Here is a 55,448-nt window from a genome sequence, read left to right as displayed (position 1 = left end):
CTTGTACTTCTGCAGGATCTCCTGGACGGCACGGGCGGTCTCGTAATGCTCTTGGCCGACGGTGCGCGGCTCCAGCACGCGGCTGGTGGAATCGAGCGGGTCGACCGCCGGGTAGATGCCGAGCTCCGAAATGGCGCGCGACAGCACGGTCGTGGCGTCGAGGTGGGCGAAGGAGGTGGCCGGCGCCGGGTCGGTCAAGTCGTCCGCGGGGACGTAAATGGCCTGCACCGAGGTAATCGAGCCCTTGTTGGTCGAGGTGATGCGCTCCTGCAGCGCGCCCATGTCGGTCGACAGGGTCGGCTGGTAACCCACGGCCGAAGGAATACGGCCGAGCAGCGCTGACACTTCCGAGCCCGCCTGGGTGAAGCGGAAGATGTTGTCGACGAAGAAGAGCACGTCCTGGCCCTCTTGGTCACGGAAATACTCGGCGATGGTGAGGCCCGAGAGGGCGACGCGGGCACGGGCGCCCGGCGGCTCGTTCATCTGGCCGTAGACCAGGGCGACCTTGGAGCCTTCGGAGATGGCGTTGCCATCCGAATCCTTGGCGATGACGCCCGCATCGAGGAACTCGTGATAGAGGTCGTTCCCCTCGCGGGTGCGCTCGCCGACGCCGGCAAACACGGAGGTGCCGCCATGGCCCTTGGCGATGTTGTTGATGAGCTCCTGAATGAGCACGGTCTTGCCGACGCCGGCGCCGCCGAACAGGCCGATCTTGCCGCCCTTGGCATAGGGGGCGAGAAGGTCGATGACCTTGATGCCGGTGACGAGGATCGCGCTTTCGGTCGACTGATCGGTGAAGATCGGCGCCTCGGCGTGGATCGGGGCGGACATGTCGGTCTCGATCGGGCCGCGCTCGTCGATCGGCTCGCCGACGACGTTCATGATGCGGCCCAGGGTCTTCGGGCCGACGGGCACGCGGATCTGCGAGCCGGTGTCGGTCACGGTCTGGCCGCGGGTGAGGCCGTCGGTCGAGTCCATCGCGATGGTGCGGACGGTGTTCTCGCCGAGATGTTGGGCGACCTCGAGGACGAGGCGGCTGCCGTTATTGTCGGTCTCGAGCGCGGAGAGGATCTCCGGCAGCTCGCTGTCGAAGGTCACGTCGACGACCGCGCCGATGACTTGGCTGATGCGGCCGACATTGTTGGTAGTCGCGGATTTTGCGGCGGTGGCCATGTCTGTCTTCCTTGCCTTCTAATCTTTGTCGTCATTCCGGCGAAAGCCGGAACCCAAGAACACCGTCTTTCTTGATCCTGCACCGCCGGTGTTCCTGGGCCCCGGCCTTCGCCGGGGTGACGGTGAGGGGTTGTTCCTACAGCGCTTCGGCGCCCGAAATGATTTCAACGAGTTCGGTGGTGATCGCGGCCTGACGGGTGCGGTTATATTCGATCGACAGGCGGTTGATCATGTCGCCGGCGTTGCGGGTCGCATTGTCCATTGCGGTCATGCGGCTGCCCTGCTCGGACGCAGCATTTTCCAGCATCGCGCGGAAAATCTGGACGGCGACGTTGCGCGGCAGCAGCTCGGCGAGGATTTCCTCCTCGTCCGGCTCATATTCGACGGCAGCGGTGACACCCTCGGCCGCCTCGGCCTTGTCGGGCATCGGCACGGGGATGATCTGCTGCTCGATCGGCTCCTGGACGAGGGCCGACTGGAAGCGGGCGTAGAAGAGGTGGGCGACGTCGAAGCGGCCATTCTCGAAACGCTCGACGATGTCGCCGGCGATCGCCTGGGCAACCTCGAAGCTCACCTGCTTGAAGGTGGTCGTGTCGTACTGATGGACGATCTGCTTCGGGAACAGGCGGGCGATGACGGCCCGACCCTTGCGGCCGACCAGGTAGAAATAGACGGTCTTGCCCTGGGCGGTGAGCTCGTCGGCCTTCTTGCGGGCGGCGCGAACGATGTTCGAGTTGAACGCGCCGGCAAGGCCGCGGTCGGATGTGCAGACGACGAGCAGGTGCGTCTGGTCCGAGCCGGTGCCGGCGAGAAGCTTCGGGCTTTCCGGACCCACCGTCACCTTGGAGGCGAGGCTGGTCATCACCGCCTCGAGGCGCGAGGCATAGGGGCGCCCCGCCTCCGCCGCCTGCTGCGCCCGGCGCAGCTTGGCCGCGGCGACCATCTTCATCGCCTTGGTGATCTTCTGGGTCGACTTGACCGAGGCGATCCGCCCTTTGAGTGCCTTGAGGCTGGCCATTGCTACCTACTTCAGTTCCTTCTCGTCATTCCGGCGAAAGCCGGAACCCAAGAACATTGTCGTTTCTCGTCCTGCGCCGCCGGTGTTCTTGGGTCCCGGCTTTCGCCGGGATGACGCCCAAGGTCCCGCGACCGCGCCTTACGCGAACGTCTTCACGAAATCGCCGAGGATGCTCTTCAGCTTGTCGCTGGTGGCATCGTCGAGCGCCTTGGTGTCGCGGATCGTCTTCAGCACGTCCGCATGATCGGTGCGGACGTGGCTCAGAAGCGCGCTCTCGAAGCGGGTGACGGCGTTCACCGGAATGCTGTCGAGGAAGCCGTTCACGCCCGAGAAGATCGAGACGACCTGCTCTTCCATCGGCATCGGGCTGAACTGGCCCTGCTTCAGGAGCTCCGTGAGGCGGGCGCCGCGGTTCAGCAGCTTCTGCGTCGAGGCGTCGAGGTCCGAGCCGAACTGGGCGAAGGCCGCCATCTCGCGATACTGGGCGAGCTCGAGCTTGATCGAGCCGGCGACCTTCTTCATCGCCTTGGTCTGCGCGGCGGAACCGACGCGGCTGACCGAGAGGCCGACGTTAATCGCCGGACGGATGCCCTGGTAGAAGAGCTCGGTCTCGAGGAAAATCTGGCCGTCGGTGATCGAGATGACGTTGGTCGGGATGTAGGCCGACACGTCGCCCGCCTGCGTCTCGATGATCGGGAGCGCCGTCAGCGAGCCGTTGCCGTTGGCGTCGTTCATCTTCGCGGCGCGCTCGAGCAGGCGGCTGTGGAGATAGAAGACGTCGCCCGGATAGGCTTCGCGGCCCGGCGGACGGCGCAGCAGCAGCGACATCTGGCGGTAGGCGACGGCCTGCTTCGAGAGGTCGTCATAGACGATGACGGCGTGCATGCCGTTATCGCGGAAATATTCGCCCATGGTCACGCCCGCATAGGGGGCGAGATACTGGAGCGGGGCGGGCTCGGACGCGGTCGCGGCGACGACGATGGAATATTCCATCGCGCCATTCTCTTCGAGCGCGCGGACGATCTGCGCAACGGTTGAGCGCTTCTGGCCGATGGCGACGTAGATGCAGTAGAGCTTCTGGCTCTCATCGTCGCCCTGGTTGGCCTGCTTCTGGTTGATGAAGGTGTCGAGCGCGACGGCGGTCTTGCCGGTCTGGCGGTCGCCGATGATCAGCTCGCGCTGACCGCGGCCGACCGGGACGAGGGCGTCGAGCGCCTTAAGGCCGGTCTGGACCGGCTCGTGCACGGACTTGCGCGGGATGATGCCGGGCGCCTTCACCTCGACGCGCATGCGCTTCTCGGCGACGATCGGGCCCTTGCCGTCGATCGGGTTGCCGAGGCCGTCGACGACGCGGCCGAGGAGGCCCTTGCCGACGGGGACGTCGACGATGGTGCCGGTCCGCTTGACGGTGTCGCCTTCCTTGATCTCGGCGTCCGAGCCGAAGATGACGACGCCGACATTGTCGGCTTCGAGGTTGAGGGCCATGCCCTTGATGCCGTTGGTGAACTCGACCATCTCGCCGGCCTGGACGTTGTCGAGGCCGTGGATGCGGGCGATGCCGTCGCCGACCGACAGCACGGTGCCGACCTCGGAGACCTGGGCTTCGGTGCCGAAGCTGGCGATCTGGTCGCGGATGACCTTGGAAATTTCAGCGGCGCGGATGTCCATGTTCAGCCTTTCATCGCATGCGCGAGGGTGTTGAGTTTAGTGCGGATGGAGCCGTCGATCATCTGGCTGCCGATCTTGACGACGAGGCCGCCCAGGATGGCGGGATCGACATTGAGATCGACGGCGACGTCGCGGCCCAGACGGGATTTGAGGTTCGACTTGAGCGCGGCGACCTGATCGTCGCTCAGCGGGTGCGCCGAGGTCACTTCCGCCGTGGTCTCGCCGCGATGGGCGGCGGCCAGCAGGTTGAAGGCGCGGATGACGGCGCCGAGCTGCCCCAGCCGCCGGTTCTGCGCGAGCACGCCCAGGAAATTGCTGGTGATGGAATCGAGCTTCATCGCGGTCGCGGTCGCGGCGACGGCCTTCACCGCCTCCTCGCGCGAGATGAGCGGGCTGGTGGTGAGGCGCCGGAAATCCTCCGATTCGGCCAGCGCCGCCTTCAACGCGGTCAGGCTGCCGCCAACCGCCTGAAGCTGCTTTTCGTCACGGGCGAGCTCGAACAGAGCGGTCGCATAGCGTCCCGCCAAGCTTGCCTGAATGCCGCCGGAATTCTCCACGCGCGCCAAAACTCCCCAAGGTGATTTCATCCCATGCGAAAAGGAGGCTGCCGAGGGCGCCTCCTGATGGGTCGCGGCGGGCCGTAGCAGGGGCTTAACGGGGATGCAAGACGGGCGTTTGCTTGTCGTCGGGATGGGGGGCGACGGATGAGCAGACGGCGTCACCCCGGCGCAAGCCGGGGCCCAAGAACACTGAGGGAAGAGGATAGGCGATCGGCTTCTCCATTCATCGATTCACACCTGTGTTCTTGGGTCCCGGCTTTCGCCGGGATGACGGTGGTTTGACAGCAAGCTTCGGGGTGCGGGCCTCTTCGCGGAGGCGTATATGGACCTCATGAAACCGCAAAAGCTCATCGACGACGAAGCCGCCTGGGGCGCCGTGATGGCGAGGGACCGAACGGCGGACGGGACGTTCGTCACCGGCGTCCTCACCACCGGCATCTATTGCCGGCCGAGTTGCGCCGCGCGCCATCCCCGGCGGGAGAATGTGCGCTTCTTCGCCACCGGCGAGGAGGCGCGGGAGATCGGCCTCCGGCCATGCCTCCGCTGCAAGCCGGACGAAGTCACTCGCGAGGCCGTGGCGCTGGAGAGGGTGTATCGGCTGCTGGAGCAGGCGGAATCGCCGCCCTCCCTCGATGAGCTGGCAAGCGCCGCCGGCTATTCGCCGCATCACTTCCACCGACTGTTCAAGCGCGCGACCGGCGTCACCCCGGCCGATTACGCGCGCGGAAAGAGAGCCCAGAACATGACCGAGAGCTTGCAGGCCAACGGCCGCGTCACCGACGCCATTTACGATGCCGGCTATTCGGGGCCCGGCCGATTCTATGCCGACGCGAGGCAGCGGCTCGGCATGACGCCATCGGCGTGGCGCGACGGCGGACGCGGCGAGACCATCCGCTGGGCGACGGCCGAGACGGACCTCGGCACCATGCTGGTGGCGGCGACGGACAAGGGCATCTGCCGCTTGTCGTTCGACGAAGACGAAGAGGAGCTGCATCGCCGCTTCCCCAAGGCGACGATCGAAAAAGGCGGCGAGGCGATGGCCGATCTCGTGCGGCGGACCGTGGCGGCGGTGAACGCGCCCGAAAAGCCGCACGACCTACCGCTCGACGTTCGCGGCACCGCCTTTCAGCAAGCCGTGTGGAGGGAACTCCAGCGCATCCCGCCGGGCGAAACGCGCACCTATGCGCAGATCGCCGCGGCGGTCGGCAAACCGGGCGCGGTGCGCGCGGCGGGTTCCGCGAACGGCGCCAACAATGTCGCGGTGCTGATCCCCTGCCATCGCGTCATCCGCACCGGCGGCGCGCTCGGCGGCTATGCCTATGGCCTCGAGCGCAAGGCGAAGCTGCTGGCCAAGGAAGGATCGCGATGACGGGCTATCGCATCAGCGGCCTGCCGCTTGCCGATTTCGAGCCCCTGTTCGGCCTCGACGAGGGGGCGCTGAAGGCCCGGAACATCGTCCGGGTTACGGCCGACGCGAAGCCGGGATATCCGTGCCGGGTGACGCTGGAGGATGCCGAGCCCGGCGAGACGCTGCTTCTCCTCAACTATGAGCACCAGGCGGCCGCCACGCCCTATCGCTCGAGCCACGCCATCTTTGTCCGCGAAGGAGCAAGAGTGGAAGCGGTGTTCGAGAACGAGGTTCCGCCGCTGCTCAGCGAGCGGCTCCTGTCGGTGCGCGCCTTCGACGCGGACGGAATGATGGTCGACGCAGACTGCCTCCAAGGTTCGGAATTGGAGCCGGCGATCGAACGGCTGTTCGGCGATTCCCGCACGGCCTATCTCCACGTCCACAATGCCAAGCGTGGCTGCTTTGCGGCGCGCGTGGACCGGCTGGAGTAGAATCGCCGCCCGGTCAGATCGTGGTCTCGAACGCGTCTTCGACGGTGGCGGTTGCGCCCTTCCAGGCCTCGCGCGCAGCCGTCATGTCGCCGGCATCGATTTTGCGCATGACGTCGGCCGCGATCCTGCCGGTCTCGCCGCCATGCGGGTCGTAGGCCACTGACGCGAGCACGGCCCGGGCTTCCTGGGCCCTCCCATCGGTCAACAGCTCGTCGGCGAGCAGAAGCCTGAGGCTGCGATCGTAGGGCGCGAGGGCGTAGGCATATTTCAGCCCGGTGATCGCATTGTCGGTGGCATCGATGCCCTGGGCACGGAAGCTGCTGAAGAAGAGGATCAACGGTTCGGGATGGTCGGGATCGAGCCGATTGGCGGCCGACAGCACCTTTCGCACCTCGTCCCAGCGAGCCGGCTCTTTCGACTTGCTTTCCCTGGCCGCCGCCATCATCGCCCGGCCTTTGTAGATCAGCGCCTCGATCTGCTTGGGATTGGCGGCAAGCGCCCTGTCCGCCGCCACCTCGGCCTCCGCGAAATTGCCCGCGTCGAACTCGGCTTCGGCGAGCCAGGCCTGCACGACCGGATCGTTCGGGAAACCGGCGGCGACGCGGCGGGCATCGGGCGCCAGCTCCTTCGCCACCTTGTCGGTGACGCCGCGGCGCGACACCATGCGGATGTCCATCATCGCCGCCTCGCCGGGCCCGAGCTTGCGAATCTCGATCTCGCCGACTTCGAGCATGGCGGGATCGACCCTCAGTCCGGCGAAATGCTCCCGCTTCTTGTATCGCCGAATGGCGCCTTCCAGCCTGCCGAGATCGCCGAAGGCGGCTTTCGCCGCATCGAGGCTGGGGCGTCCGCGGTTGATCTCCGCAAGATATTCGGTGAGCTGCCCCTCCCTGTCCGGCTCGAGGCGCAGATAATGGGTGAGCAGCCAAGCCTTGCCGTAGAGACGCACCACCTCGCGGCTGTTGAGCTCGGAGGGCAGCTTGTTGAGCATCTCCTTCAGGGTCAGGCCGTTGCCCCAGACGAACAGCTCCATGGCCCGATGCTCGGGCGGAAGACCGAAGGTGATGCCGCCATCCTCGTCGAAGCGGGCGGTGGAATAGAATTCCGCCGATCCTTCGACGAACCAGGTGGGGTAGGCCGCCGGCTGGTTTCGATAGAGAAAATGATGGGCATATTCGTGGAGCAGCACTGACTCGGCGCTCATTTCCTGATACGCCTCCTCGACATTGCGCGGGACGAAGGCCACGGATCCGCCGGCGCGCGGGACGTAGAAGCCCATCAGGTCGCTGCCCATCCGGCCCAGGCGCTGAACGGCGGCGGTATCCTCGACCGCGAAGATGGTGACGCGGTTGGCCGGGCCGAGATCGGGATCGGGCAGGCCGTGCAAGACCCGCATCGCGGCGTCATAGCGCTCGAGGCGGGTCGCGAACGCCCTCAGCCCCACCTCGCCGTCCTCGGAATAGATGATGAAATGGCTGGTCTGCGCCTGGCGCCATTCGGCCGAGGCCGGGCTGGCCCAGATCAATATCGCGAGCATTATCGCCACAAGACGCATCGCCTGCCCCTGTTTCGCGCGAAGCAGCAAAGCCAACGTTTCGTAACGTCGCAGCCTACCAGTCCCGGCGGCTCGGACGCAACCTCCCAAGGCTTCGGGTCAGGAAACGAAGAGGACCCGCAAAGGATCAGGCGCTTTAGTGGAATCTGTAGCGGGAACGTAAACGCTAACGCAGACGCGGCGGAGGTGAGCACGCCTGAGAGGGACAGGACGTTGCGAGCAGGTCCGCTAAGGATGGAAATCGGACATTCCGCTAAGCGAATATCAGCGCAACGATTGGCAAAGCGAATAGGGACGCAAGTCCAATCAGAACAGCGCCCGCTTCCATCTTCCTAAAAGCCACCCAAGTCCCCATAATCCACGCGCAGAAGACCAGGCCAACAATCGCCGTGCTGACATAGAGAATGGTGAAATCAGCCTCTGGTGGAGGCGGCTCAGCCATAGCCGAGCCCAGGTAGACCGTTGCAGCAAGAGTGCCCCAAAGCATCAGGCTGACGATCAACCACGCTGCAACTGCCACAGCCTTCAGGATCACTCCTGCCCCCGTCATTTCCCGCAGCATGATGATTTCTTGGAATTTCTGCAATGAGTTGTTTCCGGACGTTCGACTGTCGTTCGTTGGGCTGGTCTACAAGAAGCTGTAGGGGTCCACGTCTACGGCGACCCGCACGCCGCGGGGCCAGTCGAGTTTTCCCAGCCAGTCGCGGATGACGTCCTGGACGTCGAGGCTGCGGGCGGCGTGGACGAGGAGGCGTTGGCGGTGACGGCCGCGCAGCATAGCGAGGGGCGCCGGGGCGGGGCCGAAGACGGCCATATTCTCCACGCGCGGCGCGGTGCGGCCGATGAGGCGGGCGGTTTCGGTGGCTTCGGTCAGGTCTTCGGAGGAGATGATGATGCCGGCCAGGCGGCCGAAGGGGGGCATGGCGGCGTCGCGTCGCGCCTCGGTCTCCGCGGCGTAGAAGCCTTCGGCGTCGCCGCTGATGAGGGCACTGATGACGGGTGCGGCGGGTTCGTGGGTCTGGACGAGGACGCGGCCCGGCTTCTCGCCTCGCCCCGCCCGGCCGGAGACCTGCATGATCTGCTGGAAGCTGCGCTCCGCGGCGCGAAGGTCTCCGCCGGAGAGGCCGAGGTCGGCGTCGACCACGCCCACCAGGGTGAGATTGGGGAAGTGATAGCCTTTCGTCACCAGTTGGGTGCCGATGACGATGTCGATGTCGCCGGCTTCCATGCGGCCGACGAACTCGGCCGCCTTGGCGGGGGACCAGATGGTGTCGGAGGTGACGATGGCGGTGCGCGCGTCGGGGAAGAGGGCGGCAACCTCGTCGGCGATGCGCTCCACGCCCGGGCCGCAGGCGACGAGGCTGTCCTCCTCATGGCATTCGGGGCAGGCGCGGGGTGGCGGCATGACATGGCCGCAATGGTGGCAGGCAAGGCGCGAGACCAGCCGGTGCTCGACCATCCAGGCGGTGCAGTTGGGGCACTGGAAGCGATGCCCGCAATGGCGGCAGAGGGTCAGCGGAGCATAGCCGCGCCGGTTGAGGAAGAGGAGGGTCTGCTCCCCCCGTTCCAGATTGACCTCCATCTCCTTCACCAGAGTCGGCGCGAGCCAGCGGCCGCGGGGCGGCGGATCGGCGAGGAGGTCGATGGCGGCGATGTCCGGCATCTCGGCGGTGCCGTAGCGGCCGGGAAGCTTCACCTCCTTGTACACGCCGATCTCGGCCATCTGCCGGGTCTCGATGGCCGGGGTGGCGGAGGCGAGGATCGCTGGCACCTTCTCCAGCTTGGCCCGCATCACGGCCACGTCGCGGGCGTGATACTGGACGCCGTCCTCCTGCTTGAAGCTCGTCTCGTGGGCTTCGTCGACGACGATGAGGCCGAGATTGCGATAGGGGAGGAAGAGGGCGGAGCGGGCGCCGACCACCACTCGCGCGTCGCCGCTGGCGATCGCCCGCCAGGCGCGGCGGCGCTGGGATTGGCGCAGGCCCGAATGCCAGGCGACCGGCTCGCAGCCGAAGCGGGCGGCGAAGCGCTTCAGGAACGGCTCGGTGAGCGCGATCTCGGGGAGGAGGACGAGCGTCTGCCGCCCCTGGCGGATCGCCTCGGCCACCGCCTCGAAATAGACCTCGGTCTTGCCCGAGCCGGTGACTCCGTCGAGCAGGAAGGGCGCGAATTCCCGCGCGCGGACGGCGTCGACGAATTGCCGCGCCGCCTCCCGCTGTGCCGCTTCGAGGACCGGCGGGCCATGATCGGGGTCCGGCATGGGGAAGGGGTCGTCGACCGAGACCTCGACCGCCTCGATCGCCCCTGCCTTGATGAGGCCCCGGATGACGCCGTCCGAGACGTCGGCGGCCAGCGCGAGCTCGCGGACCAGCCCCTGCCGCTCGCCGATCCGCTCCAGCGCCTGCGCGCGCTGCGGCGTCATCCGATCGGGGACGAGGCCGGTGGCGCGATACTCGACGATCGTCCGGGCGCCGTCGAGCGCGCTCGACGAGGGCAGCGTCATCCGAAGCACGGAGGCGAGCGGCGCCAGATAATAGTCGGCGGTCCACTCGATCAGACGCCTGAGCGGCTCGGCGAGGGGAGGGACGTCATAGACGTGGAGGAGGGAGCGAAGCCGCGCGGCCTCCACCTCGCCCGCCTGCAGCCGCTCGGGTTCCCAGGCGACGCCGACGATCTGCCTCGGTCCCAATGGCGCCAGCACGATCGAGCCCGGCTCGACGATCGTGTCCTTCGAGGCACGATAGTCGAGCGGACCCAAGGCGGCATTGAGGAGGATGACGCGGACACGGTTCATGAGCCCCCGCCATATCGCCAATCGCGCGGCGGGCGAAAGCCGCCATATAAGTGGCGCCGATCGGGCGCGCGTCGGTTTCGATTTCCAGCGGAAGGGACGCCGCGCTCGCCCCGTGGCGGAGTCGGTCTCGGTTGGAAGGGCTGCGTGCAACATAGCTGCTCGCCGGTCGTTCCGCCGAACTATGAACGATTGTTTCGGTATTGAACGGCCGCTGAGCCGCAGGCGCCTGCTCAGCCTGGCCCTGGTTACTCCCGCGCTGGCCCTCCCGTCCTGCACGCTCGGCGAACTGGGCGGGTTCGGATTGGAGGACGCGATACGGCGTCTTCTCACCGTCTCGTCGCAAAGGGCTTTTGCGGGACTGCTGCAGGAGAATGGCTTTTTCGAGGACGAACTGGCGCGGGTCAGCCTGCCGCCGCAATGGGGCGGTAGCGGCGCGACCGCCGTGGCCGCGGCACTGCTGCGCCAGCCGGCGGTGCAGGACCGGTTGCTGCGGCTGGTGAATGCCGCGGCGGCCGAGGCGGCGGATAATGCGGCTCCGATCGTCTATGATTCTATCCGGAGCATGACGATCCCCGACGCCCTTTCGATCGTGCGAGGCGGACCGACCGCGGCGACTCAATATCTCGAGCGTCAGATCGGGGAGCGGATCGTGGAGGCGCTGTTCCCCGGAGTCGGCTCGGCATTGAGGGTGCTCGACAGCGGCCTGCTCAGCCAGGCGCTCGGCGCCGCCACGGGCATCGACTTCGCAGGCCTGCAGCGCGACGTGACTCAAAAGACGGCCGAGGGCATCTGGCGGGCCATCGGCCGGGAGGAAGCGGCGATCCGCGCCGATCCCTCCTCGACCAACGATCCGGTGCTGACGCGCGTGTTCGGCGTGCTGCGCTAGGCTTCGAAGGTCGCCCGCCGCAGCCTCGGCAGCAGCAGCGCCTGGCCGGCCGCACGGGCGATGAAGAACAGGGTGAAGGCCAGCCACAGGCCGTGGTTGCCGAGGGAGCCGGCGGCCCAGAGCACCAGGGCATAGGTCGTGAACGCGGCCACCATCGTCACCAGCAGGGCCCGCGTCCAGGTCGCGCCGACATAGATGCCGTCATAGACGTAGGAGGTGACGCCGATCAGCGGCAGCCATACGGCCCAGGGCAAATAGGCGAGCGTCGTCGCGGTCACGGCCGGATCGGTGCTGAAGCTTGCCGCGAAGGGCGCGCCGAAGAGGATGTAGGCGCCGGTCACCAGCGCGCCGAAGCCTAGACCCCAGAGGAGGAGCGCACGGATCAGCCGGTCGAAGCGGCGACGATCCTTGCCGCCCACCGCCTCGCCGCACAGCACCTGGGCCGAGGCTTCGAACCCGTCGAGGATCAGCGCGGAGAGGATGAACAGCTGATAGAGGATGCCGTTGGCGGCGAGCACCAGCGGGCCTTCACGGGCGCCGTCGCGGGCCATGAGCAGGATCGCGCCGGTCAGCAGCAGAGTGCGCAGGAAAAGATCGCGGTTGATGCGGAAGAGGGCGCCGAGGGACGCCTTGTCCCAGGTGGCGCGGCGGAAGGCGGCGCGTAGCGCCATCGCGGCGGGCGCCTCCCGGGCGACGACCCCGACCAGGACGGCGAGCTTGAGGCCTTCCGAGAGCAAGGTTGCCGTCGCCACGCCGGCGACGCCCCAGCCGAAGCCGAGGACGAACAGCAGGTCGAGGACGATATGGCCTATATTGGCGGCGACCTCGACCACCAGCACCGCCCGCACCTTCTTGCGCCCGACCAGCCAGCCGACCAGGACGGCGTTCACCAGCCAGAGCGGGCCGCCCCAATAGCGTATCGAGACATAGGTGCGAGCCTCCTCGGCGAAGGCGCCGCGGGCATTGAGGAAATCGAGCCCCAACGGGATGGCGAGCGGCATGAGTGCGATCAGCAAGGCGACGCCGCTGGCGCGGGCGAGGGCGGCGGCCTGGGCGGCCTCGTCGCCCCGACCCGCCGCCTGCGCGGTGAGCGCGATGGTGCCGGTCTTCAGGAAGTTGAAGACGACCAGCAGGCCCATCATGAACTTGGCGCCGAGCTCGACGCCGGCCTGGGCGGCCGGGATGCCGAGTTGCCCGATCACCCATAGGTCGGCGAGGCCGAACAGGGCGGTCGCGACATTGGTCAGCATGGCGGGGAGCGCGATCGCCCAGATCGCCCGGTGAAGAGCGTCGCCCTTGTCCAAAGCCGTCGCCATCGCGCCCTCATGACTCGCGCCTGCCGGCCCGTGTGGCTAGAAGGGCGCGCGAATCCTCAATCCTTCAAAGGCATGCCTCAAATGAAATTCTTCGTCGACACCGCCGACACCGCCGAAATCCGGGACCTCGCAGAAACCGGCCTGCTGGACGGCGTCACGACCAATCCGTCGCTGGTCCATAAGTCCGGCAAAGACTTCCTCGAGGTGGTGAAGGAGATTTGCGGGATCGTGCCGGGGCCGGTCTCGGCCGAAGTCGTCGCCACCGACCATGACGAGATGATGCGTGAGGCGGAGATCCTGCGGAAGATCGCCGGCAATATCGCGGTGAAGGTGCCGCTCACCATCGACGGCCTCAAGACCTGCAAGAAGCTCACCGCCGACGGCACGATGGTGAATGTCACCCTCTGCTTCACCGCCAACCAGGCGCTGCTCGCGGCCAAGGCGGGGGCGACCTTCATCTCGCCCTTCGTCGGCCGCCACGACGATATCGGCTTCGACGGCATGCAGATCATCTCCGAGATCCGGATGATCTACGACAATTACGACTTCGAGACACAAATATTGGTGGCGAGCGTGCGCCACCCCGTCCATGTCCTTGAGGCCGCGAAGATCGGCGCCGACGTGATGACCGCTCCGCCCAAGGTGATCCGCCAGCTCTTCAATCATCCGCTGACCGACAATGGACTTAAGGCGTTCCTCGCGGACTGGGAGAAGACCGGCCAGAAGATCGGCTGAGACTCCATCGTTTCGTATCCGGAGCGTTTTTATGCTACGGCCTGACCTTCCGAGCGGGAGGCGCGCATGCGGCCGGTTCTGTCTGTCGTCCTGGGTGCGAGCCTTCTGCTCGTCGGTTGCGGAACGCGCAGCACGGATTTCAGCGATCTTCCGGGAGACGCGGCGGAGCGCGCGAAGCTCTGCTTCGGTGCCGCGCAAACGTTCAGGAAAGCGGGTGCGGACGCGGGTGTCGACGCGGCTGAGCTGGCGCGCCGCCAGTCGATCGAGAGTGAAATGCGCGAGGCGACGCTGATCGACGATTTCGTCCCAGCGGGCGCGTGGGAAGCATTTGACGTCGAAGCGAATCGGCAGCTCAACACCGGTAACTGGTTGCTGGATCTCAACCGCTGCAAGATCGGCTACGGGATCGGCGAGCCGGAGCCGTTGCCGTCGCTGCCGGAGGATGAGGGCGATCGGCTGTTCGTCTGCGCGATGGCCAGCGCGATCAAGGCGCGGGGGTCCGACGTCAGCAGGCCCATCATTCTCCAGCATGATCCGCAGGGCTTTCACTTTGCCCACATGCTGGTTGGACGGGAGGGCGTGGACCGCCTGGCGAGCCGGATGACGGACGTCCATCGAGCGGGAGGGCGGATTCTGCTGCAAGGCGCGGTGGATAGCTTCGTCGATCGCTGCGTCGAGGAACATCCGACCGCCGCCCTGGATCACCCGGTTCAGCTGCCGGAGGAGGAGCCGCTGCGTGCGGGAATCTGCTCTTACGTATCAGGGGCCTTGATCGGCGGTGGCGCCGACAACCCGCTGCGGGGTGAATATCTGCCCCGCGTGGAGCGGCTTGCAGTGCCCCTCGGCAGGGCCGGGGAGGGGATTTCTCCCGCCGAGCTCAGGCTGTTGGAGCAGGAAATCGAGAAGAAAGTGGGTGCCCTTGGCCCTTCGACGAGCATCTTCGCGGCGTGCGAGAAGGCGTATCTGGGCGACGCCTCGATTACGTAATCAGTCGACCATCGCCTATTAACCAAATTGCCGCTAAGCTCCGGTCCATGGGTACGGTGATCAGCTTTGAGGACCGGGCAGTGGCGCATCTTCGTGCCCGGGTCGCGGCGGCGGAGGAGGCCAATCAGGATCTCATCGCCTTCGCGCGCGGCCATTCGGGCGCGGTCGCCTCGATTCACGAGGCCGTGCTCGCGGCCGTCGAGGCCGAGGGCTTCGACCACCTCATCCATATCGTCACGCAGGAATGGCCGCAGATATTGGGCCTCGATGCGGTCGCCGTGGCGCTGTTCGTCGGCGACAAGGGCATGCGCGCGGATGCCTCGGGTATGCAGTTCGTCGACCCGCGGGTGATCGAGCGTTCGATCGAGCAGTTCGACGGCGTGCTGCTGCGCGGCTGCGAGCGGGGCCATCCATTGTTCGGGCCGGCCTGCGAACTGATCCGCGCCGAAGCGCTGGTGAGGCTGGACAGCGATCCGCCGCTCCCCAACGGTCTCCTCGCCCTCGGACAGCGCGGCGCCCAAGGCTTCGAGACGCGGCATGGCTCCGAGCTTCTCGTTTTCCTGGGACGCGTGCTGGCGCGCTGCATAGGCCGGTGGCTGATCCCCTGAGGCCCGATGAGGGCAGTTCCCGTTCTCCGGCGAAAGCCGGAGTCCAGCAACCAACATCGACTGGACCCCGGCCTTCGCCGGGGCACTTGGACGACCATCCGGCGCGGGAGCTGGCGGCAAGCTGGCAGGACCATCTTTCCCGCGATCGTCGCCGTTCCGAGCATACGGTGCGCGCCTATGCGGCGACCGCGCATCGGCTGATCGACTTTCTCGGTTCCCATCGCGGCGAGGCGGTGACCGGCGAGACGCTGACGAGCCTCCAGGCGGCGGACCTTCGCGCCTTCCTAACCAAGCGCCGTGCGGCCGGGCTCGGCAACAGCTCGGCGGCGCGCGAGCTGTCGGCGGTGCGCGGCTTCCTCGCCTTCGCCGCGGGCGAGACGGGGCGGGAGGCGGCAGTGCCCAAGCTCAAGGGCCCGAAGAGACCCCGCAGCGTGCCGCGGCCGATCTCGCCCGACGAAGTGGTGGCGCTGGCGGAGGACGCCGCCGAGGACGCCTCGGAGGAGTGGATCGCGGCGCGTGATTTCGCCGTGCTGATGCTGCTCTACGGCTCCGGCCTGCGCGTGGCCGAGGCGCTGGGCCTTACCGGCTCGGCGCTGCCGCTCGGCGACGCGATGACCGTAACGGGCAAGCGCAACAAGACGCGGATCGTGCCACTGCTGGCGCCCGTGCGAGACGCGATCGAACGTTATTTGGCGCTATGCCCCTATTCGACCGCTAAGGAGCAGCCGCTGTTCCGGGGCGCGCGGGGAGGACCGCTCAGGGGCGAGATCGTCCGCCGTGCAGTTCGCCGGGCGCGTGTGCGGCTGGGACTCTCCGAGCGGACGACGCCGCACGCGCTGCGGCACAGCTTCGCCACCCATCTGCTCGGGCGCGGCGCCGACCTCCGCTCGCTCCAGGAGCTGCTGGGCCATGCCAGCCTGTCCTCGACCCAAATCTATACGGCGGTCGACACCGCCCATCTCATGGACGTGTATCGGAACGCTCATCCGCGGGCTTCCAGGTAATCACCCGGAACAGATACCAGAGCACCAGGATCGCGATGACGCCCGTCGAAACCGGGCCGAGATACTTGTCGACGTCGGCGTAGTTCTGGCCGAGCAGATAGCCGGCGGTGGCGAGGGCGGTGGTCCAGCCGAAGGTGCCGATCGTGGAGTAGATGAGGAAGGGCTTCCAGCGCATGCCGAATACGCCGGCCGGGATCGACACCAGCGAGCGGATCGTCGGCACCATGCGACCGAAGCAGACGAACCAGCGCTCATATCGGTCGAAGAAATGGTCGGCGCGCTTCACTTCCTTCCAGTCGACGGTGAGATAGCGGCCGAACTTGTCGATGAAGGGATGGAATCGCTCGATGCCGAGCCAGCGGGCGATGGCATACCAGAAGATGTTGCCGACCATCGCCCCGAAGGTGCCGGCCAGGATCACACCCCAGAGCGTCATCGTGCCCCGCGACGCCTGAAGGCCGGACAAGGACATGATGATCTCGGACGGGATCGGCGGAAACACGGTTTCGAGCAGCATCAGCAGGGCCACGCCAAGGTAGCTCGACTGCTCGATGAGCTCGCGGATCCAGTCCCCCATTATGCTTTGACCTTCTTCTCGATGGCGTCCCAGATGAGGGCCGCGGTGTCGGTGCCGTTGAACCTGTCGATGGCGACGATGCCGGTGGGCGAGGTGACGTTGATCTCGGTCAGCCATTTGCCGCCGATCACGTCGATGCCGACGAACAGGAGGCCGAGCCGCTTCAGCTCGGGGCCAAGCGCGGCGCAGATATCGCGCTCCCGGTCGGTGAGCTCTGTTTTCGCCGCGGTGCCGCCGACGGCGAGGTTCGAGCGGATCTCGCCTTCGCCGGGCACCCGATTGACGGCGCCCGCGACCTCGCCGTCGACGAGCACGATGCGTTTGTCGCCCTCGGCGATCTCGGGAAGGAAGGCCTGGACGACATGCGGCTCGCGATAGGCGCGGTTGAACAGCTCCATGAGCGAGGCGAGATTGGTGCCGTCGCGGCCGATGCGAAACACCGATCCGCCGGCGAAGCCGTGCAGGGGCTTGATGACGATATCGCCATGCTCCGCCAGAAACTTGCGCGCCAGGCCCAGCGACCGCGTGATCACGGTCGGCGGCATGAACTCAGCGAAATCGAGCACCCACAGCTTTTCCGGCGCGTCGCGCACCGCCGCCGGGTCATTGACGACCAGCGTCTCCCCCTGGATGCGCTCGAGCAGGTGGGTGGCGGTGATGTAGCCGAGATCGAACGGCGGGTCCTGGCGCATCAGCACGACGTCGACGTCCCGGCCGAGATCGAGCAGCACCGGCTCCTCGAACCGGTAATGATCGTCGGCGACGGGCTGGACGTCGACCGGATGGGCCATGGTCCATAGCCGACCGTCGGCATAGCTCAGATCTTCCGGCGCGTAATGGAACAGGCGATGGCCGCGTTGCCGAGCGGAGAGCATGATCGCGAAGGTCGAATCGCCGGCGATGTTGATCTTGTCCAGCGGGTCCATCTGGACGGCGACGCGGAGCGGCATGGCTGTTCCTTTTGATTCGGTGCCTCGAACTAGGGGGCGCGAACGGGAATGTCACCCGTGCCAGACATTCTCCAGATGACGCGGCAGTCTGCGGGGCAGGATGAAGATGGCGTCGATGCGCACGTCGTCGCCTTCGCGCATGAAACGGGGCGCCAGCGCCTCGGCAGCGGCCGCGACGCGGCGGAGACGGTAGTCATCGAGCGACAGGGCGATGTCGGCCTCGGTGGCTCGGGCCTTCACTTCGACGAACGCGACGGTGCGGCCGCGCCGGGCGACGAGGTCGACCTCGCCGCGCGGGGTCCGCACCCGGCGGGCGAGGATGGCCCATCCCTTCAGCTGGAGCCAAAGCGCGGCCCAGCTTTCCGCTCGGCGTCCGCCCCGCTCCGCCAGCTGCCGCTTCATTTGAGCGTCAGCGCCCGTTCGTAGACGGTGCGGCGGGGGAGGCCGAGCGCTTCGGCCACTGCGGCGGCGGCGCGGGAAGGGGAGAGGCGGGTCATCGCCTCACGCAGCGCCGCGTCGACGTCGGCTTCGCTGGCCGCCTCCGCTTCGCCGGGCGGGCCGACCACCAAGACGATCTCGCCCTTCGGCGGGGCTCCTTCATAGCGTGTCGCCAAGGCGTCGAGCGTGCCCGTCACGGTTTCTTCGAACTTCTTGCTGATCTCGCGGACCACGGCCGCCTCGCGGTCGCCGAGACCCTGGTGAAGCGCTCGGAGCGCGGCGGAGAGGCGAGGGCCGCTTTCGTAAAGGATGAGCGTCGCCCGGACCGGGGCGACTTCGGCGATCGCGGCGGCGCGAGCGCCGGCCTTGGCAGGGAGGAAGCCGAGAAACAGGAAACGATCGGTCGGCAGGCCCGCCAGGGTCAGCGCGGCGATCGCGGCGCAGGGGCCGGCGGCGGTGTGCACGTCGATGCCGGCCGCCCGCGCGTCGCGCACCAGCTTGTAGCCCGGATCGGAAACCAGCGGGGTCCCGGCATCCGAGACCAGCGCCACCGCCTTTTCCGCCATCTGCGCGATGAGGTCCGGCCGCACCTTGTCGGCGTTATGGTCATGATAGGGAGTCATCGGCCGCTTGACGCCGATATGGGCGAGAAGCTTGGCCGTCACGCGGCTGTCCTCGACGGCGATCACATCGGCCTCGGACAGGATCCTGGCGGCGTGCGGGCTGAGATCGGAGAGATTGCCGATCGGGGTCGCGACAATGTAGAGGCCGGGGGGAAGGGACATAAGGGGTAGTCATGGCAGACCGGATCACTCGCCCGCAAGCGCGGCGCTCATTCCTCGGACTGGCGGCGTTGGCGGGACTGAGCCTGTTGATGGCGGGTTGCCAGATGGTGCCGAGGCCGCGCCCCGCGCCGCCGCAGCCGGTGGAGCCGGCGCCGGCGCCGGAACCGACGCCCGGCCTTCCCACCGACACCGATCGCAACCGCGTGGCCGTGCTGGTGCCGCTCTCCGGCGAAAATGCCGGCGTCGGCCAGTCGATCGCCAACGCGGCGAACCTCGCGATTCTCGACACGGGCGGGAAGAACGTCCGCATCACCGTCTACGACACGAGCAAGGGTGCGCAAGCCGCCGTCAACGAAGCGCTGGCTGATGGAAACCGCCTGTTCCTCGGACCGCTGCTGGCCGAAAATGTCCGCATTGTCGCCCCCATCGCGGCGCGCGCGGGCGTGCCGGTCATCGCCTTTTCCAACGACGCCAGCGTCGCCGGAAACGGCGTCTACCTGATGGGCTTCGACCCGGCCCAGGCGGTGGATCGCGTCGTCGACTATGCCCGCTCGCAGGGCCTCGAGCGTTTCGCAGGCCTCATCCCCAACGGCGATTATGGCCGCCGCGCCAGCCAGGCGCTGATCGCGTCGGTGGAGCAGGCGGGCGGGCGGATGGTCGCCATGCAGACTTATGATCGCAGCGCCCCCTCGCTTCGGTCGGCAGTGACGCGGCTCAATGAACAGTCCGGCTACGATGCGGTGCTCATCGCCGACAATGGGCGTATCGGCATCGGCGCCGCGCCGATGATAAAGGAAGGCCCCTCCGGCGATGCCCGCATCCTCGGCACGGAGCTTTGGAAGAGCGAGGGCAATCTCGGCACCACGCCGGCGCTGCGCGGCTCATGGTTCGCGAGCGTGCCCGACAATATGTTCAACCAGTTCCGCACCCGCTACCGCGCCCGCTACAGCAGCAATCCCTATCGGCTGGCGAGCCTCGGCTACGACGCCGTGCTGCTGGCGGTCCGGATCGGGCAGGACTGGCCCGTGGGTCGGCCCTTCCCTGCGGCGGAACTCGGGAACCCGGAAGGCTTCATGGGGGTGGATGGCGCCTTTCGTTTCGGCGAAAACGGCATCGCCCAGCGCACGCTGGAAGTGCTGCAGGTGACGCCGAGCGGGTTCAACACGGTCTCCCCGGCGCCCAAGAGCTTCGGCGGCAAATAGGAATCCACTCTTCGTCCTGAGCTTTAAAGCGAAGGGTTTTGACAGGCCCAGCCTAGCGGACGATCTCCGCCAGGATCGCGTCGAGCAGGAGCATTCCTGCGGGCGTGACGCGCAAGCGGTGTTCGTCGCGGGCGACGAGGCCTTGGTCAGCAAGCCGGGCCACGGCGCGGCCATCGACGATTGTATCGAAGGCGCGATCGGCGAGGGCGGCGATGCGGTCCATCTCGACACCTTCGCGCAGTCTCAGGCCCATCAGCAGCGCCTCTACCGCGGCGGCGGAGCCGTCGATCGGCATTTCCTCGACGATGCCGTGGCCGTTCCTGTCGAGCGCGGAGAGCCAGTTTTCGGGTTTCCGGTGCCGCTGCGTTGCGACGCCGCCGCGCCGGCCATGCGCGCCGGGGCCGACGCCCGAGTAATTCTGGTATAGCCAATAAGCGAGGTTGTGGCGGCTCTCCTCGCCGGGGCGGGCGTGGTTGGAGATTTCGTAGGCCGGAAGGTTCGCTGCCTCGGTCATCTCCTGCGTCAGCTCGTAAAGGGCTGCGGCATGATCGGGGTCCGCCGGCTCAAGCTCGCCTTTGGCGGCCAGCGCCGCGAAGCGCGTGCCGGGTTCGATGGTGAGCTGGTACAGCGACAGATGGCCGGTGCCGAAGGCGAGGGCGCGCGTCAGCTGAGCCCGCCACTTGGCTTCGCTTTGGTCCGGCAGCGCGTAGATCAGGTCGAAGCTGACGCGGCGGAAGGCCTCTTGCGCAGTCTCCAGCGCGGCCAGCCCTTCCGTCACGTCATGCGCGCGGCCGAGGAAGCGCAGCGCCCTATCGTCCAGCGATTGCAGGCCGAGAGAGACCCGGTTGACGCCGGCCGCGGCGAGGTCCGCAAAGCGCGCGGCCTCGACCGAGGACGGATTGGCCTCGAGCGTGATCTCGATGTCAGGCGCGAAGCCCCAGTGCCGTCCGGCCGCCTCGATCAGCGCCGCCACCGTCCCGGGAGGCATCAGCGAGGGCGTGCCGCCGCCGAAGAAGATGGAGCCGAGCTTGCGGCCGCGCTCTACGGTCGCTTCATGGGCGAGGTCGGCGAGCAGCGCCTTTTGCCATAGCTCCTGATCCACAGAGGAACGGACATGGCTGTTGAAGTCGCAATAGGGACATTTCGACACGCAGAAGGGCCAATGGATGTACAGGGCGAGCGTGTCTTCACACCCGGGTCTACGTTCGTCCCGAGCGTAGTCGAGGGGCGCGGGCACGGCCGCTGAGGGGCGCCCCTCGACTATGCTCGGGACGAACGAATCTGTCACGATTCTGCACCCGTCATTTGATCAGGCCGGCCACCAGCTTGCTGAACGCCACGGCCCGGTGGCTCATCGCATATTTGTCCACCGGGTCCATCTGGCCGAAGGTCATCTCGCGCCCGATCGGCTGGAACATGGGGTCGTAGCCGAAGCCATTCTCCCCGCGCGGCGGCCAGACGAGAAGACCGTCGACCCGGCCTTCGAAGCTCTCGATATGGCCGTCCGGCCAGCAGACCGAGAGGGCGCAGACGAACTGACCATTGCGGCCCGCCTCCGGGCCCTTGGCGAGCAGCTCTTCCTCGACCCGCTCCATCGCGACCATGAAGTCCTTGCCCTCGCCGGCCCAGCGGGCGGAGTAGATGCCGGGGCGCCCATCCAGCGCGTCGACGCAAAGCCCGCTATCGTCGGCGAGGGCGGGGAGTCCCGAGAGATCGGCGGCGAGCCGCGCCTTCAGCTCGGCATTGTCGATGAAGCTGTTGCCCGTCTCCTCCGGCTCGGGGAGGTCGAGGTCCGCGGCGGAGACCGGCTCGATGCCATGGGGACCGAGCAGGTCGGCGATTTCGCGCACCTTGCCGGGATTGTGGCTGGCGATGACCAGCTTGCCGGGCTCGAGGCGGCGGCTCATCGGCCCGTCGCCCGATCCTGGGCGGCGAAGATTTCGTTGCAGCCGATTCGGGCGAGGCGGAGGAGGCGAAGCAGGCCTTCCTCGTCATAGCATTCACCCTCGGCCGTCACCTGCGCCTCCACGATATTGCCGTCCGACGTCAGCACGAAATTGCCGTCGCAGCCGGCCGAACTGTCCTCGTCATAATCGAGATCGAGCACAGCCGTTCCATTGTGGATGCCGCAGCTCACCGCCGCGACCTTGCGCTGGATGGGATCGGTTTCGAGAAGCTTGTCGGAAATAAGCTTGTCGACCGCGATGCGGAGCGCCACCCAGGCACCGGAAATGGCGGCGGTGCGGGTGCCGCCGTCGGCCTGGATCACGTCGCAGTCGAGCGTGATCTGGCGCTCGCCCAAGGCTTCCAGATCGACCACAGCGCGCAAGGAGCGGCCGATAAGGCGCTGGATTTCCTGCGTGCGCCCGGACTGCTTGCCGCTCGCCGCCTCACGCCGCCCTCGAGTGTGGGTGGCGCGGGGCAGCATGCCATATTCGGCGGTGACCCAGCCCTTGCCCTTGCCGCGCAGCCAGGGCGGGAGCTGGGTCTCGACCGAGGCGGTGCAGAGCACGCGCGTGTCGCCGAAGCCGACGAGGCAGCTGCCCTCGGCATGGCGGGTGAAGCCGGCTTCCATGCTGATCGCCCGCATCTGATCGGGCGCGCGTCCGGAGGGGCGCATGTGTTTCCTTTCGATTGTTTGGCCGGCGACTTAGCTTCGCCGGGCACTCGCGTCCACTTCCGCGGCGCAAGTGCGCCTATATCGTCATCCCGGCGAAAGCCGGGACCCAAGAACTCTGCGGATAGAGGATTATCACCGCTCGCGGTGTTCTTGGGCCCCGGCTCCCGCCGGGGTGACGAGTGTGCGGCTGGGTGACGGGTGTGCGGCTGGGGTGACGAGCGTGCGGCGGGTGGCGAACGTTGCGGCGGGGTGACGAGCGTGTGGAGGCTGACTACATAGTCCCTCATGTCCACCACCCCTATCTGCGAAATGACGGACCGCGCCCGCGACGTGTTTCGGCTGGTGGTCGAGGGCTATCTCGATTCCGGCCTGCCGGTGGGCTCGCGGACCATCTCCAAGCTGCCGGGCGTCAACCTGTCGCCCGCGTCGATCCGCAACGTCATGCAGGATCTGGAGGAGCTGGGGCTGCTCAGCCACCCCCACACTTCGGCCGGCCGCGTGCCGACGGAAGGCGGGCTTCGCCTGTTCGTCGACGGCATGATGCAAGCCTCGATGCCCAGCCCCGCGGAGAAGGCGGCGATCGAAGGCCGCCTCGAGCGCGGCGGTCCGATCGAGGAAGCGCTGGCGGCGGCGACGGCCACGCTGTCGGGCCTCTCCGCCTGCGCCGGCATCGTGCTGGTGCCGAAGCGGGAGCCGGTGATGAGGCAGTTCGGTTTCGTGCCGCTATCGCCGCACCAGGCGCTGGCGGTGATGGTCGGGCAGGATGGCAGCGTCGAGAATCGAGTGATCGAGCTGCCCAGGGGCGTCACGGCGTCGGCGCTGGTCGAGGCGGGCAATTATGTCAGCGCACGCTTCTCCGGACTGACCCTTGCCGAGGCGCTGGCGCGGGTGGATTCGGAAATCCGGGCGGATGAAGCGGCGCTCGACCGGGCGTCGCAGGAACTGGTGGCGCGGGGCCTCGCCGTCTGGTCGCGCGACGGGACCGAGCGGCCGGTGCTGATCGTGCGCGGCCAGGCGAACCTTCTCGACAACGACGCCGCGGCCGATCTGGAACGGGTCCGGCAGCTGCTCGACGAGCTGGAGGGTAAGGAAGAGATCGCGCGCCTGCTCGATTCCGCCCGCGCCGGCCACGGCATGAAGATTTTCATCGGCTCCGAAAACAAGCTCTTCGCGCTGTCCGGCTCGTCCGTGATCGCTGCGCCCTATCGTGGCCATGAGGGCAAGGTCGTCGGGGTGGTGGGCGTGATCGGTCCGACGCGGTTGAACTATGCCCGCGTCGTGCCCATGGTGGATTTCACGGCACAAGCACTATCGAGATTGATGGCATGAACGACGAACAGAAGTTTGAAGGTGAAACGGAAGAAGCTCGGGACGAGGTCGCCGGCGAGACGAAGGAGCTCGACCGCCTCGCAGAGCTTGAAAAGGAGCTGGAGGAAGTCCGCCAGCACGTTCTCTACGCGCAGGCGGAGACGCAGAATGTCCGCCGCCGCCTGGAGGCCGAGAAACAGGCCGCATCCACCTATGCTGCGACCGGCTTCGCCCGCGACATGCTGAGCGTGAAGGACAATCTCGACCGCGCTCTCGCGGCCGTGCCCGAAGAGCTGCGCAAGGACGAGAAGATCAACGGCCTCATCACTGGCATCGAGGCGACGGCGCGCGAACTCGACAGCGTGTTCCAGCGCAACGGCATCACCCGTGTCGAGGCGATGGGCCAGCCGCTCGACCCCAACAAGCATCAGGCCATGATCGAAGTCCCGACCGAGGATACCGAGACCGGCGTCATCGTGCAGGAAATGCAGGCGGGCTATATGATCAAGGACCGGCTGCTGCGGCCGGCCCTGGTCGGCGTCGCGAGAAAGGGCGGCTGAGCCCCTTCACCGGGAAGGGCGCGCATAATCGGGGGGAAGCAGGCGATGGGATGGACGCGCGTTGTTTGGTCGATCCCCCTCGTCCTTACCGCCTCCTGCGCCCATTCTCCCGAACTTTCCTCGCCCGCGTCTTCGCCGGCCTACGCCTGGGTGACGTTCGACGAGTCCGGAATTGGGAACAGCGGCGCTTCGGGGCTGGCAGACCGGGAGACGGAGCGCTCGCTCACGATCGACGATCCGGTGCGGATCGCGTCCATTTCCAAGCTGGTTGTGGCGCTGGGGGCGATGCGGCTGGTGGAGCAGGGCGTGCTCGATCTGGACCGCGACGTATCGGATTGGCTGGGGTGGCGGCTCCGCAATCCCGCCTTTCCGGATACGCCCATTACGCTGAGGCTGCTGCTTTCGCACACCTCGAGCCTCAGGGACGGGATCGATTACGCGGTTCCGCTTGGCAGGACCGTGCGCGAGGCGCTCGCCGATCCCGCCGCCTTCGATGCCGAACATCCGCCGGGAAGCGGATATTTCACTTATTCCAACCTCAACTTTCCGGTCGTCGCCTCGGTGATGGAGGCGGCGACGGGGGAGCGGTTCGATCGGCTGATGGAGCGGCTGGTGCTGGACCCGCTGGAGCTCGATGCCTGCTTCAACTGGACGACGTGCAGCGACGGGGCGATCGACCGGGCGGTGGTGCTTTATGATGTGGACGGTTCCGTCCTGCGCGACGATCTCGGGGGCGAGTGGCCGGACTGTCCTGTCGTTCCCGCCGCCGACGGGACCTGCAATCTCGCCGCCTACAAGCCCGGCACCAACGGGGCGCTCTTTTCGCCCCAGGGCGGGCTCAGGATCTCGGCGCGCGATCTCGCAACGGTGGGCCGGCTGCTGCTGAACGAGGGCCGGCACGCGGGGCAGCCCTTCCTCAGCGAGGCGAGCATCCGCGAGATGCTGGCGCCCCATTGGCGCTTCGACGGCGCCAATGGCGACACGCAGGAAGGCTTCTACTGCGCCTATGGTCTCGCCAGCCAGGCCCTGCCCGTGGCGGAGGCGGGATGCCGGGACGATCTTTTCGGCAACGGGCGGGCGATGGTCGGCCATGCGGGCGATGCCTATGGGCTTCGCTCGGGCCTCTGGATCGACCCGGAGCGGGGCGTCGGCATCGCCTATTTCGCGACCGGCAATGGCGACGATCCGCCGCACGGACGCACCGCCTATCGCGCGATCGAGGAACGACTCGCCGGCCGACTCAGCCGGTGAAAGGGAGGATGCTTCGATACTGTTCGAGCGGCGGCGCTCCGGGCACGTTCGCCCCTTCGCGCAGCAGAAAGGCGTGGCGCACGATCTCGGCCTGCTGCTCGAGGCCGTAGCGCTTCAGCGGCCAGCCCGGCTTCAGGCTGTAGCTGTAGCGGCAGAAGGGATGGCGGGCGAGCGGGAGCCAGATGCCCTTCTGGTGCTGCCAGACATGGACCATCTCATGGATGAAGAGGCCCTGGACGTGCAGCGGCCGCGCGCAGAAATCCTCGCACCAGAGGCCGCCCTTCGGATGGAACCAGATATGGCCGTCCGGCGCCATGGTGACCCGCCGCGGCTGGAAGGGCCACCATTTGCGGTGGAGGATGCGGACCGCGTCATAGTCGATCGCGCGCCCGAAGACTGAAGCGGCGAGATTGCGTTCGGCTTCGGTTAGCGATCGCGATGTCATTCGCGATATTCGTTCGTGCTGAGCGAAGTCGAGGCGCGCTGGCACTGAGGCTTCACGCACGCCCCTCGACTTCGCTCGGGACGAACGGCCACTGTGCAGACGCTTCCCATCACTCCGGAGCTGGGTCGCCGGCGGCGATTACGCGCGCGTCGACGGTGACCGGCTGGGCGCGGGAGAAGGTGAAGGTGAGGGCGAGGGTGTCGCCCGGCTTGACGGCGGGATCGAGGCTGAACAGCATCAGATGCTTGCCGCCGGGCTCGAAGACGAGTGGCTCGCCGGCGGTGAAGGGGACCACGTCAACCGCCTTCATCGACGACATGCCGCCGCTCTCCATGGTTTCATGCATCTCGACGCGGCCGGGGGATGGGCTGGTGACGTTGGTGATCTCCTCCGGCATGGCGCCGGCCTCCGCGGTGAAATAGCTCGAAGCCGGGCGGCCGCTCACCGCGGGCAGCCTGATCCAGGCGTCGGTGATCGTCACCACATGTTCGGCCGGTTCGGCGGCGGTGACCGGCGATTTCGGAGCGTCGCAGGCGGTAAGAGCAAGGGACGCGGCGAGAATGAAGATGGGAGATGTGCGCATGGGCGTCCCTTAGCGCGGACCAACTTCTTGTCGCAAATGAAAGCGCCCCTATATCGCTCTGCGTGATACCCGCGTGCCCGTTCGTGAGCGCGCGGGAAGGTATCTTATTGGGGCACAAGAGGATCATATGGCAAAAGTTATCGGTATCGATCTCGGCACCACCAACAGCTGCGTCGCCGTCATGGAAGGCGCCAAGCCGAAAGTGGTCGAGAACGCGGAGGGTGCGCGCACCACGCCGTCTATCGTTGCCTTCGCGAAAGACGGCGAACGCCTTATCGGCCAGCCGGCCAAGCGCCAGGCCGTGACCAATCCCGACAACACCATCTTCGCGGTGAAGCGCCTCATCGGCCGCCGCTTCGACGATCCCATGACCAAGAAGGACATGGAGCTCGTTCCCTACACCATCACCAAGGGCCCGAACGGCGACGCCTGGGTCAAGGCCGGCGGCGAGGACTATTCGCCCTCTCAGATCTCGGCCTTCATCCTCCAGAAGATGAAGGAAACGGCCGAAAGCTATCTCGGCGAGACGGTCACTCAGGCCGTCATTACCGTTCCCGCCTATTTCAACGACGCCCAGCGCCAGGCGACCAAGGATGCCGGCCAGATCGCCGGCCTCGAGGTGCTCCGCATCATCAACGAGCCGACCGCGGCCGCGCTCGCCTATGGGCTCGAGAAGCAGGACGGCAAGACGATCGCCGTCTACGACCTCGGCGGCGGCACGTTCGACATCTCGATCCTGGAGATCGGCGACGGCGTGTTCGAGGTGAAGTCGACCAACGGCGACACCTTCCTAGGCGGTGAGGATTTCGACGCCAAGGTCGTCGAGTTCCTGGCGGCGGAGTTCAAGAAGCAGGAAGGCATCGACCTCACCAAGGACAAGCTCGCGCTTCAGCGTCTCAAGGAAGCGGCCGAGAAGGCGAAGATCGAACTCTCCTCGGCGCAGACGACCGAAGTGAACCTGCCCTTCATCACAGCCGACCAGAACGGGCCGAAGCACCTCGTCAAGTCGATCAGCCGGGCCGACCTGGAGAAGTTGGTCGAGAGCCTGATCAAGCGGACGCTCGATCCCTGCAAGAAGGCGCTCGCCGACGCCGGCCTCAAGGCCGACGCGATCGACGAGGTCATCCTCGTCGGCGGCATGACGCGCATGCCGCGGGTGCGCGAGGTCGTGAAGGACTTCTTCGGCAAGGAGCCGCACACCGGCGTCAACCCGGACGAGGTCGTCGCCATGGGCGCCGCCATCCAGGCCGGCGTGCTGCAGGGCGACGTCAAGGACGTGCTCCTGCTCGACGTGACCCCGCTGAGCCTCGGCATCGAGACGCTGGGCGGCGTCTTCACCCGGATGATCGACCGCAACACGACGATCCCGACGAAGAAGTCGCAGACCTATTCGACCGCCGATGACAACCAGAATGCGGTGACGATCCGCGTCTTCCAGGGTGAGCGGGAGATGGCGGCCGACAACAAGCTCTTGGGCCAGTTCGACCTGGTCGGCATCCCGCCGGCGCCGCGCGGCGTGCCGCAGATCGAGGTCACCTTCGACATCGACGCCAACGGCATCGTCAACGTCCACGCCAAGGACAAGGGCACCGGCAAGGAGCAGCAGATCCGCATCCAGGCGTCAGGCGGGCTCAGCGATTCCGACATCGAGAAGATGGTCCAGGATGCCGAGCAGTTCGCCGAGGAGGACAAGAAGCGGCGCGCCGCGGCCGAGGCCAAGAACAATGCCGAGAGCCTCATCCACACCACCGAGCGTCAGCTCGAAGAGCATGGCGACAAGATCGACGACGCCCTGAAGGGCGAGATCCAGTCGGCCGTCGACGATGCCAAGAAGGCCGTCGAAGGCGGCGATGTCGACGCGATGACCGAGAAGGCGCAGGCGCTCGCTCAGGTCGCGATGAAGCTCGGCCAGGCCATCTACGAGAAGGAGCAAGCCGCCGCAGCGTCTCCGGAAGCGGGCGCCGCCGAGGGCGGCGAGGCCGGCAACGACGAGGAAGTCGTCGATGCCGAATTCTCCGAGGTCGACGACGAAAAGAAGGGCTGAACCGATGGGGTCATTCCGGCGAAAGCCGGAGCCTAGGAACACCGATGAAAGAGATTATTCGATGAACCCGTGTTCTTGGGCCCCGGCTCGCGCCGGGGTAACTCCGTGGTGTTTGTGGGCGGGCCATGCTTGACACCGACTATTACGAGTTGCTCCAGGTCTCGCGCGACGCGGACGAGAAGACGATTAAGTCCGCCTATCGCCGGCTCGCGATGGAGTGCCATCCGGACCGCAACGGCGGCTGCCGGGACTCGGAGGCCAAGTTCAAGGCCATCACCGAAGCCTATGACTGCCTGAAGGACCCACAGAAGCGGGCCGCCTATGATCGCTTCGGCAAGGCCGCCTTCCAGAATGGCGGCTTCGGCGGCGCGGCGCAGGACTTCGGCAGCTTCTCCGACATTTTCGAGAACATCTTCGGCGAGTTCATGAACGGCGCCCACGCCGACCGTCGCGGCAATGTGCTGCGCGGATCGGACTTGCGCTACGATCTCGAGATCACGCTGGAGGATGCGTTCAGCGGCAAGGAAGTAGAGCTTCAGGTCGACAGCACCGCGGCCTGCGAGCCTTGCGGCGGCAGCGGCGCCAAGCCGGGCACGTCGGCGCGCACTTGCCAGATGTGCGGCGGCCGCGGCCAGGTTCGGGCGTCACAAGGCTTTTTCGTGGTCGAGCGCACCTGTCCCAGCTGTCGGGGCGTCGGCGAAGTCATCGCCGATCCCTGCCCGAGCTGCCGGGGCGAGGGGCGCGTCGAAAAGCGCAAGATGCTCCAGGTCCGCGTTCCGGCCGGGGTCGACGAAGGCACGCGCATCCGTCTCTCCGGCGAAGGCGAGGCGGGCGTTCGCGGCGGCCCCGCGGGCGACCTCTACATCTTCGTCCATGTCGCCCGTCATCCGCTGTTCCAGCGTGAGGGAACGACCCTGTTCGCAAGGTGCCCGGTGAGCTTCACCACGGCGGCGCTCGGCGGCGTGATCGAGGTGCCAGGCCTCGACCGCACCCGGCACGAGATCAGGATTCCCGCCGGCATCCAGTCCGGCAAGCAGATCCGCCAGCGCGGCGCCGGCATGCCGGTCCTCAACGGCCGCGGCCATGGCGACATGGTCATCCAGGTCGAGGTGGAGACGCCGACGCGCCTCTCCGCGCGTCAGAAGGAACTGCTGGAAGAGTTCCGCGCCACCGAGACCGGCGAAGAATGCCCGGAAAGCTCCAGCTTCTTCAAGAAGATCAAGGGCTTCTGGGAGGAAGTGACCGGCTGATCATCGTCCCCCTGAGGTCCGCTCAGGGGGAGGGAAAGTTCAGCCGAATACCCGCTCGAAGATCGAGTCGACGTACTTGAAATGATAGCCGAGGTCGAATCGCTCCTCGATCTCCTCCGCCGATAGGAGCGCGGAGACTTCGGGATCGCCCTTGAGCAGTTCCATCAGCGAAAGCTCGCCGTCCGACTCCCACACCTTCATCGCGTTGCGCTGGACGAGGCGATAGGCGTCCTCGCGGCTGGCGCCGGCCTGGGTGAGGGCGAGGAGGACGCGCTGGGAGTGGACGAGGCCGCCCATCCGGTCGAGATTCTTCTGCATCCGCTCGGGATAGACGAGGAGCTTGTCCATGACGCCGGTCAGCCGGGCGAGCGCGAAATCGAGCGTCACAGTGGCATCGGGCCCGATATAGCGTTCCACCGATGAGTGGCTGATGTCGCGCTCGTGCCAGAGGGCGACATTCTCCAGCGCCGGCGTCACATAGCCGCGGACCACGCGGGCGAGGCCGGTGAGGTTCTCGGTCAGCACCGGATTGCGCTTGTGCGGCATGGCCGACGAGCCCTTCTGGCCGGGCGAGAAATATTCCTCCGCCTCCAGCACTTCGGTGCGCTGCAGATGGCGGATTTCCGTCGCCAGCCGCTCGATCGAGGAGGCGATGACGCCGAGGGTCGCGAAGAACATGGCGTGCCGGTCGCGCGGGATGACTTGGGTCGAGACCGGCTCGATGGCGAGGCCCATCTTTTCGGCCACATGGGCTTCGACCTTGGGGTCGATATTGGCGAAGGTGCCGACCGCGCCGGAAATGGCGCAGGTCGCGACATCGTCGCGCGCGGCGACGAGGCGGGCGCGGTTGCGGGCGAACTCGGCATAGGCTTGGGCGAGCTTCAGGCCGAAGGTGACGGGCTCGGCATGGATGCCGTGGCTGCGGCCGATCGTGGGCGTGAGCTTATGCTCGATGGCGCGGCGCTTCAGCACCTCGAGAAGCTGGTCGAGATCGTCGATGAGCAGGTCCGCCGAGCGCTTCAGCTGGACGGCGAGGCAGGTGTCGAGCACGTCCGAACTGGTCATGCCCTGGTGAAGGAAGCGGGCTTCCGCTCCCACGCCCTCCGCCACCCAGGTTAGGAAGGCGATGACGTCGTGCTTCACCACCGCCTCGACCTCGTCGATGCGGGCGACGTCGATCGGCGGGTTGGTCGCCCACCAATCCCAGACGGCCTTGGCGGACTCCTTGGGTACCACCCCCAGCTCGGCCATCTTGTCGAGCGCGTGGGCCTCGATCTCGAACCAGATGCGGAATTTGGCTTCCGGCTCCCAGATGCTTGCCATCTGAGGCCTCGAATAACGGGGGATCATGGTGTGTCCTGTGCTTGGAGTTGCGGTCCGATAGCAGGGCCATGCGGGGGCATCAATCGCGGGCGCCTCGCGAGAAGACGCGACCCCTAGATCAACCCCATCGCCCTCAGGCTGCTATGACCCTTGGCGCCGATGATGACGTGATCGTGGACGGTAATCTTGAGATGCCGCCCGGCATCGATGATGTCGCGGGTGAGGCGGATATCCTGCTGGCTCGGCTCGGGGTCGCCGCTCGGATGGTTGTGGACCAGGATCAGCGCCGTCGCCTGATATTCGAGCGCGCGGCGGATGATCTCGCGAACATAGACCGCCGCTTCGTCCACCGACCCTTCCGACACCGGCTCGTTGCGGATCAGCATATTGCGCGCGTTGAGATAGAGGACTCGCACGCGCTCCACCGGGTAATGGGCCATGTCGGCGTGGAGATAGTCGAGCAGCGCCTGCCAGGAGCCGAGCACCGGCCGTTCCTTCACCTGGCTTTCGAGCAGGCGCAGGGCGGCGGCCTGGGCGATCTTGATCGCCGCGGCCGTGCCTTCGCTGACTCCGCCCAGCCGCATGATCGCCTCTCCGTCCGCCGACAACAGCGCGCCGAAGCCGCCGAAGTCGGCGATCAGCCGCTTGGCGAGATCCTTCGTGTCGCGGCGCGGCAAGGCGAGGGCGAGCAGATATTCGGCCAGCTCATGGTCCAGCAGCGCATCCGGGCCGCCTTCGAACAGGCGCCGGCGCAACCTGGCGCGGTGGCCGCTTCCATCCATCGGATGCTCCCCCATCAGTCTGGATTAAGCTTGATCCTGTTCTTAGGCAAACAGCGGCGCTAGATCGTCGAACAGTGACGGGTGCGGAACGCTCTTGGGGGACGGAGGTTAAGGCACGATGGTTCCCGAATATGACCGCGGCGGCCGCTGCATCCGTCCGCTGAGGCATACCGCGTGACGGAAGAGATCGAAGAGGAAGAAGTCCGGCGGAGAAGGCCACGATGGCAGCTCGTTCTCGTCGGATTCCTGCTCCTCATCCTGCTCATCATCCTGATTGTCTGGACGCAGCGGCGGCAGATCGCCGAGGACTTCATCGATCGTGAGCTGGCCCGGCGCGGGGTCCAGGGCAGCTATGAGGTGAAGCGGATCGGCTTCACGCGCCAGCAGGTCGAAAATCTCGTCATCGGCGATCCGGGGGACCCGGATCTTACCGCCCGCTTCGCGGAGCTGAGGATCCGGCACACGCTGCTCGGCCCTGAGGTGAGCCTGATCGTCGCGCGCGGCGTGCGGCTCTATGGCGCAGTCGTCGACGGCAAGCTCACTTTCGGCAGCGTCGATCGGTTGCTGCCACCGCCTACGGGCAAGCCGTTCGCGCTGCCCGACCTCAACGTCGATCTGGCCGACGCAGCGATCGGCCTCACCACCCCGCTCGGTCGCCTTGGCGTGGCGCTGGAGGGGAGAGGCAATCTCGCCGACGGCTTCGCGGGCAAGGCGGCGGCGGCGTCCTCTTCCCTGCTCGTCTCCGGCTGCGCGATCGGCAATCCCCGCGCCTATCTGAAGGTCGCCGTCGACGACCATCGTCCCAGCGTCGAGGGGCCTGTGCGGGCGGAGAGGGTGGTCTGCGATAAGGACGATGTAGAAGCGATCGACCCGATCCTGCTTCTCGACGCGAATTTCGCCGAGGATGTGCACGAGTGGGACGGCAAGGGCGCCGTCCGCCTGGCGCGGCTGAGCCTGGGTGGCAACCAGGTCTCGGGCCTGGTGGGTTCGCTCGGCTTTCGGGGCGACGGCAATCTCACGCGGGGCGATATCACCCTGGCCGTGGCCGATACGGCGATGAACGGAGTGGGAACCGGCCGAACGACCTTCGATGGGCGCTATGCCTACGCGGCCAAGGACAATCGGCTGTCGCTCGTGGGAGACGCGGCCGCGGAGAATATCGTTGGGGGCGCGCCGCTGGTGGCGCCGATCGTCTCCGCACTCTCCTCGACGGGCGGCACTCCGCTGGAGCCGATCGGCGACGCGCTGGCGGGCGCGGTCGAGCGGGCGGTGACAGGCGTCAACGCCAAGGCTGCGCTCCGCCTCGTCAACGGCCGGTCCGGCGGTGCCGTCCGTATCGGCCGGTTGAACGCCGTCAGTAGCAGCGGTGCCCGGCTCGCCCTGGGCGGCGCCGGTGACGGTCTCACCTATTATTGGCCCGCCGGGATGGCGCGGTTGGACGGCAATGTCGCCTTGGCGGGGGGCGGCTTCCCGACCGCCCGCGCCAGCCTCAGCCAGCCGCGCGCCGGCCAGCCGCTGAGCGGGGTCGCCCAGGTCCAGCCGATGCGCGTTGGCGAGGCCAGCCTGCGCCTAGCCCCGATCCGCTTCACCGCCGGCGACGGAGGCGCGACCGAGGTTCAAACGCGGGCCCTCGTCAGCGGGCCGATCGGCGATGGCCGCGTCACCGACCTGCTGGTTCCCATCGCCGGCCGATTCGGCAGCGGCGGCTTCGCCTTTGGCGAGAGCTGCGTGCCCGTGGCCTTTCGGTCTCTCCAGGTGGCCGGCCTGCAACTCGGTGCCACGCGGCTGCCGCTCTGCCCAAGCGGCCGCGCGCTTGTCTGGAAAACGCCCGGCGGGAGCGTCCAGGGCGGCGCCGACATCCGCGCGCTTCGGCTCGCCGGCCAGCTCGGCGGATCGCCCATCGCCCTCACCGCCGATCGCCTGCGATTCGGCCTGGCCGAGCCCGGCTTCACCACCGCCAAAGCCGCCGTCCGGCTCGGGACCGGCGAGTCCGTTCACCGCCTCGATCTCGGCGAGCTTTCGGGCCGCTTCACGGGCGGCGGGGTGGTCGGCACCTTCTCCAGCGGTTCGGGCAAGATCGCCAACGTCCCCCTGCTGCTCAGCGCCGCCAGTGGCGACTGGAGCCTGCTCGGCGGCGATCTCACGCTCGATGCTTCGATGACCGTCGCCGACGAGCAGGACCCGGCGCGATTCTATCCGCTCGTCACCAGGGATTTTCACCTGACCCTGATCGACAGCCTGATCGACGCCAATGGATGGCTGCTCGATCCGGAAACGGGCACGCGCATCACTCAAGCCGACATAAGCCATTCGCTCGAAACGGGGGGCGGCCAGGCGGTGCTCGACGTTCCCGGCATCACCTTCGGCCCGGATTATCAGCCGGACGAGCTCACGCGCCTCACCGCCGGCATCGTTGCCTTGGTCAACGGAACCGTGACGGGCCGGGGGGAGATCGCCTGGAACGCGCAAGGGGTGACGAGCAGCGGCAGCTTCTCCACGAGGGACATGGATCTCGCCGCCACTTTCGGCCCGGTCGAAGGACTCAGCACGACGATCAACTTCACTGATCTGCTCGGGCTCGTCTCCGCGCCGGGGCAGGTGGCCGAGGTCGATCTCATCCGCACCGGCATCGACGTGTTCGACGGCGTCATCCGCTATCAGCTGCTGCCCGACCTGCGCGTCCGGGTCGAAGGGGCGCGGTGGCCCTTCGCCGGCGGCGAGCTGACCCTGGAGGAGACGATCCTCGACTTCAGCAAGCCGGCGCCCAAGAATCTTACTTTCCGCGTCGCCGGGCTCGATGCCGCCCGGTTCGTGGAGATGATGGAATTTTCCAACATCGCCGCCACCGGCATCTTCGATGGGATCGTGCCGATGGTCTTCGACGAGCGCGGCGGCCGCATCGTCGGGGGGCGCCTCGAAGCGCGACCGGCGGGCGGCACCCTCTCCTATATCGGCGCGGTCAGCGACCAGGATCTGGGCGCCTATGGCAAGCTCGCCTTCGACGCGCTGAAGTCGCTTCGCTACGACCGCTTGATCATCGAGCTGGACGGCGAGCTCGCCGGCGAGTTCCTGACTGAGATCGAGCTGGACGGCATCGCCACCAACGCCGAGCCGCTCGGCGGCATTGCCGGGATGATCGTCGGGCAGCTGGCGAAGATCCCGTTCGAATTCAACATCACCATCCGGGGCCCCTTCCGCTCGCTGATCGCCACCGCGCGCTCCCTGGAGGACCCGAGCCTGCTGATCCAGCCGGTCCTGCCGGAGCTCCTGCAGGAGCTTCCCACCGAAACCACCGTTCAGCCTGAAGAAAGCGAGACTGTGCAATGACAGTGCCGATATTGACGAGAGAGGGTCTCCAGGCGAGGCCGGGTGCGATGGGGCTCGGGAAATGGTTGTTTGCCGCTTCCCTGGCCGGACTGGGCGGATGCGTCCAGGTAAGCGCGCCGGACAAGCCGATCGAGATCAACCTCAACATCAATATCCGACAAGAGGTTGTCGTGCGTCTCCAACAGGATGTACGCGATCTCATACAAGAGAATCCGGGAGTGTTTTGATGAGCCGCCGACTGAAGATGATCCTCGCCGCCGGCATCGGCCTCGCCGCCATCGTTGGCGGCACGGGCGTTGCCTATGCGATGATGCAGGCCGACAATTCGGCGCAGTTGCGCGCCACCGGCAAGGTCGGCGAGCAGGCCGACGGCTATCTCGGCATCGTCGGCTCGGCCGATGCGGGCCTGCGCGCCCAGGTCGACGCGATCAACATCAAGCGCCGCGCCTATTACACCGACCTCGCCGCCAAGCGGAATGCGAAGATCGAGGAAGTCGCCGCCGCGACGGCCTGTCAGCTGTTCGCCAGCAAGGTCGAGCCGGGGCAATATTACCGCCTTCCCGACGGCGTCTGGCGCCAGCGCGAGGCGGGCCAGACGATCACGCTGCCCGGCTATTGCGCCTGATATCCTTCCCGTCGCATAGCGATGGGGAGGAATAGCCCTAGAACACAGTCCGATAGTCCGGCTTGATCAGGCCTCGCACCGGGTCCGTCACCGGCACATCCACTTCATAGGTCCCTTCGACATAGGGGCCGGCTTCATAAGGCGGAATCAGCACTCTTAGGAGCTCGAAGCGGCTGTCCCCATCGCCGTCGACCGGCACGATCGCCTGTTGCGCCAGGGATGGACAGCCGATCAGCCAGTCTTCGCCTTCCAGCGGCAGCGGCTCCTGGCGTTTCTCGACACGCTCTCGATCGAGTGCGGCGCAATAGGCGCCGCTGATCGTTGCAAATGCAACCGCGGGGTCGGTGAAGAGGTCCGCCGGCTTGATGGCGCGGCCGAGGGTCCGATCCCACAAGATGGAGTCGAACAGGGTGTTGCCGTGGGCGCCGCCCGTGAAGGTGGCGACCTGCGCCGCCAGGGAGAGGAGGTGGGGCGTGTCGCCGTAGCTCTTCCACTCCTTTGCCAAATAATGGCCGTGAAACGGGGCCTCCGGCGGCCGGGCTGCCCTATCCTCGCGCGCCATGCCCAGCGCCTCGGCCCGATCACGTTCAAGCTCCGATTCCAGGCGCGCGTTCAGGCCAGGAATCGCCGCCGCCTCGCCGGGCCAGCCATAGGTGAACTCGAGGAGCTCATTCTTTTCCTCCACCGCCCTGGCCTTGGCCTTGACCGCGGGTGGGGCGACGGGGGCGGCATCGGTCGGCGGCTGCGCTTCGTCGGCGGCAGGGGAGGGAGAAGGCCCCGATTCTCCCGAGCAGGCGGAAAGGGCGAGGAGCATGGCGGCGAGCGAGCTTTTCTTCATTGGCCCGAGGCTATCCCAGAGCGCGGGCGAGCGCCATTGCGCAAAGGTCTCGCTGCTGTTGACTTGGCCTCCACCCCTTCCTAAAGGGACCGCGCCTTGGCGGGTTCGTTCGCCGGCACGTCCCACGCCCTTGCTGCACTCCGTATCGCGCGGGGCTGCACCATGGGAGTTTGGCATGCAGGAAAACGAACCCGGGCAGGACCCTAAGCTTCCAGAAGACGCGCGGCTGGCTTCTCTCGAAGAGCGGCTTCGGCGGGCGCAGGCGGAGGAAGCGGTGAGGACCGGCCGGACCCGAAAGCCCGCCGATGAGAATTATCGGATGGGCAATATGGTCCTGTCCTATCTCATTGGGGCTCCTCTCGGCGGTGCGCTGGTGGGCTGGGTCATCGACCGGCTGCTCGGCACCGACCCATGGCTCCTGATCATCATGCTCCTTCTGGGGTTCGTGGTGGGGTTCAGGAACATCATTAGGATTTCAAGCAAGCGCCCGGACTGATTTTCGGGCGCTTGGATTATAGACGGGGTTCAAGAGCGTGGCGGCCGAATCAGGCAAGATCGATCCGATGCACCAGTTCGAGGTGCAGGCCATCTTCGACGGCTTCGAGCTGGCGGGGCAGCAGATCGCCTTCACCAATTCCGCGTTGTGGATGCTGATCACCCTGGGCGCGCTGTGGGTGTTCATGCTGGGCGGCATGAAGCGCCAGCTCGTCCCCGGGCGCTGGCAGGCCGCCGTCGAGGGCGTCACCGGCTTTGTCGACAATATGATGATGACGAGCGTGGGCCCGGAGGGGAAGAAGTTCACCCCCTACGTCTTCTCGCTTTTCATGTTCATCCTCTTTGCCAACCTGCTCGGCATGCTCCCGATCGGCGTCTTCGGGCTTCATCCCTTCACGGTGACGAGCCACCTGACGATCACCGGCGTGCTCGCCATCCTCTCCTTCTCGATCGTGCTGGTCGTCGGCTTCTGGCGGCACGGCCTCCATTTCTTCTCGCTGTTCGTGCCGCACGGAACGCCGCTGCCGATGATCCCGCTCATCGCGGTCATCGAGTTCGTGAGTTTCATGGTGCGTCCGTTCAGCCTCGGCCTGCGACTCTTCGTGGCGATGACGGCGGGGCACATCCTGCTCAAGGTGCTGGCCGGCTTCGTCATCAACGGCCTCAACGCCGATGCCGCCTGGGTGGCGCCGGTGGTGAGCCTGCCGAGCCTGGTTCTGATGATCGGCATCAGCGTCCTCGAAATGCTGGTCGCCGCCATCCAGGCCTATGTCTTCGCGCTATTGACCTCGCTCTACATCAACGACGCGGTCAATCTGCACTAGTTTTCGTCAACCTATCCAAGCTTTTACAAAGGGAGTTTACATCATGGACGCAGAAGCAGCTAAGCTGTTGGGTGCTGGTCTGGCCGCCATCGGCGTGGGCATGGCCGCACTTGGCGTGGGCAACGTGTTCGGCTCGTTCCTCGAGAGCGCGCTGCGCAACCCGGCCGCCGCCGACGGTCAGCAGGGCCGCCTCTTCATCGGCTTCGCCGCCGCCGAGCTTCTCGGCCTGCTGGCGTTCGTCGTCGCGATGATCCTGCTCTTCGTCGCGTAAAGAGCCACTCCCAATCCCGTTCGGGCTGAGCCTGTCGAAGCCCTGCTTTTCTTCAACAAGGAAAGCCCTTCGACAAGCTCAGGGCGAACGGAGCAAGGGTCAGGTCCGATGCCTCAAATCGATCAAATCTCGGAAATCTTCGCGTCGCAGCTGTTCTGGCTGATCGTCACTTTCGGCCTGGTCTATCTGATCATCGGCCGGGGGATGCTGCCCAAGATCAGCGCGACCGTGGATGCCCGCGACAAGAAGATTGCCGACGATCTCGAAGCGGCGGACCGTGCCCGCGCGGCCGCCGACGAGACCGAGGAGGCCTATCGGGCGAAGACCGAAGCCAACCGCGCCGAAGCGCTCAAGGTGACGCAAGCCGCCAAGGACGCCTCGGCCCGGGAGACCGAGCAGAAGGTCAAGGCCGCCGACGCCGAGACATCGGAGAAGGTCGCCGCGGCCGAGGCCCGCATCCGCGGGGCCGCCGACGCGGCCATGGCGGACATCGAGACCGTCGCCGCCGAGGCGGCGCAGGATATGGTCGCCCGGCTCTCCGGAGCCAAGGTGACCAAGGCACAGGCAACCAAGGCAGTGAAGGCGGCGCTCGCCAATGGCTAACGTTACGACGATCGACTCCAACAGCCTGACCGTGGCCGAGAATCTGGCCGAGGCATCGACCGCCGGCGAGCATGGCGCGGTGCCGGTGACGGGCGAGGAAGCGCTCACGTCCGAAGCGGTCGAGGGGCACGGCGCGGTGGCCGAGCCGGCCGCTTTGGGCATGGACGCCACGGCCTGGGTGGCGCTGGCGATGCTGCTCGTCATCGCCATCATGCTGTGGAAGAAGGTGCCCGCCGCCATCGGCAAGGCGCTCGACAAGAAGATCGCGGGCATCCGCGAGCAGCTCGACGAAGCCGCCAAGCTGCGCGCCGAGGCCGAAGCCCTGAAGGCGGAGTATGAGGCCAAGGCCGCTGCTGCCGGGGCCGAGGCCGCGACCATGCTGGAGCGGGCCCGCCATGAGGCTGAGGGCATCGTCGAGCAGGCCAAGGTCGACAGCGCCGCGCTGATCGAGCGTCGCGCCCGCATGGCCGAGGACAAGATCGCCGCCGCCGAGCGCGCTGCCATCGCGGACGTCCGTGCCAAGGCTGCCAGTGCTGCCGCAGCGGCCGCCGCCAAGCTCATTGCCGAGCAGCATGATGCAACCGCCGACAAGACCATGGTCGATCAGACAATTGCAGGCCTTTCGCGTCCACACTGATCGTCACCCGGGCTCGTCCGGAAAATCTTCCTGTTGATCCGAGCATAAGAGAAGGCGCGCCAACCGGGTCGACGCGCCTTCCTTCATTTCCTTGACCCGTTCCGGTCAGTCGACGTCGTAGATGTGGGCGACCACTCCGGTGCGAGCGTCGATCTGCACGACGTTGCCGTCCAGATAGCGGTAGTAATAACCACCGCCGTCACGGAATTGCGCCTGATATTCGGGGGGCAGCGCGTAGAGGCCGCCGGTCACGCGCTCGCCGACGCTCAGGCAGTTGTCCATGCCGAGGAGGCTGCCGAGGACGCCGGAAAATCCCGACCGGTCCGGGCAGACCTGATTCACCTCTTCCAAGGGACCGCCCTGGCCGTAATAGGGGCCGCCCTGGCCATAGTAGCCGTCATCGTCCCAGCGTCCGTCGCGGTCGAGGTCGCGATCGTCCCAGCCGTCGCGGTTGCGATCGATACGGTCGGCGCTGCCATAGCGCAGATCGTCTTCCCAGCGCCCGTCCCGATCGTAATCGCGATCGTCCCAACCGTCGCGATCGCGGTCGATACGGTCCGAGCTGCCGTAGCGCTGGTCGTCGTCCCAACGGCCGTCGCGGTCATAATCGCGATCGTCGAAGCCGTCGCGGTTGCTGTCGATCCACTGGTTCTGCGCATAGCCGTAGCCGGAACGCGCCTGTTCGGCGTAGCGTATCTGCTCGCGAAGGTTGCGCGTCCGATCCCGGAGGTCTCGCCGCTCCGTCTGGGTCAGCCCGTCGCGGCTATATTGATACTCGGTATAGCGAAGCTGACGCAGCTGCTCATGAAGATTGCGCGCATCGGCCGTAGCGATGGTGCCGCTCCTGAGGCCGGCGTCGATTTCCGCCTGCAATCGGTCGGCGCGCGCGTCGCGCGGCTGGTATTGCGCTGTCGCGGACCCGGCAAGGGTGAGGGCCGAAACTGCGGCCAGGGTCATGATTATTTTGTTCATATCTCCAACTCCCACTGCACCCTGCGCTCTGCGTAAAAGCGTTTCAGGCCGCACCCGGGTTTTTGGGACTGCGACAGAGCGTTCCTCAGAAGCGACTAGCGGCGGAGCCAAGGCGTGGCGGAATGACGGGGTGGCTAGCGAGGAAACGAGGGCCTAAATCCGTCCTGTGAACGACGACCCCACTTCCTCCGATCGCTTCCATGAGGAGCGCGCCACCTATACGGTGCGCGGCAGCGACCAGCCCGATATCGAGGCGGGCGTGGCGGCGATCCGTGGCGTGGTGAGGACGCTGCCCGTGCGGCCGGGCGTCTACCGGATGCTCGATGCGCGGGGTGATGTGCTCTACGTCGGCAAGGCGCGGGCGCTGAAGAACCGCGTTTCCAACTACACCCAGGTCTCGCGGCTGACCAAGCGGCTGCAGCGCATGGTCGCGCAGACCCGCGCGATGACGATCGTCACCACCAACACCGAGGCGGAGGCGCTGCTGCTGGAGGCGCAGCTCATCAAGCGCTTCCGGCCGCCCTACAATGTGCTGCTGCGCGACGACAAAAGCTTTCCCTTCATCCTGCTGCGCGAGGACCACGCCTTTCCGCGCGTCCAGAAGCATCGCGGCGCGCGGCGGGCCAAGGGGCAATATTACGGTCCCTTCGCCAGCGCCGGCTCCGTCACGCGGACGCTTAACGCGCTTCAGAAGCTGTTCCTGCTAAGGAGCTGCTCCGACAGCTTTTTCGCCAACCGCTCGCGGCCCTGCCTGCTCTACCAGATCAAGCGCTGCTCGGCGCCCTGCGTCGGCCGGATCGACGAAGCCGGCTACGCCGAGCTGGTCCAGGACGCGAAGGACTTCCTCGGCGGCAAGTCGACCAAGGTCCAGGCCAAGCTCGGCAAGCTGATGTCCGCCGCCGCCGAGGCGATGGATTACGAGCTCGCCGCCGTCTACCGCGACCGCCTGCGCGCGCTCACCTTCATCCAGGGCACGCAGACCATCCATGCCGAGGGGCTGGGCGATGCCGACATCTTCGCGCTCGCCTGCAAGGGCGGCGTGATGTGCATCCAGGCCTTCTTCATCAGGGGCGGCCAGAATTGGGGCCATCGCAGCTTCTTCCCGGCGCACACGAATGACGTGCCGGAAGAGGAGGTGCTGACCAGCTTCCTCACCCAATTCTACGAGGAAGTGCAGCCTCCCAAGCTCGTTCTGCTCGACCGCGTGCTGGCCGAAGGAGAGCTGCTGGCCGAGGCGCTGTCGGGGCGGGCGGGACGGAAGGTCAGCCTGCGGGTTCCGCAGCGGGGCGCGCACGCCAAGATGATCCGACAGGCGGCCCGCAATGCCGAGGAGGAACTCGATCGCCGGCTCGCCGAAACCAGCACCCAGGCACGCAATCTGCGCGCGCTGGCCGAGCTGTTCGAGCTGGAAGGGCCGCCGGAGCGGATCGAGGTCTATGACAACAGCCACGTCATGGGCACCAATGCCGTGGGCGCGATGATCGTCGCCGGGCCGGAGGGCTTCCGCAAGAACGCCTATCGCAAGTTCAACATCAAGCGGCCGGAGACTGTCCCCGGCGACGATTTCGCGATGATGCGCGAAGTGCTCGGCCGCCGTTTCGCGCGGCTGGAGAAGGAGGACCCCGACAAGAGCCGCGGCGAATGGCCGGACCTGATGTTGATCGATGGCGGCAAGGGCCAGCTGTCCGCCGTGTGCGAAGTGATGGAGGATGCGGGCGTGCACGATGTGCCGGTGGTCGCCATCTCCAAGGGCCCCGACCGCAATGCCGGCCGCGAGGTCTTTCACCTTCCGGGCGGCCGCGAGATGACCTTGCCGCCCAACGATCCGGTGCTCTTCTACCTCCAGCGCCTCCGCGACGAAGCGCACCGCTTCGCCATTGGCGCCCATCGCACGCGGCGCGCCAAGAGCATGGCCGTCAGCACCCTCGACGACGTGCCCGGCATCGGCCCCGGCCGCAAGCGCGCACTCCTCATGCATTTCGGCACGGCCCGCGCCGTCAAGGGCGCGGCGCTGGAGGATTTGGAAAAGGCTCCAGGCATCTCGCGGACGATGGCCCGCCAGATTTACGACTATTTCCACCCCCGCGGCTGAGCCGCGAGACTGCTGTCTCCCCGTGTCCGCTTACGACATCGGGTTCGGCGGCTGGGCGGGATCTTCGGGGAGGGGGATGAATTCCTCATTGTCGAGATCGGGTAGCTTCATGCGGCCCGCCCGCCAGTCGGCCTTGGCCTGTTCGATCCGATCCTTGGACGAGGAAACGAAATTCCATTCGATGAAGCGCGGACCGATGGGCTCGCCGCCGAGCAGCATTACCTTGGCATGGCTGTCGGCGCGGATCTCGACCGGGTGGCCCGCCGCGAAGACGAGCATCTGGCCTTCGCTGAAGCGCTGCCCTTCCGCCTCGATCGAGCCGGCGGCGACATAGGCGGCGCGCTCGGGATAGTTGTCGACGAGGCCGATGCGGGCGCCAGGCGCCATCTCGCAATGAAGGTAGAACATGGGCGAGTGCGTCTTGACCCCCGCCGACAGGCCGAAAGCGCTCCCGGCGATTAGCCGCGCCGAGAGGCCGTCCTCCTCGATCATGGGCAGGTCGTCGCCCTCATGGTGCCAGAAGCCGGGGTCGCGCTCCTCCTCGCCCTCCGGAAGCGCGACCCAGGCCTGGATGCCGTTCATGTGGCCGCCCACCGCGCGCGCCTTCTCAAACCGCTCCGAATGGGTGATGCCGCGGCCGGCCGTCATCCAGTTCACCTCTCCCGGCAGGATCGGCTGTTCGGAGCCGACGCTGTCGCGGTGCATGATCTCGCCGTCGAACAGATAGGTGATGGTGGAGAGGCCGATATGCGGATGCGGCCTGACGTCGACCGAGCGGGGAATGCCCGGCGCCATGTCGACCGGCCCCATATGATCGAAGAAGATGAACGGCCCCACCATCCGGCGCTTCGCGTAAGGCAGCACGCGCCCGACCTCGAAACCGCCCAGGTCCCTGCGCCTTTGTTCGATGACGAGGTCGATCATGGTCGTTCCCCTTGGCTGTCTTTGCAACGGGAGCTCATCGGCGAAGTTCCCATTTGCCGGACCCATTCTAGCTGATAGGGCGCGGCCATGTCGCATTTTTCCTTGAGCGGCGTCGATCTCGACGCCTTCGTCCGCCGCACGCTTGAAGAGGATCTGGGGGAGGGCGGCGACGTCACCTCCGCCGCGACGATCCCGGCGGACGCGCGGCTCGATGCCGTGATGGCGAGTCGGGACCCGGTGGTGGTGGCGGGGCTGCCGCTGGCGGCGTTGTTCTTCCGGTCGCTCGACGCCGAGGTGCACATCCAGCAGCTGGTCGAAGACGGCGCGTCCGTCGCTCCCGGAACCGCGCTGATGCGTCTGTCGGGCAATGCGAGAGCGATGCTGACGGCCGAGCGGTCGGCCCTCAACACCGTCCAGCACCTGACCGGCATCGCCACCATGACCCGCGCCTATGTCGATGCGCTCGCGGGCACCGGTTGCGTCCTCCTCGACACGCGCAAGACCATCCCGGGCCTCCGTGCGCTGGAGAAATATGCGACGCGCATGGGCGGCGCCGAGAATCACCGCATGCGGCTCGACGACGGCGTGCTCATCAAGGACAATCATATCGCCGTCGCCGGCGGCGTCTCCGAGGCGGTCCGGCGGGCGAAGGCGGCAGGGCTGTCGCTCCCGGTCCAGGTGGAGGTCGACCGGCTCGACCAGATCGAGCCGGCTCTGGTCGCCGGCGCGGACCGGCTGCTGCTCGACAACATGCCGCCCGATGTCCTTCGCGCGGCGGTGGAACTGGTGGCGGGAAGGGTTCCTACCGAGGCCTCGGGCGGCGTTCGCCTCGACACCATCCGCGCCATCGCCGAGACCGGCGTCACCTATGTCTCGGTCGGCCGCATCACTCAATCGGCACCCGCCGCCGACATCGGCCTCGACTACGCCTAGAATGATCCCGCTCATCCTGAGTAGGGACTGAGCTTGGCGAAGTCCCGTATCGAAGGACGTCCTTCGATACGCCGCTTCGACTTTGCTCAGCGGCTACTCAGGATGAGCGGTTAGAAGGCTCCCTGCGCGCAGGGCCATAGGTTTCGGCAAACGCCACCGCCGCGCCCAACAGGCCCGGCTGGGGGTGGGTGATGAGCTTGACCGGCATCGCCTCCATGCGGGGCCGGAAGCGGCCCTTGGCGAGGAAGCGCTCGTGAAATCCGGAGCGGGGGAGGTGGCCGGCGAGCCGAAGACCGAGCCCACCGCCGATGACCACGGCGACCGCACCGTGGGCGAGCGCCAGGTCTCCCGCGACGGAGCCGAGGCTGAGGCAGAAGCGCTCCAGCGCCTCGGCGGCGAGCGGATCGGTCCCGTTCATTGCCGCCGTCCAGAGCGCGCGGTCGTCGGCGGGCGGGGTGCCTCCTAAGGCTGCGTAGATGTCGTCGAGTGCCGGTCCGGCGACGATCCGCTCGACCGAGACGCGGCCATAGCGTTGGGCGAGCCGTTCGCGAATGCGCGTCTCGACCTCGTCGAGCGGCGCGAAGCCGATATGGCCGCTTTCGGTCTCGATGACGTGATGGTGGCTGTCGACCCGCAGGAGCTGGGCGGCCCCGAGGCCCGTCCCCGGCCCGATGACGCTGATGACGCCTTGCGTCGGCAGAGAAAGGTCGGGGCCGCACAGATGGGTGAACGCGTCCTCGCCCAGCTGCGCCACGGCATGGGCCACGGCGCCGAAGTCGTTGAGGATCAGCAGCCGTTCCAGCCCCAAGGTCGTGCTCAGCTCCGCCGGCCGGATCGCCCAGTCGCCATTGGTGAGATAGAGCACGTCCTCCCGCTCGTTGCCGGCGACGGCGATGCTCGCGGCGGCGGGGAGGGGGCGGCCGAGATGCGCGGCAAAGGCCGCCCAGGCGCTTTCCAGCCCGCCATGGCCGGCGGTCGGGGCGGTATAGGGCTCGCCGAGGCGCACCGCCTTGTTCTCATCGATGGTGGCGAGGACGAAACGGGCGTTGGTGCCGCCTATGTCCGCCGCGACGATCTCCATGGCCGCCGTCACCCGAACGGCGCGTCGATCGACGGCGAGGGGCGGGTGAACCAGGCGGCGCCGTCCTCGGTGACATGGAAGTGATCCTCAAGCCGGATGCCGAAGCGGTCCGGCACCACGATCATCGGCTCGTTGGAGAAGCACATGCCCGGCGCGAGCGGCGTCAGGTCGCCCCTGACGAGATAGCAGGGCTCGTGGATCGAGAGGCCGATGCCGTGGCCGGTGCGGTGGGGCAGGCCGGGAAGCTTGTAGTCCGGCCCCAGGCCCGCCCGCTCCAGCACGGCGCGCGCGGCGGCATCCACCTCTTCGCAGGGAACGCCTGGCCGAGCCGCGTCGAAGGCCGCCTGCTGCGCCTCCTGTTCCAGCGTCCACATGGAGCGCTGCTCGTCGCTCGCCTCGCCGAACACATAGGTGCGGGTGATGTCGCTGTTATAGCCCTCGATGGTGCAGCCGGTGTCGATCAGCACCACATCGCCTTCATGGAGATAGCTTTCCCCGGGGAGCCCGTGCGGGAAGGCGGTCGAACGGCCGAACTGGACGATGCAGAAGCTGCTGCCCGAGGCGCCCAGCGCCCGGTGCGCCTCGTCGATGAAGCGGCGGACTTCGGTGGCGGTGATCCCCTCGCGCAGGATGAGGGCCGCGCGGCGCTGCACCTCCAAGGTCATCGCCTTGGCCTGAGCCATCAGCGCCAGCTCGGCGGGTGATTTGAGCATCCGGCAGCCGTCGATGGCGCCGGAGCCGTCGACCAGCTCGACCGAGTGCGCGGCCTTGCGGATACGGTCGACGAACAGGAAGGCCATGGCGGGATCGACGGCCAGCGTCGCCACCTGCCGATCGCGCAACGCGTCGGCGAGCAGCGCCGACGGACTCTCATCCTCCTCCCACAGGCGGATGTCCGCCTCGACAGCGAGATCGGCCTCGAGCGTGCCGAGCTCGAATCGCGGGCAGATGATGATGGGCTTTCCGGTGCGCGGCAGCAGCATCGCGACCAGCCGCTCGCTCGCGCCCCAGGGCACGCCGGCAAAATAGCGCAGGCTCGCGCCCGCGCCGATCAGCAGCGCGTCGGCGCCGCTGTTGGCCAGCAGGCGGCGCGCCTTTTCGAGCCGACCCTCGCGTTCCGACGTGGCGATGGCGGGCGCGACGTCGGACCAGGGCACCAGCGCTTGCAGTTCGGCTGCGGCGGTCGAGCCTCCTATTCCCTTCGTCACGCGGTCATTCCTTCCAATATTCACGGCCCGGCGTTGATAGGTCCTGCAATCGCGCTTCGCTACCCGGCAAGAGTGTGCAATCGATTCATCCGGGAGAAATCTCGCTTCAGCGGGAGTTCATGGCTCGGGATGGTAGGGCGTCAAGGATGAAGAGGCTTGTGTCCCTCGCGGCGTTTCTCGCGATCCCGCTTTCAGCCTGTGCCACGGTCGGGCCCGATTACGGCGCGCCGGGCGCTCGCGCGCTGAACGTCCCGGCGAGCTATTATTCGGTGGAAGCGACGCCCGGATCGCCCGAGGAGCTCGCCCACTGGTGGACTCGCTTCGACGATCCGGTGCTGAACGAGCTGGTCCAGCAGGCCGTCACGCAGAATCTCGATCTCGCCGTCGCCTCGGCACGGCTACGCCAGGCGCGGGAGGGGGTCGTCCAGGCGCGCGCCGGCGCCCTGCCCAGCGTCGGCGCTTCGGCCGGGGCGGGCCGGAATTTCGACAGCGACGGCGAGGATCGCAGCAGCTTCTCCCTGGGCGCGGACGCCGCCTGGGAGGTTGACCTGTTCGGTGGGATCCGTCGCGGGGTCGAGGCGGCCGAGGCGGACGCCGAGGGCGCGGTATTCGACCTGGCGGCGGTACAGGTGGCGATCATCGGCGACGTCGCGACCAACTACATCCAGGCGCGGCTCGCCCAGCAGCGGCTGGAGACGGCCCGGGACACGCTCGCCATCGCCGACGAGAATCTGGAGATCGCCGGCTGGCGCGTGCAGGCGGGGCTGGTCTCCTCGCAGGATCAGGAGCAGGCAAGGGCGCAGCGGGCACAGACCGCCGCCTCCATCCCGGGAATAGAACGCGATTTCGCCAGCGCGACCTACAGGCTGGCGGTGCTCACCGGCCAGGCGCCGGGCGCGCTGACCGCCGCCCTCAGGGAGCCGCGGACCATCCCCACCGGCCCCGACAGCATCGCCGTCGGCATCCCCGCGGACACGCTTCGCCAGCGCCCCGACGTCCGCGCGGCCGAACGCACGCTAGCGGCGCAGACGGCGCGGATCGGCGTCGCCGAGGCGCAGCTTTATCCGGGCCTCCGCCTGACCGGGAACATCGGCAGCTCGGCCGTCTCGCTCGGCGGGCTGGTCGACGTCATCACCGGCGGCATCTTCGGCGGCCTCAGCCAGAGCCTGTTCGAGGGCGGCCGGCTGCGCTCCCAGGTCCGCTCGCAGGAAGCGGCGGCGGAGGCGGCGCTCGCCAGCTATCGCCAGTCGGTACTGGTCGCGCTTGAAGATGTGGAGAATGGCCTCCTCGCCCTCGATGCCGCGCAGCGCCGCCAGGAACAGTTCGCCGTCGCGCTCGAGGCCGCGAACAACACCGCCATCCTCGCCCGAAGCCAGTATCGAGCCGGCCTCACCGATTTCCAGACCCTGCTGGAGGCGGAGCGCTCATTGCTATCGGCCCGTGACGGCATCGATTCCAGCCGGGCCGAGCAAGCGCTCGCCCTGATTCAGCTTTATGGCGCGTTGGGCGGGGGATGGGACCCGCTGGCGACCCCCGAGATCGGAACGAACGCATGAACGATGTGACCCACCCCAGCCCCGACGCCGCCAGCGGCGCCGCCTCTCCGGCGGGCCTCGACGAATTCCTCGGCGTCACGGCTGAGCGGCCGTGGTGGAAGCGCCCCGCGTGGATCGCGGCGGCGATCGGCCTCGTCATCCTCCTGCTTGTGATCGCCCGTCTCTTCACGGGCGAGGCAGAGGCCGGCTATGCCACGGCCGAGGTGCAGCGCGGCGGCCTTACCGTCACCGTCTCCGCGACCGGCAACCTCCAGCCGACCAACAAGGTCGAGGTCGGCTCGGAACAGTCCGGGCTCGTCACCGACGTCTATGTCGAGAATAACGACCGGGTCACGCGCGGCCAGCCGCTCGCCCGCCTCGATACGTCCCGCCTCCGCGACACGATCGTCCAGAACCAGGCGGCGCTTGCCTCCGCGCAGGCGCAGGTGGCGCAGGCCCAGGCCTCGGCGGTGCAGGCGCGCGCCAACCTCAATCGCCTCGAGGAGGTCTATCGGCTCTCGGGCGGCAAGGTGCCGTCCCAGACCGAGCTCGACACGGGCCGTGCCGAAAACCAGCGGGCCCAGGCCGCGGTTCGCGCCGCGAACGCCCAGGTCGCGCAGGCCCGCGCCGCGCTTTCGTCCGCCCAGACCAATCTTTCCAAGGCGACCATCTATTCGCCCGTCACGGGGGTCGTGCTTTCGCGCCAGATCGATCCGGGCCAGACCGTCGCCGCCTCCTTCCAGGCGCCGGTGCTGTTCACCATCGCCGAGGATCTGGCGCAGATGCAGCTCGAGGTGAAGGTCGACGAGGCCGATGTCGGCCAAGTGAAGGCGGGCCAGCGCGCCACCTTCACAGTCGACGCCTTCCCGGGCCGGCGGTTCCCGGCCGAGATCGTTCGCGTCGACCTCGGGGCGAATACGGACGCAACCGCGTCCACGAACAGTTCGGCCGGAAATGTCGTCGCCTACACCGCCGTGCTGTCGGTGCAGAATCCGGACCTCGATCTGAGGCCCGGCATGACCGCGACGGCGGACATCGTCACGTCAGAGGAGCGGGCGCAGATGCTCGTCCCCAATGCGGCGCTCCGCTTCTCGCCGGAGCGGGAAGCCGCGCGAGCCTCGCGGGGCGAGAAAGGCGGGGTGACCAGCGTGCTGGTGCCGCGCCGCGGCCGCGGCGGCCGGGGCGGCAATGACGCGCAGGTCACGATCGGGCGGGGCAGCCGCCAGACCGTCTACATTCTCGGCGAGGACGGCCAGCCGCAGCCGATCGAAGTCACCACCGGCGCGTCGGACGGCCGCCGCACCGCGGTCCGCGGCGAGGGTCTGAAGCCCGGGATGAAAGTGATCACCGGAAGGCTGGCGGCGCCGCGGGAATGAACGAGACCCTGATCTCCCTTCGCGGGGTCACCAAGACCTACGGCAGCGGCCCGACCGCCTTCCAGGCGCTGAAGGGCATCGATCTCGACATCGGGCGGGGCGATTTCGTCGCGATCATGGGCGCGTCCGGTTCCGGCAAGTCGACGACGATGAACATCCTCGGCTGCCTCGACGTGCCGACGACGGGCGAGTTTCTGTTCAAGGGCCATCATGTCGAGCGGCTCGACCGCGACCAGCGGGCGCTGCTCCGCCGCCGCTATCTCGGCTTCGTCTTTCAGGGTTTCAATCTCCTCGCGCGCACCACCGCGCTCGAAAATGTCGAGTTGCCTCTGCTCTATCGGGGCGAGGACAAGGCCAGGCGGCACGAGGCCGGAATGGCCGCGCTCGACAAGGTCGGCCTCGCAGATTGGTGGGATCATACGCCGGCCGAGCTTTCGGGCGGCCAGCAGCAGCGGGTCGCCATCGCCCGCGCCATCGTCACCAGCCCCGACGTGCTCCTCGCCGACGAGCCGACCGGCAATCTCGACAGCGAACGCTCGGTGGAAATCATGGAACTGCTCGCCGACCTCAACCGGAGCGGCATCACCGTCCTCATGGTCACTCACGAACCCGACATGGCCGCCTATGCCCGCACCATCGTCCACTTCAAGGATGGTCTGGTCGAGCGGGTAGACGAAAGGATCGCGGCGTGAGGGGGGTGGCAATCCAATCCCCCTCCCGCTTGCGGGAGGGGCTAGGGGAGGGGCTGTGGGCCGGTTCCCTCTCGATCCGCACACGACATTCCCTCCCCCGGCCCCTCGCGCGAGCGGGAGGCGAGGGCTAGATGTTCGGCACCACCATCATCCTCGCCATTCGCGAGATACGGCGTCATCTGTTGCGCTCGTTCCTCACTATCCTCGGCATCGTCATCGGCGTCGCCGCCGTCGTGACGATGGTCACGCTCGGCAACGGCGCGACCCAGGCTGTGTCGGACCAGATTTCGAGCCTCGGCTCCAACATTCTCACCATCCGGCCGGGGCAGGGGTTCGGGCGAGGTGGAGGCGGTCCGCGTCCGCCCAATTTCGATGAAGCGGATGTCGAGGCGATCCGCGGCCAGGTGGTCGGCGTCAGCGCCGTCGCGCCGCGCGCCCAGGCCTCGACCACCGCGGTACGCAACGCCGCCAACTGGTCGACGACGGTGAACGGCACGACCGGCGACTATCTGACCGCGCAGCAATGGCCGCTCGACTCCGGCCGCACCTTCACCGACGCCGAGGAACAGAGCGGCCGCGCCGTCTGCATCATCGGCGCGACGGTGCGCGACAATCTCTTCGGCCGCCAAAACCCGCTCGGCGAGCGCTTCCGCCTCGGCGACGTCGCCTGCGAGGTGATCGGCACGCTGTCCCGGCGCGGCCAGTCCGGCTTCGGCGGCGACCAGGACGACACGGTGCTGATGCCGATCAAGGCGGTGCAACGCCGCTTCACTGGCAACCGCGAGATCGAGAATATCACCGTCGCCGTGAATCCGGCCTACGAGACGGCGACCGTGCAGCGTTCGATCGAGGACCTGCTCCGCGAGCGGCGCGGCATCGGCCGCGGCGAACCGGACAATTTCCGAGTCACCGACACGCAGCAGATCGCAGAGACCCTGTCCGGCACGACGCGCATCCTCACCATGGTCATGGGGGCGGTGGCCGCCGTCAGCCTGCTGGTGGGCGGCATCGGCATCATGAACATCATGCTTGTCTCGGTGACGGAGCGGACGCGCGAGATCGGCATCCGCCTCGCCATCGGCGCCGTCGCGCGGGAGGTGCTGCTGCAGTTCCTGGTCGAGGCGGTCGTGTTGGCCTGCCTCGGGGGGCTCATCGGCCTCGCCTTGGCGCTGGTCGCGACGATGGTGGTGGCGCCGCTCATCCAGGTGCCGTTCCTGTTCGATCCGCAGATCAATATCGTCGCCTTCCTCTTCTCGGCGCTGATCGGCATCGTCTTCGGCTATTTCCCGGCGCGGCGCGCCGCCTCACTCAACCCGATCGACGCGTTGCGGCACGAATAACGCCACTCCCTTGCCAGCGCCGCCGGAGCCTTTTACGCCTGCGCTGGAGGGAGAGTTGGATGCGGATCGCGTGCCTGGGCGGGGGTCCCGCCGGGCTTTATTTCGCCATCTCGATGAAGCTGCGCGATCCGCGCCACGAGATTGACCTGTTCGAACGCAACCGGCCGGACGACACCTTCGGCTGGGGGGTGGTCTTCTCCGACCAGACGGTCGAGAATCTGATGGCGAACGATTCCGTCAGCGGCGAGATCATCCAGAGCGAATTCGCCCATTGGGACGATATCGACGTCCATATCCATGGCGAGACGATCCGCTCGTCGGGCCACGGCTTCATCGGCATCGGCCGCAAGCGGCTTTTGAGCATCCTCCAGGCGCGGGCGCGCGAGCTCGGCGTCACCCTCCATTTCGAGCATGAGGCGAGCCCCGATCTCGACGACTGGAAGGACTACGATCTCGTTATCGCCGCCGACGGCGCCAACAGCCGCATCCGCACCCGCCATGCCGAGCATTTCGGCGTCGACATCCAGACGCGGAAGAACAAGTTCTTCTGGTTCGGCACCAGGCAGGTGTTCGAGGCCTTCACCTTCGCCTTCGAGGAGACCGAGGCCGGCTGGGTCTGGGCCCACGCCTACCGCTTTGACGACGACCTTTCGACCTTCATCGTCGAGATGGACCCGAACACCTGGGCGAAACTCGGCCTCGATCGGATGGACCAGGGAGAAGCGATCGCCCTGTGCGAGAAGATCTTCGCCCGTTATCTCGGCGGCCACAGCCTCATGTCCAACGCGGCGCATCTGAAGGGGCCCGACGCCTGGCTCAACTTCCGCCGCATCATCTGCGACCAATGGTCGTACAAGAACCTCATCCTCCTGGGCGACGCTGCCCACACCGCCCATTTCTCGATCGGCTCGGGCACCAAGCTGGCGCTGGAGGACGCGATCAAGCTTGCCCAGGTGCTGAACCGCCCCGGCCTTTCCCGCGAAAAGGCGCTGGAGGAATATCAGGCGGAGCGGAACCTGGAGGTTCTGAAGCTCCAGAACAGCGCGCGGAACTCGACCGAATGGTTCGAGACCTTGGACCGCTACCTGCATTTCGAGCCGATCCAGTTCGCCTATTCGCTGCTCACCCGCTCGCAGCGCGTCAGCCACGAAAATCTGCGCCTGCGTGACAGACCCTGGCTCGAGGGCGTCGAGCGCTGGTTCCAGTCGCGGGCTGTCGGCACACCGGTCAACGATCCCGCCCCGCCCATGTTCGCGCCCTACAAGCTGCGTGAGCTGGAGCTGGCGAACCGCGTCGTCGTCTCGCCGATGGCGATGTATTCGGCGCGGGACGGCACGCCCACCGACTTCCACCTCGTCCATTACGGCACCCGCGCCCAGGGCGGCGCCGGGCTCCTTTACACCGAGATGACCTGCGTCTCGCCGGAGGGCCGCATCACCCCCGGCTGCGCCGGCCTGTATCGCCAAGAGCATCTCGCCGCGTGGAAGCGGATCGTCGATTTCGTCCATAGCCACGGCCGGGCTAAATTCTGCCTCCAGCTCGGCCATAGCGGTCCCAAGGGTTCGACCAAGGTCGGCTGGGAAGGCTATGACGTGCCGCTGGAGAGCGGCAACTGGCCGGTCATGGCCGCCTCAGACGTGCCCTGGAGCCCCGACAACCAGGTGCCGCGCCCGATGACGCGCGCCGACATGGACGCGGTGCGCGACCAGTTCGTAGCGGCGGTGAAGATGGGGCTGGAATGCGGCTTCGACATGGTCGAGCTCCACGCCGCCCACGGCTATCTCCTCTCCAGCTTCATCACCCCGCTCACCAACAAGCGCAGCGACGAATATGGCGGCAGCCTCGAAAACCGGCTCCGTTTCCCGCTCGAAGTGCTCCGAGCCATGCGCGCCGTTTGGCCTTCGGACAAACCCATGTCCGTCCGCATCTCGGCCAATGACTGGATGGGCGACCTCGGCGTCACCCCCGACGAAGCGGTCGAGATCGCCCGCGCCTTCTGGGAGGAGGGCGCCGACCTCATCGACGTCTCCGCCGGCCAGACCTGGGCGGAGTGCAAGCCGATCTACGGCCGCATGTTCCAGACCCCCTTCGCCGACCAGATCCGCAACGAAGCCCGCGTCTCGACCATGGCCGTCGGCAACATCTACGAGACCGACCACGTCAACTCGATCCTCGCCGCCGGCCGCGCCGACCTGGTGGCGCTCGCACGGCCGCACCTCATCGACCCGATGTGGACGCTGCGCGCCGCCGCGGCCCAGGATTATCGCAAGATCCACGTCCCGCCCCAATATCTCGGCGGCCAGGCTCAACTCGCGCGCAATCTCCAGCGTGAGCAAGAAGCGGCATTGAAGGCCTGATGCGTCTCCGGGGCCACCACGCGCTCGTCACCGGCGGGGGCACCGGCATCGGCGCCGCCATCGCCAGGGTCTTGGCCGAGGAGGGGGCAAAGCTGACCCTCGTCGGCCGCCGCCGCGGCCCGCTGGAGGAAGTCGCAAACGACATCCGTTCGTCCCGAGCGAAGTCGAGGGGCGCTGGCACCGACTCCGAGAAACGCCCCTCGACTACGCTCGGGACGAACGAGGCTGTGCTCGTTGCACCCGCCGATGTGACCGAGCGGGAGGAAGTCGATGCAGCCTTCACCGCCGCCCGTGCCGCCAACGGTCCGATCACCATTCTCGTCAACAACGCCGGCACCGCTGCCGCTTCGCCCTTTGCCAAGGTCACGCCCGAAGCCTGGTGCCAAGTGATGGCGGTCAATCTCGACGCGCTGCTCCATTGCTGCCAGGCGGCGCTGCCGGACCTGCTCGCCGCGCCCTCGGCCCGCATCGTCACCATCAGCTCGATCGCTGGCCTCAAGGGCGGCGCCTATATCGCGCCTTATGTCGCGGCCAAGCATGGCGCCGTCGGCCTCACCCGCGCGATGGCGGCCGAGTTCGCCAAGACCCATCTGACGGTGAACGCCGTCTGTCCCGGCTATGTCGAGACGGACATCGTCGCGGGCGCCATTGCCAATATCCGCGAGAAGACCGGCCGCAGCGAGGAAGAGGCTCGCGCCGCGCTCACCGCCACCAATCCGCAGGGCCGCCTCATCCAGCCCGAGGAAGTGGCGAGCACCGTGCTGTGGCTCTGCCTACCGGAAAGCCGCTCGGTGAACGGACAGGCGATCGCGATAACGGGTGGGGAGGCGTGATGGAGACTGCGCATATCGACACTTTCGTCCGCGACCGTTTGCCGCCGCCCGAGCAGCAGCCCGAATTCCTCTTCGACCTGCCGGAGCTTCGCTATCCGGAACGGCTCAACGCCGCTGTCGAGCTGATCGACAAGAACGACCCCGACGCGCTCGCCGTCCTCAACGATGCCGGGACCTGGACCTATGGCGAGATGCGGGCGCTCTCGGACCGCATCGCCCGCCTG

At 67.1% G+C, this 55,448-nt stretch carries 54 protein-coding genes (2 of these 54 only partly in view); 30 read left to right on the top strand and 24 right to left on the bottom strand.

Annotation, left to right across the window (positions count from 1 at the left end; genetic code table 11):
- The 4 genes from atpD to DF286_RS01365 form a co-directional block, all read right to left on the bottom strand.
- Nucleotides 1-1,173, bottom strand: the 5' portion of a protein-coding gene (gene atpD, locus DF286_RS01380; protein ID WP_109269810.1) for a F0F1 ATP synthase subunit beta. The gene continues 291 nt to the left of window position 1, outside the view; the window shows 1,173 of its 1,464 coding nt (coding positions 1-1,173); it begins with the start codon at nucleotides 1,171-1,173; its stop codon lies off the left edge, out of view.
- A 136-nt stretch (nucleotides 1,174-1,309) separates the two neighbouring features.
- Nucleotides 1,310-2,191, bottom strand: a complete 882-nt coding sequence (locus tag DF286_RS01375) for a F0F1 ATP synthase subunit gamma (RefSeq protein ID WP_109269809.1) — start codon at nucleotides 2,189-2,191, stop codon at nucleotides 1,310-1,312.
- Nucleotides 2,192-2,329: 138 nt separating this feature from the next.
- Complete coding sequence (atpA, locus tag DF286_RS01370) at nucleotides 2,330-3,859, bottom strand: F0F1 ATP synthase subunit alpha (RefSeq protein WP_109269808.1); 1,530 nt, start codon at nucleotides 3,857-3,859, stop codon at nucleotides 2,330-2,332.
- A gap of 2 nt (nucleotides 3,860-3,861) precedes the next feature.
- A complete protein-coding gene (locus DF286_RS01365) occupies nucleotides 3,862-4,416 on the bottom strand; it encodes a F0F1 ATP synthase subunit delta (RefSeq protein WP_109271914.1) in 555 nt (184 codons plus the stop codon).
- Between the two features lie 334 nt (nucleotides 4,417-4,750).
- Here DF286_RS01365 and ada point away from each other — a divergent pair, with 334 nt between their 5' ends.
- Both ada and DF286_RS01355 read left to right on the top strand, forming a co-directional pair.
- Nucleotides 4,751-5,788 carry a bifunctional DNA-binding transcriptional regulator/O6-methylguanine-DNA methyltransferase Ada gene (ada, locus tag DF286_RS01360; protein ID WP_424141248.1) on the top strand — a complete coding sequence of 346 codons (1,038 nt, stop codon included), beginning with the start codon at nucleotides 4,751-4,753 and terminating at the stop codon, nucleotides 5,786-5,788.
- Nucleotides 5,785-6,258, top strand: coding sequence for a DUF1203 domain-containing protein (locus tag DF286_RS01355; protein WP_109269806.1), 474 nt, complete (start codon nucleotides 5,785-5,787; stop codon nucleotides 6,256-6,258). Before ada ends, DF286_RS01355 begins: the two co-directional genes overlap by 4 nt.
- Nucleotides 6,259-6,271: 13 nt before the next feature.
- Here the strand turns inward: DF286_RS01355 and DF286_RS01350 are convergent, their stop codons facing one another.
- The 3 genes from DF286_RS01350 to DF286_RS01340 all read right to left on the bottom strand — a co-directional run bounded on the left by DF286_RS01350 (nucleotide 6,272) and on the right by DF286_RS01340 (nucleotide 10,607).
- Nucleotides 6,272-7,795 (bottom strand): tetratricopeptide repeat protein, encoded by a 1,524-nt coding sequence (locus tag DF286_RS01350; protein ID WP_243444833.1) that lies wholly within the window; start codon nucleotides 7,793-7,795, stop codon nucleotides 6,272-6,274.
- Between the two features lie 271 nt (nucleotides 7,796-8,066).
- Nucleotides 8,067-8,399: a hypothetical protein gene (locus DF286_RS01345; protein ID WP_109269804.1), complete on the bottom strand. Its 333-nt coding sequence runs from the start codon at nucleotides 8,397-8,399 to the stop codon at nucleotides 8,067-8,069.
- Nucleotides 8,400-8,441: 42 nt separating this feature from the next.
- Nucleotides 8,442-10,607, bottom strand: coding sequence for a primosomal protein N' (locus tag DF286_RS01340; protein ID WP_109271913.1), 2,166 nt, complete (start codon nucleotides 10,605-10,607; stop codon nucleotides 8,442-8,444).
- Between the two features lie 181 nt (nucleotides 10,608-10,788).
- Here DF286_RS01340 and DF286_RS01335 point away from each other — a divergent pair, with 181 nt between their 5' ends.
- Nucleotides 10,789-11,493 carry a DUF4197 domain-containing protein gene (locus DF286_RS01335; RefSeq protein WP_158274587.1) on the top strand — a complete coding sequence of 235 codons (705 nt, stop codon included), beginning with the start codon at nucleotides 10,789-10,791 and terminating at the stop codon, nucleotides 11,491-11,493.
- Here the strand turns inward: DF286_RS01335 and DF286_RS01330 are convergent.
- Nucleotides 11,490-12,809, bottom strand: a complete 1,320-nt coding sequence (locus DF286_RS01330) for an MATE family efflux transporter (RefSeq protein ID WP_243444680.1) — start codon at nucleotides 12,807-12,809, stop codon at nucleotides 11,490-11,492. The genes DF286_RS01335 and DF286_RS01330 overlap by 4 nt on opposite strands.
- Before the next feature lie 81 nt (nucleotides 12,810-12,890).
- Here DF286_RS01330 and fsa point away from each other — a divergent pair, with 81 nt between their 5' ends.
- The 4 genes from fsa (at nucleotide 12,891) to DF286_RS01310 (ending at nucleotide 16,143) form a co-directional block, all read left to right on the top strand.
- Nucleotides 12,891-13,544, top strand: a complete 654-nt coding sequence (gene fsa / locus DF286_RS01325; protein ID WP_109269802.1) for a fructose-6-phosphate aldolase — start codon at nucleotides 12,891-12,893, stop codon at nucleotides 13,542-13,544.
- A 66-nt stretch (nucleotides 13,545-13,610) separates the two neighbouring features.
- Nucleotides 13,611-14,531, top strand: a complete 921-nt coding sequence (locus DF286_RS01320; protein WP_109269801.1) for a hypothetical protein — start codon at nucleotides 13,611-13,613, stop codon at nucleotides 14,529-14,531.
- Nucleotides 14,492-15,139 carry a DUF484 family protein gene (locus DF286_RS01315; RefSeq protein WP_424141233.1) on the top strand — a complete coding sequence of 216 codons (648 nt, stop codon included), beginning with the start codon at nucleotides 14,492-14,494 and terminating at the stop codon, nucleotides 15,137-15,139. The genes DF286_RS01320 and DF286_RS01315 overlap by 40 nt, the downstream gene beginning before the upstream one ends.
- A gap of 86 nt (nucleotides 15,140-15,225) precedes the next feature.
- A complete protein-coding gene (locus tag DF286_RS01310) occupies nucleotides 15,226-16,143 on the top strand; it encodes a tyrosine recombinase XerC (RefSeq protein WP_109269799.1) in 918 nt (305 codons plus the stop codon).
- On the opposite strand, the gene DF286_RS01305 is transcribed toward DF286_RS01310, so the two are convergent.
- From DF286_RS01305 to rsmI, 4 genes are read right to left on the bottom strand one after another with little or no spacing between them, the layout of a single operon-like run.
- Nucleotides 16,100-16,720: a DedA family protein gene (locus DF286_RS01305; protein WP_109269798.1), complete on the bottom strand. Its 621-nt coding sequence runs from the start codon at nucleotides 16,718-16,720 to the stop codon at nucleotides 16,100-16,102. The genes DF286_RS01310 and DF286_RS01305 overlap by 44 nt on opposite strands.
- A complete protein-coding gene (gene gshB / locus DF286_RS01300; RefSeq protein WP_109269797.1) occupies nucleotides 16,720-17,670 on the bottom strand; it encodes a glutathione synthase in 951 nt (316 codons plus the stop codon). Before gshB ends, DF286_RS01305 begins: the two co-directional genes overlap by 1 nt.
- 51 nt (nucleotides 17,671-17,721) lie before the next feature.
- Nucleotides 17,722-18,072, bottom strand: coding sequence for a YraN family protein (locus DF286_RS01295; RefSeq protein WP_109269796.1), 351 nt, complete (start codon nucleotides 18,070-18,072; stop codon nucleotides 17,722-17,724).
- Nucleotides 18,069-18,893, bottom strand: coding sequence for a 16S rRNA (cytidine(1402)-2'-O)-methyltransferase (rsmI, locus tag DF286_RS01290; RefSeq protein ID WP_109269795.1), 825 nt, complete (start codon nucleotides 18,891-18,893; stop codon nucleotides 18,069-18,071). Before rsmI ends, DF286_RS01295 begins: the two co-directional genes overlap by 4 nt.
- Nucleotides 18,894-18,904: 11 nt before the next feature.
- Here rsmI and DF286_RS01285 point away from each other — a divergent pair, with 11 nt between their 5' ends.
- Nucleotides 18,905-20,095, top strand: coding sequence for a penicillin-binding protein activator (locus tag DF286_RS01285; RefSeq protein ID WP_109269794.1), 1,191 nt, complete (start codon nucleotides 18,905-18,907; stop codon nucleotides 20,093-20,095).
- Between the two features lie 52 nt (nucleotides 20,096-20,147).
- Here the strand turns inward: DF286_RS01285 and hemW are convergent, their stop codons facing one another.
- From hemW to rph, 3 genes are all read right to left on the bottom strand, one after another.
- Nucleotides 20,148-21,332 (bottom strand): radical SAM family heme chaperone HemW, encoded by a 1,185-nt coding sequence (hemW, locus tag DF286_RS01280; RefSeq protein ID WP_109269793.1) that lies wholly within the window; start codon nucleotides 21,330-21,332, stop codon nucleotides 20,148-20,150.
- 64 nt (nucleotides 21,333-21,396) lie between these two features.
- Nucleotides 21,397-22,002 (bottom strand): RdgB/HAM1 family non-canonical purine NTP pyrophosphatase, encoded by a 606-nt coding sequence (rdgB, locus tag DF286_RS01275; RefSeq protein ID WP_109269792.1) that lies wholly within the window; start codon nucleotides 22,000-22,002, stop codon nucleotides 21,397-21,399.
- Complete coding sequence (gene rph, locus DF286_RS01270; protein WP_109269791.1) at nucleotides 21,999-22,715, bottom strand: ribonuclease PH; 717 nt, start codon at nucleotides 22,713-22,715, stop codon at nucleotides 21,999-22,001. Before rph ends, rdgB begins: the two co-directional genes overlap by 4 nt.
- Before the next feature lie 285 nt (nucleotides 22,716-23,000).
- On the opposite strand from rph, the gene hrcA reads away from it, so the two are divergent.
- Genes hrcA through DF286_RS01255 form a run of 3 tightly spaced genes read left to right on the top strand, consistent with a single transcriptional unit; the run spans nucleotide 23,001 to nucleotide 25,834 of the window.
- On the top strand, nucleotides 23,001-24,044 hold the full coding sequence (gene hrcA, locus DF286_RS01265; protein WP_109269790.1) for a heat-inducible transcriptional repressor HrcA: 1,044 nt from the start codon (nucleotides 23,001-23,003) through the stop codon (nucleotides 24,042-24,044).
- Entirely contained in the window at nucleotides 24,041-24,583 is a 543-nt protein-coding gene (gene grpE / locus DF286_RS01260; RefSeq protein WP_109269789.1) for a nucleotide exchange factor GrpE, read from the top strand. The genes hrcA and grpE overlap by 4 nt, the downstream gene beginning before the upstream one ends.
- Nucleotides 24,584-24,628: 45 nt before the next feature.
- The gene (locus tag DF286_RS01255; protein WP_109269788.1) at nucleotides 24,629-25,834 is read left to right on the top strand and encodes a serine hydrolase domain-containing protein; all 1,206 of its coding nucleotides are present in this window, start codon (nucleotides 24,629-24,631) and stop codon (nucleotides 25,832-25,834) included.
- Here DF286_RS01255 and DF286_RS01250 read toward each other — a convergent pair.
- Nucleotides 25,824-26,279 (bottom strand): vgr related protein, encoded by a 456-nt coding sequence (locus tag DF286_RS01250; RefSeq protein ID WP_109269787.1) that lies wholly within the window; start codon nucleotides 26,277-26,279, stop codon nucleotides 25,824-25,826. The two genes, DF286_RS01255 and DF286_RS01250, sit on opposite strands and share 11 nt — an antisense overlap.
- Before the next feature lie 109 nt (nucleotides 26,280-26,388).
- Nucleotides 26,389-26,862 carry a copper chaperone PCu(A)C gene (locus tag DF286_RS01245; protein WP_109269786.1) on the bottom strand — a complete coding sequence of 158 codons (474 nt, stop codon included), beginning with the start codon at nucleotides 26,860-26,862 and terminating at the stop codon, nucleotides 26,389-26,391.
- Between the two features lie 127 nt (nucleotides 26,863-26,989).
- Between DF286_RS01245 and dnaK the strand changes: the two genes are divergently transcribed.
- Together dnaK and dnaJ are read left to right on the top strand one after the other, a co-directional pair.
- Nucleotides 26,990-28,906, top strand: coding sequence for a molecular chaperone DnaK (gene dnaK / locus DF286_RS01240; RefSeq protein WP_109269785.1), 1,917 nt, complete (start codon nucleotides 26,990-26,992; stop codon nucleotides 28,904-28,906).
- A 125-nt stretch (nucleotides 28,907-29,031) separates the two neighbouring features.
- The gene (gene dnaJ, locus DF286_RS01235; protein WP_109269784.1) at nucleotides 29,032-30,156 is read left to right on the top strand and encodes a molecular chaperone DnaJ; all 1,125 of its coding nucleotides are present in this window, start codon (nucleotides 29,032-29,034) and stop codon (nucleotides 30,154-30,156) included.
- 39 nt (nucleotides 30,157-30,195) lie between these two features.
- Here the strand turns inward: dnaJ and purB are convergent, their stop codons facing one another.
- Together purB and radC are read right to left on the bottom strand one after the other, a co-directional pair.
- Nucleotides 30,196-31,506, bottom strand: coding sequence for an adenylosuccinate lyase (purB, locus tag DF286_RS01230; RefSeq protein ID WP_109269783.1), 1,311 nt, complete (start codon nucleotides 31,504-31,506; stop codon nucleotides 30,196-30,198).
- Nucleotides 31,507-31,592: 86 nt separating this feature from the next.
- Nucleotides 31,593-32,261, bottom strand: a complete 669-nt coding sequence (gene radC, locus DF286_RS01225; RefSeq protein WP_243444678.1) for a RadC family protein — start codon at nucleotides 32,259-32,261, stop codon at nucleotides 31,593-31,595.
- A gap of 174 nt (nucleotides 32,262-32,435) precedes the next feature.
- Here radC and DF286_RS01220 point away from each other — a divergent pair, with 174 nt between their 5' ends.
- The 3 genes from DF286_RS01220 to DF286_RS01210 are packed head-to-tail and all read left to right on the top strand — an operon-like array spanning nucleotide 32,436 to nucleotide 36,213.
- A complete protein-coding gene (locus tag DF286_RS01220; protein ID WP_109269781.1) occupies nucleotides 32,436-35,588 on the top strand; it encodes an intermembrane phospholipid transport protein YdbH family protein in 3,153 nt (1,050 codons plus the stop codon).
- A 47-nt stretch (nucleotides 35,589-35,635) separates the two neighbouring features.
- The gene (locus tag DF286_RS01215) at nucleotides 35,636-35,815 is read left to right on the top strand and encodes a YnbE family lipoprotein (RefSeq protein WP_109271911.1); all 180 of its coding nucleotides are present in this window, start codon (nucleotides 35,636-35,638) and stop codon (nucleotides 35,813-35,815) included.
- A complete protein-coding gene (locus DF286_RS01210; RefSeq protein WP_109269780.1) occupies nucleotides 35,815-36,213 on the top strand; it encodes a YdbL family probable chaperone protein in 399 nt (132 codons plus the stop codon). Before DF286_RS01215 ends, DF286_RS01210 begins: the two co-directional genes overlap by 1 nt.
- Nucleotides 36,214-36,250: 37 nt before the next feature.
- Here DF286_RS01210 and DF286_RS01205 read toward each other — a convergent pair whose 3' ends face one another.
- Nucleotides 36,251-37,051: a DUF3298 and DUF4163 domain-containing protein gene (locus DF286_RS01205; protein ID WP_158274586.1), complete on the bottom strand. Its 801-nt coding sequence runs from the start codon at nucleotides 37,049-37,051 to the stop codon at nucleotides 36,251-36,253.
- Between the two features lie 175 nt (nucleotides 37,052-37,226).
- Between DF286_RS01205 and DF286_RS01200 the strand changes: the two genes are divergently transcribed.
- From DF286_RS01200 to DF286_RS01180, 5 genes are all read left to right on the top strand, one after another.
- Nucleotides 37,227-37,547, top strand: a complete 321-nt coding sequence (locus DF286_RS01200; protein ID WP_109269778.1) for an AtpZ/AtpI family protein — start codon at nucleotides 37,227-37,229, stop codon at nucleotides 37,545-37,547.
- A 37-nt stretch (nucleotides 37,548-37,584) separates the two neighbouring features.
- Nucleotides 37,585-38,370 (top strand): F0F1 ATP synthase subunit A, encoded by a 786-nt coding sequence (locus DF286_RS01195; protein ID WP_109269777.1) that lies wholly within the window; start codon nucleotides 37,585-37,587, stop codon nucleotides 38,368-38,370.
- A gap of 43 nt (nucleotides 38,371-38,413) precedes the next feature.
- Nucleotides 38,414-38,641, top strand: coding sequence for a F0F1 ATP synthase subunit C (locus DF286_RS01190; protein ID WP_085217225.1), 228 nt, complete (start codon nucleotides 38,414-38,416; stop codon nucleotides 38,639-38,641).
- A 108-nt stretch (nucleotides 38,642-38,749) separates the two neighbouring features.
- Nucleotides 38,750-39,244, top strand: a complete 495-nt coding sequence (locus DF286_RS01185) for a F0F1 ATP synthase subunit B family protein (protein WP_109269776.1) — start codon at nucleotides 38,750-38,752, stop codon at nucleotides 39,242-39,244.
- Nucleotides 39,237-39,881: a F0F1 ATP synthase subunit B family protein gene (locus DF286_RS01180; protein WP_109269775.1), complete on the top strand. Its 645-nt coding sequence runs from the start codon at nucleotides 39,237-39,239 to the stop codon at nucleotides 39,879-39,881. The genes DF286_RS01185 and DF286_RS01180 overlap by 8 nt, the downstream gene beginning before the upstream one ends.
- A 105-nt stretch (nucleotides 39,882-39,986) precedes the next feature.
- Here DF286_RS01180 and DF286_RS01175 read toward each other — a convergent pair whose 3' ends face one another.
- Entirely contained in the window at nucleotides 39,987-40,853 is an 867-nt protein-coding gene (locus tag DF286_RS01175) for an OmpH/Skp family outer membrane protein (protein ID WP_109269774.1), read from the bottom strand.
- A gap of 166 nt (nucleotides 40,854-41,019) precedes the next feature.
- On the opposite strand from DF286_RS01175, the gene uvrC reads away from it, so the two are divergent.
- A complete protein-coding gene (gene uvrC / locus DF286_RS01170) occupies nucleotides 41,020-42,945 on the top strand; it encodes an excinuclease ABC subunit UvrC (RefSeq protein ID WP_109269773.1) in 1,926 nt (641 codons plus the stop codon).
- Between the two features lie 30 nt (nucleotides 42,946-42,975).
- Here uvrC and DF286_RS01165 read toward each other — a convergent pair whose 3' ends face one another.
- Entirely contained in the window at nucleotides 42,976-43,869 is an 894-nt protein-coding gene (locus tag DF286_RS01165; RefSeq protein ID WP_109269772.1) for a pirin family protein, read from the bottom strand.
- An 87-nt stretch (nucleotides 43,870-43,956) separates the two neighbouring features.
- On the opposite strand from DF286_RS01165, the gene nadC reads away from it, so the two are divergent.
- Nucleotides 43,957-44,802 carry a carboxylating nicotinate-nucleotide diphosphorylase gene (gene nadC / locus DF286_RS01160; RefSeq protein WP_109269771.1) on the top strand — a complete coding sequence of 282 codons (846 nt, stop codon included), beginning with the start codon at nucleotides 43,957-43,959 and terminating at the stop codon, nucleotides 44,800-44,802.
- A 97-nt stretch (nucleotides 44,803-44,899) separates the two neighbouring features.
- Here the strand turns inward: nadC and DF286_RS01155 are convergent, their stop codons facing one another.
- Both DF286_RS01155 and DF286_RS01150 read right to left on the bottom strand, forming a co-directional pair.
- On the bottom strand, nucleotides 44,900-45,883 hold the full coding sequence (locus DF286_RS01155) for a glucokinase (protein ID WP_109271910.1): 984 nt from the start codon (nucleotides 45,881-45,883) through the stop codon (nucleotides 44,900-44,902).
- Nucleotides 45,884-45,891: 8 nt separating this feature from the next.
- Entirely contained in the window at nucleotides 45,892-47,091 is a 1,200-nt protein-coding gene (locus tag DF286_RS01150) for a M24 family metallopeptidase (protein ID WP_109269770.1), read from the bottom strand.
- A 146-nt stretch (nucleotides 47,092-47,237) separates the two neighbouring features.
- On the opposite strand from DF286_RS01150, the gene DF286_RS01145 reads away from it, so the two are divergent.
- From DF286_RS01145 to DF286_RS01115, 7 genes are all read left to right on the top strand, one after another.
- On the top strand, nucleotides 47,238-48,647 hold the full coding sequence (locus tag DF286_RS01145; RefSeq protein WP_243444677.1) for an efflux transporter outer membrane subunit: 1,410 nt from the start codon (nucleotides 47,238-47,240) through the stop codon (nucleotides 48,645-48,647).
- A complete protein-coding gene (locus tag DF286_RS01140; RefSeq protein ID WP_109269769.1) occupies nucleotides 48,644-50,002 on the top strand; it encodes an efflux RND transporter periplasmic adaptor subunit in 1,359 nt (452 codons plus the stop codon). The genes DF286_RS01145 and DF286_RS01140 overlap by 4 nt, the downstream gene beginning before the upstream one ends.
- Entirely contained in the window at nucleotides 49,999-50,694 is a 696-nt protein-coding gene (locus DF286_RS01135) for an ABC transporter ATP-binding protein (RefSeq protein ID WP_109269768.1), read from the top strand. The genes DF286_RS01140 and DF286_RS01135 overlap by 4 nt, the downstream gene beginning before the upstream one ends.
- Nucleotides 50,695-50,825: 131 nt before the next feature.
- On the top strand, nucleotides 50,826-52,034 hold the full coding sequence (locus tag DF286_RS01130; protein ID WP_109269767.1) for an ABC transporter permease: 1,209 nt from the start codon (nucleotides 50,826-50,828) through the stop codon (nucleotides 52,032-52,034).
- Nucleotides 52,035-52,093: 59 nt separating this feature from the next.
- Entirely contained in the window at nucleotides 52,094-54,391 is a 2,298-nt protein-coding gene (locus DF286_RS01125) for a bifunctional salicylyl-CoA 5-hydroxylase/oxidoreductase (RefSeq protein ID WP_109269766.1), read from the top strand.
- Nucleotides 54,391-55,224, top strand: coding sequence for an SDR family NAD(P)-dependent oxidoreductase (locus tag DF286_RS01120; RefSeq protein ID WP_109269765.1), 834 nt, complete (start codon nucleotides 54,391-54,393; stop codon nucleotides 55,222-55,224). The genes DF286_RS01125 and DF286_RS01120 overlap by 1 nt, the downstream gene beginning before the upstream one ends.
- On the top strand, nucleotides 55,224-55,448 hold the 5' portion of the coding sequence (locus tag DF286_RS01115) for an AMP-binding protein (protein WP_170303912.1). 1,374 nt of this gene lie beyond the right edge of the window; the window shows 225 of its 1,599 coding nt (coding positions 1-225); the start codon lies at nucleotides 55,224-55,226; its stop codon lies off the right edge, out of view. Before DF286_RS01120 ends, DF286_RS01115 begins: the two co-directional genes overlap by 1 nt.

The organism is Sphingosinicella humi (assembly GCF_003129465.1).
GTDB classification, from domain to species: domain Bacteria; phylum Pseudomonadota; class Alphaproteobacteria; order Sphingomonadales; family Sphingomonadaceae; genus Allosphingosinicella; species Allosphingosinicella humi.
This window is presented reverse-complemented; position numbering and strand designations above follow the sequence as displayed.

Bases quoted from the DNA above. Each gene is read 5' to 3' on its own strand.
- DF286_RS01140 (WP_109269769.1), top strand. From the start codon at position 48,644: ATGAACGATGTGACCCACCCCAGCCCCGACGCCGCCAGCGGCGCCGCC.
- DF286_RS01175 (WP_109269774.1), bottom strand. From the start codon at position 40,853: ATGAACAAAATAATCATGACCCTGGCCGCAGTTTCGGCCCTCACCCTT.
- ada (WP_424141248.1), top strand. From the start codon at position 4,751: ATGAAACCGCAAAAGCTCATCGACGACGAAGCCGCCTGGGGCGCCGTG.
- DF286_RS01120 (WP_109269765.1), top strand. From the start codon at position 54,391: ATGCGTCTCCGGGGCCACCACGCGCTCGTCACCGGCGGGGGCACCGGC.
- gshB (WP_109269797.1), bottom strand. From the start codon at position 17,670: ATGCCGCTCCGCGTCGCCGTCCAGATGGACCCGCTGGACAAGATCAAC.
- rdgB (WP_109269792.1), bottom strand. From the start codon at position 22,002: ATGAGCCGCCGCCTCGAGCCCGGCAAGCTGGTCATCGCCAGCCACAAT.
- fsa (WP_109269802.1), top strand. From the start codon at position 12,891: ATGAAATTCTTCGTCGACACCGCCGACACCGCCGAAATCCGGGACCTC.
- DF286_RS01335 (WP_158274587.1), top strand. From the start codon at position 10,789: ATGAACGATTGTTTCGGTATTGAACGGCCGCTGAGCCGCAGGCGCCTG.
- DF286_RS01215 (WP_109271911.1), top strand. From the start codon at position 35,636: ATGGGGCTCGGGAAATGGTTGTTTGCCGCTTCCCTGGCCGGACTGGGC.
- DF286_RS01245 (WP_109269786.1), bottom strand. From the start codon at position 26,862: ATGCGCACATCTCCCATCTTCATTCTCGCCGCGTCCCTTGCTCTTACC.
- DF286_RS01125 (WP_109269766.1), top strand. From the start codon at position 52,094: ATGCGGATCGCGTGCCTGGGCGGGGGTCCCGCCGGGCTTTATTTCGCC.
- DF286_RS01250 (WP_109269787.1), bottom strand. From the start codon at position 26,279: ATGACATCGCGATCGCTAACCGAAGCCGAACGCAATCTCGCCGCTTCA.
- DF286_RS01330 (WP_243444680.1), bottom strand. From the start codon at position 12,809: ATGGCGACGGCTTTGGACAAGGGCGACGCTCTTCACCGGGCGATCTGG.
- DF286_RS01210 (WP_109269780.1), top strand. From the start codon at position 35,815: ATGAGCCGCCGACTGAAGATGATCCTCGCCGCCGGCATCGGCCTCGCC.
- DF286_RS01355 (WP_109269806.1), top strand. From the start codon at position 5,785: ATGACGGGCTATCGCATCAGCGGCCTGCCGCTTGCCGATTTCGAGCCC.
- DF286_RS01165 (WP_109269772.1), bottom strand. From the start codon at position 43,869: ATGATCGACCTCGTCATCGAACAAAGGCGCAGGGACCTGGGCGGTTTC.
- rph (WP_109269791.1), bottom strand. From the start codon at position 22,715: ATGCGCCCCTCCGGACGCGCGCCCGATCAGATGCGGGCGATCAGCATG.
- DF286_RS01200 (WP_109269778.1), top strand. From the start codon at position 37,227: ATGCAGGAAAACGAACCCGGGCAGGACCCTAAGCTTCCAGAAGACGCG.
- grpE (WP_109269789.1), top strand. From the start codon at position 24,041: ATGAACGACGAACAGAAGTTTGAAGGTGAAACGGAAGAAGCTCGGGAC.
- dnaJ (WP_109269784.1), top strand. From the start codon at position 29,032: ATGCTTGACACCGACTATTACGAGTTGCTCCAGGTCTCGCGCGACGCG.
- rsmI (WP_109269795.1), bottom strand. From the start codon at position 18,893: ATGTCCCTTCCCCCCGGCCTCTACATTGTCGCGACCCCGATCGGCAAT.
- DF286_RS01190 (WP_085217225.1), top strand. From the start codon at position 38,414: ATGGACGCAGAAGCAGCTAAGCTGTTGGGTGCTGGTCTGGCCGCCATC.
- DF286_RS01255 (WP_109269788.1), top strand. From the start codon at position 24,629: ATGGGATGGACGCGCGTTGTTTGGTCGATCCCCCTCGTCCTTACCGCC.
- purB (WP_109269783.1), bottom strand. From the start codon at position 31,506: ATGATCCCCCGTTATTCGAGGCCTCAGATGGCAAGCATCTGGGAGCCG.
- DF286_RS01145 (WP_243444677.1), top strand. From the start codon at position 47,238: ATGAAGAGGCTTGTGTCCCTCGCGGCGTTTCTCGCGATCCCGCTTTCA.
- DF286_RS01180 (WP_109269775.1), top strand. From the start codon at position 39,237: ATGGCTAACGTTACGACGATCGACTCCAACAGCCTGACCGTGGCCGAG.
- DF286_RS01135 (WP_109269768.1), top strand. From the start codon at position 49,999: ATGAACGAGACCCTGATCTCCCTTCGCGGGGTCACCAAGACCTACGGC.
- DF286_RS01350 (WP_243444833.1), bottom strand. From the start codon at position 7,795: ATGCTCGCGATATTGATCTGGGCCAGCCCGGCCTCGGCCGAATGGCGC.
- DF286_RS01305 (WP_109269798.1), bottom strand. From the start codon at position 16,720: ATGGGGGACTGGATCCGCGAGCTCATCGAGCAGTCGAGCTACCTTGGC.
- atpA (WP_109269808.1), bottom strand. From the start codon at position 3,859: ATGGACATCCGCGCCGCTGAAATTTCCAAGGTCATCCGCGACCAGATC.
- DF286_RS01130 (WP_109269767.1), top strand. From the start codon at position 50,826: ATGTTCGGCACCACCATCATCCTCGCCATTCGCGAGATACGGCGTCAT.
- DF286_RS01375 (WP_109269809.1), bottom strand. From the start codon at position 2,191: ATGGCCAGCCTCAAGGCACTCAAAGGGCGGATCGCCTCGGTCAAGTCG.
- hrcA (WP_109269790.1), top strand. From the start codon at position 23,001: ATGTCCACCACCCCTATCTGCGAAATGACGGACCGCGCCCGCGACGTG.
- DF286_RS01320 (WP_109269801.1), top strand. From the start codon at position 13,611: ATGCGGCCGGTTCTGTCTGTCGTCCTGGGTGCGAGCCTTCTGCTCGTC.
- DF286_RS01155 (WP_109271910.1), bottom strand. From the start codon at position 45,883: ATGGAGATCGTCGCGGCGGACATAGGCGGCACCAACGCCCGTTTCGTC.
- dnaK (WP_109269785.1), top strand. From the start codon at position 26,990: ATGGCAAAAGTTATCGGTATCGATCTCGGCACCACCAACAGCTGCGTC.
- DF286_RS01340 (WP_109271913.1), bottom strand. From the start codon at position 10,607: ATGAACCGTGTCCGCGTCATCCTCCTCAATGCCGCCTTGGGTCCGCTC.
- DF286_RS01295 (WP_109269796.1), bottom strand. From the start codon at position 18,072: ATGAAGCGGCAGCTGGCGGAGCGGGGCGGACGCCGAGCGGAAAGCTGG.
- nadC (WP_109269771.1), top strand. From the start codon at position 43,957: ATGTCGCATTTTTCCTTGAGCGGCGTCGATCTCGACGCCTTCGTCCGC.
- DF286_RS01185 (WP_109269776.1), top strand. From the start codon at position 38,750: ATGCCTCAAATCGATCAAATCTCGGAAATCTTCGCGTCGCAGCTGTTC.
- radC (WP_243444678.1), bottom strand. From the start codon at position 32,261: ATGGATGGAAGCGGCCACCGCGCCAGGTTGCGCCGGCGCCTGTTCGAA.
- DF286_RS01205 (WP_158274586.1), bottom strand. From the start codon at position 37,051: ATGAAGAAAAGCTCGCTCGCCGCCATGCTCCTCGCCCTTTCCGCCTGC.
- DF286_RS01285 (WP_109269794.1), top strand. From the start codon at position 18,905: ATGGCAGACCGGATCACTCGCCCGCAAGCGCGGCGCTCATTCCTCGGA.